This window comes from Sphingomicrobium aestuariivivum (genome assembly GCF_024721585.1).
GTDB classification, from domain to species: domain Bacteria; phylum Pseudomonadota; class Alphaproteobacteria; order Sphingomonadales; family Sphingomonadaceae; genus Sphingomicrobium; species Sphingomicrobium aestuariivivum.
Map to the genome: position 1 here is coordinate 721730 of NZ_CP102629.1, position 53559 is coordinate 775288.

At 66.2% G+C, this 53559-nt stretch carries 64 protein-coding genes and 1 other RNA gene (2 of these 65 only partly in view); 29 read left to right on the forward strand and 36 right to left on the reverse strand.

The features are described from left to right. The 4 genes from NUW81_RS03700 to NUW81_RS03715 all read right to left on the reverse strand — a co-directional run. Positions 1-101, reverse strand: the start of a protein-coding gene (locus NUW81_RS03700) for an SH3 domain-containing protein (RefSeq protein ID WP_245110439.1). The gene continues 388 nt to the left of window position 1, outside the view; the window shows 101 of its 489 coding nt (coding positions 1-101); the start codon lies at positions 99-101; the stop codon falls past the left edge of the window. After that, positions 101-1465 (reverse strand): NAD(P)H-dependent flavin oxidoreductase, encoded by a 1365-nt coding sequence (locus tag NUW81_RS03705; protein WP_245113656.1) that lies wholly within the window; start codon positions 1463-1465, stop codon positions 101-103. Before NUW81_RS03705 ends, NUW81_RS03700 begins: the two co-directional genes overlap by 1 nt. Before the next feature lie 140 nt (positions 1466-1605). Then, positions 1606-2460 carry a carboxylating nicotinate-nucleotide diphosphorylase gene (nadC, locus tag NUW81_RS03710; RefSeq protein ID WP_245110441.1) on the reverse strand — a complete coding sequence of 285 codons (855 nt, stop codon included), beginning with the start codon at positions 2458-2460 and terminating at the stop codon, positions 1606-1608. Positions 2461-2491: 31 nt separating this feature from the next. After that, complete coding sequence (locus NUW81_RS03715; RefSeq protein ID WP_245110443.1) at positions 2492-3376, reverse strand: metallophosphoesterase family protein; 885 nt, start codon at positions 3374-3376, stop codon at positions 2492-2494. 49 nt (positions 3377-3425) lie between these two features. On the opposite strand from NUW81_RS03715, the gene NUW81_RS03720 reads away from it, so the two are divergent. Next, positions 3426-4502 carry a phosphotransferase family protein gene (locus tag NUW81_RS03720; protein WP_245110446.1) on the forward strand — a complete coding sequence of 359 codons (1077 nt, stop codon included), beginning with the start codon at positions 3426-3428 and terminating at the stop codon, positions 4500-4502. Positions 4503-4555: 53 nt separating this feature from the next. On the opposite strand, the gene NUW81_RS03725 is transcribed toward NUW81_RS03720, so the two are convergent. The 5 genes from NUW81_RS03725 to NUW81_RS03745 form a co-directional block, all read right to left on the reverse strand. Continuing rightward, on the reverse strand, positions 4556-6733 hold the full coding sequence (locus tag NUW81_RS03725) for a M3 family metallopeptidase (protein ID WP_245110449.1): 2178 nt from the start codon (positions 6731-6733) through the stop codon (positions 4556-4558). A 68-nt stretch (positions 6734-6801) separates the two neighbouring features. Then, the gene (locus NUW81_RS03730; RefSeq protein WP_245110451.1) at positions 6802-7326 is read right to left on the reverse strand and encodes an NUDIX hydrolase; all 525 of its coding nucleotides are present in this window, start codon (positions 7324-7326) and stop codon (positions 6802-6804) included. Next, a complete protein-coding gene (locus NUW81_RS03735) occupies positions 7323-7994 on the reverse strand; it encodes a TPM domain-containing protein (protein WP_245110453.1) in 672 nt (223 codons plus the stop codon). Before NUW81_RS03735 ends, NUW81_RS03730 begins: the two co-directional genes overlap by 4 nt. Next, positions 7994-8866, reverse strand: a complete 873-nt coding sequence (locus NUW81_RS03740) for a TPM domain-containing protein (RefSeq protein ID WP_245110455.1) — start codon at positions 8864-8866, stop codon at positions 7994-7996. Before NUW81_RS03740 ends, NUW81_RS03735 begins: the two co-directional genes overlap by 1 nt. Before the next feature lie 53 nt (positions 8867-8919). Then, the gene (locus NUW81_RS03745; protein ID WP_245110458.1) at positions 8920-9513 is read right to left on the reverse strand and encodes a LemA family protein; all 594 of its coding nucleotides are present in this window, start codon (positions 9511-9513) and stop codon (positions 8920-8922) included. Positions 9514-9667: 154 nt separating this feature from the next. Between NUW81_RS03745 and mscL the strand changes: the two genes are divergently transcribed. Next, complete coding sequence (gene mscL, locus NUW81_RS03750; protein ID WP_245110460.1) at positions 9668-10111, forward strand: large conductance mechanosensitive channel protein MscL; 444 nt, start codon at positions 9668-9670, stop codon at positions 10109-10111. A gap of 66 nt (positions 10112-10177) precedes the next feature. Here the strand turns inward: mscL and NUW81_RS03755 are convergent, their stop codons facing one another. Next, positions 10178-12223, reverse strand: a complete 2046-nt coding sequence (locus tag NUW81_RS03755; RefSeq protein WP_245110464.1) for an amidohydrolase family protein — start codon at positions 12221-12223, stop codon at positions 10178-10180. A 170-nt stretch (positions 12224-12393) separates the two neighbouring features. Further along, positions 12394-12746, reverse strand: a transfer-messenger RNA (tmRNA) gene (gene ssrA, locus NUW81_RS03760). Between the two features lie 104 nt (positions 12747-12850). Here ssrA and NUW81_RS03765 point away from each other — a divergent pair. The 5 genes from NUW81_RS03765 to NUW81_RS03785 all read left to right on the forward strand — a co-directional run bounded on the left by NUW81_RS03765 (position 12851) and on the right by NUW81_RS03785 (position 15517). Further along, complete coding sequence (locus NUW81_RS03765; protein WP_245110467.1) at positions 12851-13135, forward strand: hypothetical protein; 285 nt, start codon at positions 12851-12853, stop codon at positions 13133-13135. Positions 13136-13386: 251 nt separating this feature from the next. Then, the gene (locus tag NUW81_RS03770; RefSeq protein ID WP_245110469.1) at positions 13387-13638 is read left to right on the forward strand and encodes a hypothetical protein; all 252 of its coding nucleotides are present in this window, start codon (positions 13387-13389) and stop codon (positions 13636-13638) included. Positions 13639-13672: 34 nt separating this feature from the next. After that, positions 13673-13945 (forward strand): hypothetical protein, encoded by a 273-nt coding sequence (locus NUW81_RS03775; protein ID WP_245110472.1) that lies wholly within the window; start codon positions 13673-13675, stop codon positions 13943-13945. Between the two features lie 101 nt (positions 13946-14046). After that, positions 14047-14808, forward strand: coding sequence for an NUDIX hydrolase (locus tag NUW81_RS03780; RefSeq protein ID WP_245110474.1), 762 nt, complete (start codon positions 14047-14049; stop codon positions 14806-14808). Then, positions 14798-15517 carry an extensin-like domain-containing protein gene (locus NUW81_RS03785; RefSeq protein WP_245110476.1) on the forward strand — a complete coding sequence of 240 codons (720 nt, stop codon included), beginning with the start codon at positions 14798-14800 and terminating at the stop codon, positions 15515-15517. The genes NUW81_RS03780 and NUW81_RS03785 overlap by 11 nt, the downstream gene beginning before the upstream one ends. Before the next feature lie 89 nt (positions 15518-15606). Here the strand turns inward: NUW81_RS03785 and NUW81_RS03790 are convergent, their stop codons facing one another. Continuing rightward, positions 15607-15882 (reverse strand): SWIB/MDM2 domain-containing protein, encoded by a 276-nt coding sequence (locus NUW81_RS03790; protein WP_245110478.1) that lies wholly within the window; start codon positions 15880-15882, stop codon positions 15607-15609. Between the two features lie 81 nt (positions 15883-15963). Next, positions 15964-16779 carry an LD-carboxypeptidase gene (locus NUW81_RS03795; protein ID WP_245110482.1) on the reverse strand — a complete coding sequence of 272 codons (816 nt, stop codon included), beginning with the start codon at positions 16777-16779 and terminating at the stop codon, positions 15964-15966. Between the two features lie 46 nt (positions 16780-16825). Here NUW81_RS03795 and NUW81_RS03800 point away from each other — a divergent pair, with 46 nt between their 5' ends. The 3 genes from NUW81_RS03800 to NUW81_RS03810 are packed head-to-tail and all read left to right on the forward strand — an operon-like array spanning position 16826 to position 19058. After that, positions 16826-18214, forward strand: coding sequence for a Mur ligase family protein (locus tag NUW81_RS03800; protein ID WP_245110484.1), 1389 nt, complete (start codon positions 16826-16828; stop codon positions 18212-18214). Beyond that, positions 18214-18585: a hypothetical protein gene (locus NUW81_RS03805; protein ID WP_245110486.1), complete on the forward strand. Its 372-nt coding sequence runs from the start codon at positions 18214-18216 to the stop codon at positions 18583-18585. The genes NUW81_RS03800 and NUW81_RS03805 overlap by 1 nt, the downstream gene beginning before the upstream one ends. After that, entirely contained in the window at positions 18582-19058 is a 477-nt protein-coding gene (locus NUW81_RS03810; protein WP_245110489.1) for a 5' nucleotidase, NT5C type, read from the forward strand. Before NUW81_RS03805 ends, NUW81_RS03810 begins: the two co-directional genes overlap by 4 nt. Before the next feature lie 12 nt (positions 19059-19070). Here the strand turns inward: NUW81_RS03810 and NUW81_RS03815 are convergent, their stop codons facing one another. Together NUW81_RS03815 and NUW81_RS03820 are read right to left on the reverse strand one after the other, a co-directional pair. Further along, positions 19071-19625 carry a hypothetical protein gene (locus tag NUW81_RS03815; protein WP_245110491.1) on the reverse strand — a complete coding sequence of 185 codons (555 nt, stop codon included), beginning with the start codon at positions 19623-19625 and terminating at the stop codon, positions 19071-19073. Between the two features lie 228 nt (positions 19626-19853). After that, the gene (locus NUW81_RS03820) at positions 19854-20036 is read right to left on the reverse strand and encodes a hypothetical protein (protein ID WP_245110493.1); all 183 of its coding nucleotides are present in this window, start codon (positions 20034-20036) and stop codon (positions 19854-19856) included. 143 nt (positions 20037-20179) lie between these two features. On the opposite strand from NUW81_RS03820, the gene NUW81_RS03825 reads away from it, so the two are divergent. From NUW81_RS03825 to NUW81_RS03835, 3 genes are all read left to right on the forward strand, one after another. Continuing rightward, positions 20180-21406 carry a sensor histidine kinase gene (locus NUW81_RS03825; RefSeq protein ID WP_245110495.1) on the forward strand — a complete coding sequence of 409 codons (1227 nt, stop codon included), beginning with the start codon at positions 20180-20182 and terminating at the stop codon, positions 21404-21406. Further along, positions 21393-22130, forward strand: coding sequence for a LytR/AlgR family response regulator transcription factor (locus tag NUW81_RS03830; protein WP_245110498.1), 738 nt, complete (start codon positions 21393-21395; stop codon positions 22128-22130). The genes NUW81_RS03825 and NUW81_RS03830 overlap by 14 nt, the downstream gene beginning before the upstream one ends. 142 nt (positions 22131-22272) lie before the next feature. Further along, the gene (locus tag NUW81_RS03835; protein WP_245110501.1) at positions 22273-22749 is read left to right on the forward strand and encodes a hypothetical protein; all 477 of its coding nucleotides are present in this window, start codon (positions 22273-22275) and stop codon (positions 22747-22749) included. Here the strand turns inward: NUW81_RS03835 and NUW81_RS03840 are convergent. Beyond that, complete coding sequence (locus tag NUW81_RS03840; protein WP_245110503.1) at positions 22746-23561, reverse strand: energy transducer TonB; 816 nt, start codon at positions 23559-23561, stop codon at positions 22746-22748. The two genes, NUW81_RS03835 and NUW81_RS03840, sit on opposite strands and share 4 nt — an antisense overlap. Positions 23562-24552: 991 nt before the next feature. Between NUW81_RS03840 and NUW81_RS03845 the strand changes: the two genes are divergently transcribed. The 4 genes from NUW81_RS03845 (at position 24553) to NUW81_RS03860 (ending at position 28757) form a co-directional block, all read left to right on the forward strand. After that, positions 24553-26886, forward strand: a complete 2334-nt coding sequence (locus NUW81_RS03845) for an ATP-dependent helicase (RefSeq protein ID WP_245113662.1) — start codon at positions 24553-24555, stop codon at positions 26884-26886. Between the two features lie 5 nt (positions 26887-26891). Beyond that, a complete protein-coding gene (locus tag NUW81_RS03850) occupies positions 26892-27935 on the forward strand; it encodes a HEPN domain-containing protein (protein ID WP_245110506.1) in 1044 nt (347 codons plus the stop codon). After that, positions 27932-28435, forward strand: coding sequence for a DUF1697 domain-containing protein (locus NUW81_RS03855; protein WP_245110508.1), 504 nt, complete (start codon positions 27932-27934; stop codon positions 28433-28435). Before NUW81_RS03850 ends, NUW81_RS03855 begins: the two co-directional genes overlap by 4 nt. Before the next feature lie 145 nt (positions 28436-28580). After that, positions 28581-28757 carry a hypothetical protein gene (locus NUW81_RS03860; RefSeq protein WP_245110511.1) on the forward strand — a complete coding sequence of 59 codons (177 nt, stop codon included), beginning with the start codon at positions 28581-28583 and terminating at the stop codon, positions 28755-28757. Here NUW81_RS03860 and NUW81_RS03865 read toward each other — a convergent pair. From NUW81_RS03865 to NUW81_RS03875, 3 genes are all read right to left on the reverse strand, one after another. After that, entirely contained in the window at positions 28754-29014 is a 261-nt protein-coding gene (locus NUW81_RS03865) for a hypothetical protein (RefSeq protein WP_245110513.1), read from the reverse strand. The two genes, NUW81_RS03860 and NUW81_RS03865, sit on opposite strands and share 4 nt — an antisense overlap. A 116-nt stretch (positions 29015-29130) precedes the next feature. After that, positions 29131-29337 carry a cold-shock protein gene (locus NUW81_RS03870; RefSeq protein WP_245110516.1) on the reverse strand — a complete coding sequence of 69 codons (207 nt, stop codon included), beginning with the start codon at positions 29335-29337 and terminating at the stop codon, positions 29131-29133. 208 nt (positions 29338-29545) lie between these two features. Beyond that, the gene (locus tag NUW81_RS03875) at positions 29546-30115 is read right to left on the reverse strand and encodes a hypothetical protein (RefSeq protein WP_245110518.1); all 570 of its coding nucleotides are present in this window, start codon (positions 30113-30115) and stop codon (positions 29546-29548) included. A gap of 143 nt (positions 30116-30258) precedes the next feature. Between NUW81_RS03875 and NUW81_RS03880 the strand changes: the two genes are divergently transcribed. Then, positions 30259-32490, forward strand: a complete 2232-nt coding sequence (locus NUW81_RS03880; RefSeq protein WP_245110521.1) for a CHASE domain-containing protein — start codon at positions 30259-30261, stop codon at positions 32488-32490. 7 nt (positions 32491-32497) lie between these two features. Here NUW81_RS03880 and NUW81_RS03885 read toward each other — a convergent pair whose 3' ends face one another. The 5 genes from NUW81_RS03885 to NUW81_RS03905 form a co-directional block, all read right to left on the reverse strand. Further along, entirely contained in the window at positions 32498-32701 is a 204-nt protein-coding gene (locus NUW81_RS03885) for a hypothetical protein (RefSeq protein ID WP_245110523.1), read from the reverse strand. Between the two features lie 88 nt (positions 32702-32789). Continuing rightward, a complete protein-coding gene (locus tag NUW81_RS03890) occupies positions 32790-33179 on the reverse strand; it encodes a hypothetical protein (protein ID WP_245110525.1) in 390 nt (129 codons plus the stop codon). 179 nt (positions 33180-33358) lie between these two features. Next, positions 33359-33580, reverse strand: a complete 222-nt coding sequence (locus NUW81_RS03895) for a hypothetical protein (RefSeq protein WP_245110526.1) — start codon at positions 33578-33580, stop codon at positions 33359-33361. Between the two features lie 287 nt (positions 33581-33867). Further along, complete coding sequence (locus tag NUW81_RS03900) at positions 33868-34809, reverse strand: L,D-transpeptidase family protein (protein WP_245110528.1); 942 nt, start codon at positions 34807-34809, stop codon at positions 33868-33870. Between the two features lie 31 nt (positions 34810-34840). Continuing rightward, positions 34841-36097, reverse strand: a complete 1257-nt coding sequence (locus NUW81_RS03905; protein ID WP_245110530.1) for a serine hydrolase domain-containing protein — start codon at positions 36095-36097, stop codon at positions 34841-34843. Between the two features lie 124 nt (positions 36098-36221). Here NUW81_RS03905 and NUW81_RS03910 point away from each other — a divergent pair, with 124 nt between their 5' ends. The 4 genes from NUW81_RS03910 (at position 36222) to NUW81_RS03925 (ending at position 39465) form a co-directional block, all read left to right on the forward strand. After that, positions 36222-36542, forward strand: coding sequence for a hypothetical protein (locus NUW81_RS03910; protein ID WP_245110532.1), 321 nt, complete (start codon positions 36222-36224; stop codon positions 36540-36542). 19 nt (positions 36543-36561) lie between these two features. Then, positions 36562-37239 carry an orotidine-5'-phosphate decarboxylase gene (pyrF, locus tag NUW81_RS03915; RefSeq protein WP_245110534.1) on the forward strand — a complete coding sequence of 226 codons (678 nt, stop codon included), beginning with the start codon at positions 36562-36564 and terminating at the stop codon, positions 37237-37239. Between the two features lie 61 nt (positions 37240-37300). Next, positions 37301-38155: an acetyl-CoA carboxylase, carboxyltransferase subunit beta gene (accD, locus tag NUW81_RS03920; protein ID WP_245110538.1), complete on the forward strand. Its 855-nt coding sequence runs from the start codon at positions 37301-37303 to the stop codon at positions 38153-38155. Beyond that, positions 38155-39465, forward strand: coding sequence for a bifunctional folylpolyglutamate synthase/dihydrofolate synthase (locus tag NUW81_RS03925; RefSeq protein WP_245110540.1), 1311 nt, complete (start codon positions 38155-38157; stop codon positions 39463-39465). Before accD ends, NUW81_RS03925 begins: the two co-directional genes overlap by 1 nt. Here NUW81_RS03925 and NUW81_RS03930 read toward each other — a convergent pair. Beyond that, positions 39462-41171: an AmpG family muropeptide MFS transporter gene (locus NUW81_RS03930; RefSeq protein ID WP_245110543.1), complete on the reverse strand. Its 1710-nt coding sequence runs from the start codon at positions 41169-41171 to the stop codon at positions 39462-39464. The genes NUW81_RS03925 and NUW81_RS03930 overlap by 4 nt on opposite strands. 116 nt (positions 41172-41287) lie before the next feature. Between NUW81_RS03930 and NUW81_RS03935 the strand changes: the two genes are divergently transcribed. Further along, on the forward strand, positions 41288-42436 hold the full coding sequence (locus NUW81_RS03935; protein WP_245110545.1) for an aromatic ring-hydroxylating oxygenase subunit alpha: 1149 nt from the start codon (positions 41288-41290) through the stop codon (positions 42434-42436). A gap of 4 nt (positions 42437-42440) precedes the next feature. Here the strand turns inward: NUW81_RS03935 and NUW81_RS03940 are convergent, their stop codons facing one another. Continuing rightward, entirely contained in the window at positions 42441-42890 is a 450-nt protein-coding gene (locus tag NUW81_RS03940) for a response regulator (RefSeq protein WP_245110547.1), read from the reverse strand. Here NUW81_RS03940 and NUW81_RS03945 point away from each other — a divergent pair. Both NUW81_RS03945 and rsmD read left to right on the forward strand, forming a co-directional pair. Further along, positions 42889-43710, forward strand: a complete 822-nt coding sequence (locus NUW81_RS03945; RefSeq protein WP_245110549.1) for a pseudouridine synthase — start codon at positions 42889-42891, stop codon at positions 43708-43710. The two genes, NUW81_RS03940 and NUW81_RS03945, sit on opposite strands and share 2 nt — an antisense overlap. Then, a complete protein-coding gene (rsmD, locus tag NUW81_RS03950; RefSeq protein ID WP_245110551.1) occupies positions 43707-44255 on the forward strand; it encodes a 16S rRNA (guanine(966)-N(2))-methyltransferase RsmD in 549 nt (182 codons plus the stop codon). The genes NUW81_RS03945 and rsmD overlap by 4 nt, the downstream gene beginning before the upstream one ends. On the opposite strand, the gene NUW81_RS03955 is transcribed toward rsmD, so the two are convergent. Both NUW81_RS03955 and NUW81_RS03960 read right to left on the reverse strand, forming a co-directional pair. Then, positions 44235-44675 carry a hypothetical protein gene (locus tag NUW81_RS03955; RefSeq protein ID WP_245110553.1) on the reverse strand — a complete coding sequence of 147 codons (441 nt, stop codon included), beginning with the start codon at positions 44673-44675 and terminating at the stop codon, positions 44235-44237. The genes rsmD and NUW81_RS03955 overlap by 21 nt on opposite strands. Positions 44676-44687: 12 nt before the next feature. After that, on the reverse strand, positions 44688-45296 hold the full coding sequence (locus NUW81_RS03960; RefSeq protein WP_245110555.1) for an SOS response-associated peptidase: 609 nt from the start codon (positions 45294-45296) through the stop codon (positions 44688-44690). Positions 45297-45436: 140 nt separating this feature from the next. Between NUW81_RS03960 and NUW81_RS03965 the strand changes: the two genes are divergently transcribed. Next, positions 45437-45793: a glycine zipper 2TM domain-containing protein gene (locus NUW81_RS03965; protein ID WP_245110557.1), complete on the forward strand. Its 357-nt coding sequence runs from the start codon at positions 45437-45439 to the stop codon at positions 45791-45793. A 143-nt stretch (positions 45794-45936) separates the two neighbouring features. Further along, the gene (locus NUW81_RS03970) at positions 45937-47061 is read left to right on the forward strand and encodes a hypothetical protein (protein WP_245110560.1); all 1125 of its coding nucleotides are present in this window, start codon (positions 45937-45939) and stop codon (positions 47059-47061) included. Here the strand turns inward: NUW81_RS03970 and NUW81_RS03975 are convergent. From NUW81_RS03975 to NUW81_RS03990, 4 genes are all read right to left on the reverse strand, one after another. Then, on the reverse strand, positions 47039-47380 hold the full coding sequence (locus NUW81_RS03975; RefSeq protein ID WP_245110562.1) for a DUF2794 domain-containing protein: 342 nt from the start codon (positions 47378-47380) through the stop codon (positions 47039-47041). The genes NUW81_RS03970 and NUW81_RS03975 overlap by 23 nt on opposite strands. Next, positions 47377-48057: a serine O-acetyltransferase EpsC gene (gene epsC, locus NUW81_RS03980; protein WP_245113664.1), complete on the reverse strand. Its 681-nt coding sequence runs from the start codon at positions 48055-48057 to the stop codon at positions 47377-47379. The genes NUW81_RS03975 and epsC overlap by 4 nt, the downstream gene beginning before the upstream one ends. 107 nt (positions 48058-48164) lie before the next feature. Beyond that, positions 48165-48686: a carboxymuconolactone decarboxylase family protein gene (locus NUW81_RS03985; protein ID WP_245110564.1), complete on the reverse strand. Its 522-nt coding sequence runs from the start codon at positions 48684-48686 to the stop codon at positions 48165-48167. A 125-nt stretch (positions 48687-48811) separates the two neighbouring features. Beyond that, positions 48812-49357 carry a peroxiredoxin gene (locus tag NUW81_RS03990; protein WP_245110566.1) on the reverse strand — a complete coding sequence of 182 codons (546 nt, stop codon included), beginning with the start codon at positions 49355-49357 and terminating at the stop codon, positions 48812-48814. Positions 49358-49501: 144 nt separating this feature from the next. Here NUW81_RS03990 and NUW81_RS03995 point away from each other — a divergent pair, with 144 nt between their 5' ends. Then, a complete protein-coding gene (locus NUW81_RS03995) occupies positions 49502-50419 on the forward strand; it encodes a hydrogen peroxide-inducible genes activator (protein ID WP_245110568.1) in 918 nt (305 codons plus the stop codon). Here the strand turns inward: NUW81_RS03995 and NUW81_RS04000 are convergent. Beyond that, positions 50390-50689 carry a hypothetical protein gene (locus NUW81_RS04000; protein WP_245110571.1) on the reverse strand — a complete coding sequence of 100 codons (300 nt, stop codon included), beginning with the start codon at positions 50687-50689 and terminating at the stop codon, positions 50390-50392. The genes NUW81_RS03995 and NUW81_RS04000 overlap by 30 nt on opposite strands. 90 nt (positions 50690-50779) lie before the next feature. After that, positions 50780-51352, reverse strand: a complete 573-nt coding sequence (gene pgsA / locus NUW81_RS04005; RefSeq protein WP_245110573.1) for a CDP-diacylglycerol--glycerol-3-phosphate 3-phosphatidyltransferase — start codon at positions 51350-51352, stop codon at positions 50780-50782. A 114-nt stretch (positions 51353-51466) separates the two neighbouring features. Between pgsA and NUW81_RS04010 the strand changes: the two genes are divergently transcribed. Next, positions 51467-52780 (forward strand): MFS transporter, encoded by a 1314-nt coding sequence (locus NUW81_RS04010; protein ID WP_245110575.1) that lies wholly within the window; start codon positions 51467-51469, stop codon positions 52778-52780. Here NUW81_RS04010 and NUW81_RS04015 read toward each other — a convergent pair. Beyond that, complete coding sequence (locus tag NUW81_RS04015) at positions 52777-52950, reverse strand: hypothetical protein (protein ID WP_245110577.1); 174 nt, start codon at positions 52948-52950, stop codon at positions 52777-52779. The two genes, NUW81_RS04010 and NUW81_RS04015, sit on opposite strands and share 4 nt — an antisense overlap. Positions 52951-53026: 76 nt before the next feature. Then, positions 53027-53559, reverse strand: the 3' end of a protein-coding gene (locus NUW81_RS04020; RefSeq protein ID WP_245110580.1) for a putative bifunctional diguanylate cyclase/phosphodiesterase. 1078 nt of this gene lie beyond the right edge of the window; only the last 533 of its 1611 coding nucleotides appear in the window; the start codon falls outside the window, past its right edge; it ends in the stop codon at positions 53027-53029.

Genomic DNA, 53559 nt, shown 5'->3' on the forward strand with positions numbered 1-53559 from the left:
GAGGCCCAATATGGCACCTCGCGCTCGTCCTGCGCGCTTGCGACGTTCGCCGCGCCCGCCAGTGCGGCGATGCCGGCAATCGAGAGGACCAGCTTGTTCATCACGCTCCCGTCAGGATCCGGTCGACCAGCTGCTTCACCGTCGGCACGAAGCCGTTCGAGTAGAAGGGGTCGGTCTTGAAACGATAGGCGGCATGGCCCGCGAACATCAGATTCTCCTCGACCGGACCGCCGTGCGCGATGTCCTGCAGCGTCTTCTGGATACAGAAGCTGCGCGGGTCGGCAAGGCGCCCCGTCGTGTTCTTCTCGTTATCCGCCCAGCTCGAGAAGCTGCACTGCGACAGGCAGCCCATGCAGTCGGCCTGGTCCTTGCGGATCTCGGCGAACTCCTCGGGGGTAACGAAGATCAGCGTGTCCGCCGGCGTCTTCATCGCCTCGGTGAAGCCCGCGCCATGCCATTCGCGCGCGCGGTTCAAATCGGCCTTGGTGACCCAATAGCTCTTGCGCCCCTTGATGCCGACGTCGAGTTCGAACTCGTGATCGCCTTCCTTTTCCTTGGTGAAGGCGATCTGGCGCTCCGAGCGCGCCTCGAGATTGCGCAGGAACGGATTGCGCACCGCCGAGCTGTAGAAGCCCGTCGGCGAGAATTTGTGGAGGAGGACATCGCCTTCCTCCAGCGTCATCAGCCGCGCCTTCCACTCCTGCGGAATGGGGCTTTCCTGCGTCAGCAGCGGCCGCGTGCCGAACTGGAAGGCGATCGGTCCCAGCTCGTCATTGTCGATCCAGTTATCCCATTCATCGAGCCGCCAAACGCCGCCCGCCATCACGATCGGCACTTCGGGCGTGCCCGCATCGCGCATCATCTTGCGAAGCTCGGCAACGCGCGGATAGGGATCCTGCGGCTTCTTGGGGTCCTCGGCGTTCGACAGGCCGTTGTGCCCGCCCGCCAGCCACGGATCCTCATAGACCACCGCGCCCAGCCCCTCGGGATGCTTGGCATAGGCCCGCTTCCACAGCGCGCGGAAGGCGCGGCCCGACGACACGATGGGGAGATATTTCACGCCATAATGACGCGCGATCTCGGACAGGCGATAGGGCATGCCCGCACCGCAGGTGACGCCGTCGACCATGTCCGCGCAATTGTCCAAGAGGCCCTCGAGCACGCGCTCGGCGCCGCCCATTTCCCACAGCACGTTGACGTTGATCGCGCCCTTGCCGCCGGCCATCTCGTGCGCTTTGATGACCTGCGCGGTGGCGCCGTCGATCGCGTACTGGATCAGCTCTTCATGGCGTCCGCGGCGGGTCATTTCCTCATAGACCTGCGGGATGATGCGGCCTTCGGGATCATAGCTGTCGGCATTGACCGCGCTCACCGTGCCGATGCCGCCCGCGGCGGCCCAGGCGCCCGAGCTCGCATGGTTGGTGGCCGAAACGCCCTTGCCGCCTTCGATCAGCGGCCAGACCATCTTGCCGTTATACTCGATCTCCTTGAGACCCTTGAAACTCACATCGCTCTCCTGTGGGATTTGGGCGTTGCTATAGGAGCGCGAGGCCCGCGCCACAATCCCGCCTTTTTTCGGTTCGCCGCAGCTTGGCCGTAACGACCTCAGCTGCAAATGGCGTAATCGAGCCCGATATCCACCGCGGGCGCGCCCATGGTGATCTTGCTCGTCGAGATGTAATCGACCCCCGTCTCGGCCACCGCGCGGATCGTCTCGAGGTCGATCCCGCCCGAGGCCTCGAGCGGCACGCGCCCCGCCACCAGCGCGACGGCCTCGCGCAAAACGTCGGGCGGCATGTTGTCGAGCAGCAGGCGGTCGGCCCCTGCCCCCAGCGCGGGTTCGATCTGGTCGATCCGGTCGACCTCGACCTGCACCTCGAGCCCGTGATTGCCCGCCTTGGCCCGCATCACGGTCATCACGATATCGCCGCCGTTCACCGCGATGTGATTGTCCTTGATGAGGAGGCCGTCATCCATCCGCATCCGGTGGTTGGCCGCGCCCCCCATGCGGCTGGCATATTTGCTCAAGGCCCGCAGCCCCGGGATGGTCTTGCGCGTATCGAGCACGGTCGCGCCCGTGCCCTTGACCGCCTTGGCGAAGGCGCGCGCCTGCGTGGCGATCCCGCACAATACCTGCAGCGTGTTGAGCGCCGAGCGCTCTGCGCTCAGCAGCGCCTGCGCCTTGCCGGTGATGCGCATGAGGTCGGTGCCCGCGGCCACGACATCGCCATCCTCCACCAGCCGCTCTATCTTCGCCGTATGGTCGAGCCGGTGGAAGAAGGCTTCAGCCACCTCGATCCCGGCCACGGCGATTTCCTGCCGCGTGTCCATGACCGCGGAAAAACGCGCGCCCTCGGCGATCGTGTTGGCGGAAGTGACGTCCCCGCCCCTGCCGAGATCCTCATGGAGGACGGCGGTGACATAATCGTCGAGATCGAATTCTCTGGGAAGCTGGCTCATGGCCCTGCCCTGCACCTATTCGAAAAAAGCCTCAAGCATTGCCTTCGGCAGCGCGCGCCACCTCGGCCACCAGCCCCATCGCATTGGCATTGGAGGGCTGCCAATGCGCCTCGTCATGCTCGCGCTGGTAATGATGCTGGCGCCGCTCGACATAATTGTCGCCGTCCCAGCCGATCACCTTGATGAGGCAATTGTGCCGGTCCGCCTCGATATAATTGAAGCTGGCGGGCTCGATCTTGATCCGCGTCGAGAAGGCCGTGCCCGCCTGGATCACCAGCGCCGAACCATCGCCTTTGGGCAGGTCGACCGTGCGGTGCACCGAGCTCGTATGGTTATGCCCCGACAGGATGAGGTCGATGCCGACATCGTCGGTCGCGCTGACCGCCGCCACCTGGTTCTGGATGGGGTCGGACAGCTCCTCCCCGCGCGGCAGTTTCCACATCGGGTGGTGCAGCGTGAGGATGCGCAGGTCATCGTCCTGCGCCTCGGCGAACTTGTCGCGCATCAGCTGTATCTGCTCGTCCGAGATCTTGCCGTTCTTCACGACCAGCCCGCGCATCGAATTCAATCCGAGGATCGCGAAGCCATCCTCGTTGAGCCACGGGTTCAATTCCTCGCCCCACTCGCCCATGTGCTTCACATAGGCCGCATTGGGGCTCATGAACCGCTTCACGAGGTTGAAGCTCGGCGTGTCGTGATTGCCGGGCACCACCATGATGCGGTGTCCCCGCTCCTCGATCTTGTCGAGCCAGGCGCGCGCCAGTTCGAATTCCTCTTCCTTGGCCCATTGGGTGAGGTCGCCCGCGATGACGACGAGGTCGCTCTCGTGTCGCTCGAGGAACAGTTCGGTCGCGGCGACCAGATGCTCTTCGTGAATGCCGAAATGGACGTCGGAAAAATGGATGATCTTGTGCATGTCGTCCGAACGCTTGGGGTCGCCGCGAAGTTCAGCTAGCGTCCCGTTTATGGACCGCACCGACGCCAATACGGGCACCCGTCCCGTCTCCGACCACCTCGCCTTCGACGAGAAAGCCCTCACCGACTGGATGCAGGCCCGTGTCGAGGGCTTTGGCGGCCCGCTCACGGTCGAGCAATTCAAGGGCGGCCAGTCCAATCCGACCTACAAGCTGGTGACCCCCGGCGCGGCCTATGTCCTGCGCCGCAAGCCCCCCGGGCGCCTCCTGCCCGGTGCCCATGCGGTCGAGCGCGAATATCGCGTGATGACGGCCTTGGGGCAGGCAGGTTTTCCGGCGCCCAGGACGCACGGCCTCGAGGAAGACGAGAGCGTCATCGGCACGCCCTTCTTCGTCATGGACATGGTGCCGGGCCGCATCGTCTGGGAAGCACATTTCCCCGACACCCCTGCGGCCGACCGCGGCGCGCACTTCGACGCGATGAATGCCACCATCGCCCAGCTCCACGGCTTCGACCCCGCCGCCATCGGCCTTGCCGACTATGGCAAGGGCGAAGCCTTTGTCGCCCGCCAGGTCGCGCGCTGGTCCGACCAGTATCGAAACGACATCGAGGCCGGCCGCGTCGAGGCCATGGACCGCCTCGTCGACTGGCTGCGCGACAACGCCCCCGACCGCTCGGCCGAACCCGTGCGGGTCATCCACGGCGACTTTCGCTGCGACAATATGATCTTCGATGCGGCCCAGCCAAGGGTGCGCGCCGTCCTCGACTGGGAGCTGTCGACGCTCGGCGATCCCGGCGCCGACTTCGCCTATCACCTCCTCATGTACCGCATGCCGTCCGCCGGCAGCTTCACCGGCCTCCTCGGCCGCGACCTCGCCGACCTCGGCATCCCGTCCGAGGAGGATTATGTCGCCGCCTACTGCGAGCGCACGGGTCGCGACGGGGTCGCCGACCTCGACTATCTCATCGTCTACAACATGTTCCGGCTCGCCGCGATCGTCCACGGCATCAAGGGCCGCGTCGCGCGCGGCAATGCCTCCAGCGCCCATGCGGTCGAGACCGCCAAGGCCCTCGAGCCGCTCGCCGAACTTGCCTGGGCCAATGCCAAGGCCGCGCGCCTTCCTTAAGAAAAAGGCCCGGACGTTTCCGCCCGGGCCTCCTTCGTCCAGCGATATCTCGCTTATTCCGCGCCGGTCGGGAAACCGCGGCGACGCAGCAGCGCGTCGACGTCGGGATCGCGGCCGCGGAAGGCGCGGTAGGCTTCGATGCGGTCGGTCGCATTGCCGGTCGCCAGGATGATCTTCTCGAAGCGCTCGGCGACGACCGGATCATAGACATTGCCCGTCTCGGCAAAGGCTTCCCACGTGTCCGCGTCCATCGTCTCCGACCACAGGTAGCTGTAATAGCCCGCCGAATAGGCGTCCGAGGAGAAGAGGTGGTTGAACTGCGGCAGGCGGTGACGCATCACCGTTTCCTCCGGCATGTCCAGCGCGGCCAGCGTTTCCTTCTCGAAGGCATCCACATCGACCACGCCGTCGGGGTCCATGTGCAGCTTCATGTCGACGAGCGCCGAGGAGAGATACTGCACGGTCGCATAGCCTTCGTTGAAGGTCGACGAGGCGGCGATCTTGTCGCGCAGGCTCTGCGGCATGACCTCGTTCGTCTCATAATGGCGCGCAAAGCGCTCGAGCACCGGCTCCGACAGGAGCCAATTCTCGTTCACCTGGCTCGGATATTCCACGAAGTCGCGCTGGTTGCCGGCAAGGCTCGGATAATCGACATCGACCAGCATGTAGTGGATGGCGTGACCGAATTCGTGCCACAGCGTCTGCGCGTCATCGAGGCTGATGAGCACGGGCTCGCCCGGCGCGGGCTTGTTGAAATTGTTGTTGTTGGTGAACAGGCCCAGTTCGTCACCCGTCAGCTTGGTGCCGAGGCGCAGCGTGTTCATCCACGCGCCCGAGCGCTTGCCGTCACGGGCATAGGTGTCGAAATAGAACAGCCCGATGTCCTTTCCGGTGCGCGTGTTGGTCACCTCGAAGGTCCGGATGTCGGGATGATAGACCGGCACCGCGCCGGTGTTCTCGACCATGCTGATGCCGTAGAGCTGTTCGGCCGACCAGATCATGCCGTCGACCATGTTGTTCAGCTCGAAATAGGGCTTCAGCTCCTCTGCGCTGAGGTCGTACTTCGCCTTGCGCACCTTCTCCTGGTAATAGAGATAGTCCCACGGCTCGATCTCGCTCACGCCGTCGGCGGAAGCGAATTCCATCATGTCGGCGACTTCCTCGTCGACACGCGCGATCGCTGCGGGCCACACCTTCATCATCAGGTCCATCGCGCGCTGCGGGGTGCCCGCCATGGTGTCCTGCATGCGCCAATGCGCGTGGCTCTCGTAGCCGAGCAGGTCGGCGCGGTCGGCGCGGGTTTTCACGATTTCGGCAATGATCGCATTGGTGTCATTGTCATCGCCATTGTCGCCACGATTGACGAAGCGGTCCCAGACCTTTTCGCGAAGGTCGCGGTCTTCGGCGAAGCTGAGCACGGGGTCGACCATCGAACGGGTGTTCTTGATGGCATAGCCTTCCATGTCCTGCGCTTCGGCAGCGACCTTGGCGGCGCCCTTGATGTCGGCGGGAACGCCGGCCATCTCGGCCTCGCTCACCTGCGTATAGACATTCTCGTCGGCCAGCACGTTGGCCGAAAACTGGCTGAACAGCTCGGCGAGCTTGCTGTTATAGGCCGACAGCTGCGCCTTGCCCGCTTCGTCGAGCAGCGCGCCGGTGCGCACATAGCCGTCATAGCGACGCTCGAGCACGCGCATCTGCTGGCTCGTCAGGCCCAGATTGTCGCGATTGTCGTAAAGCGCCTTCACGCGTGCGAACATGCGCGGGTCGAGATTGACCTTGTCGAAGGCCTCGGAAATCTTCGGGCTCCACTTGGCCTGGAGATCGCGCACCTCGGGGGTCGAGATGTTCGAGGCATAGACGCCGAAGATCGAATAGACGTCGCCGAAGCGCTGGCCCGCCAGTTCCATCGCGTCGATGGTGTTGGCGAAGGTCGGCGCGGCGGGGTTGGCCGCGATCGCTTCATATTCGGCAAGCGCCTCGTTCAGCGACACTTCGATCGCCTCGTCGAACTGGCCGACTTCATATTCCTGCCACTGCGGCACGCCGTCATAGGGGCCGGTCCACTCCTCGAGGAGCGGATTGTCATAGGCGATGGCTTCGGCCTCGGCCATGTCGGCGGCGGCGGTCGCCATGGCGGCGGCGGTTTCGATGGCTTCGTCCTGGCCAACCGTCCCGCAGGCGGCAAGGCTCAGGCTCGCGGCACCCGCGAGCAGCATTTTCTTGGTCATGGATATTCCTTGGGTGAGATACATCGGCACCTGTGTTGCACGGGTCGCCTGAACCCACAAGGAACCTTCTACGAACGCAACAGGTAGGCCATCACCCGAACGTCCACGGCGCACCCTTCCTGTCGCTTTTGCGCGACAAAGGCCGCCACCTCGGCCAGCGGCACCGCGTGGACGATGATGTCCTCGTCATCGGTGCCCCCGCCTTCGCCGACCTTCACGCAGTCATGCGCGCGCACGGCGGTGAAGCTTTCGGACACCATGCCGGGCGAGGAATAGAATTCGCCCATCACCTCGATGGACCCGGCGCGCCAGCCCGTCTCTTCCTCGAGCTCGCGCACCGCGGCCTTCTCGACCGTATCTTCCTCGCCGCCGTCATCGTCGCCGATCAGTCCCGCGGGCAGTTCGAGGCAATTGCGCCCGAGCGGCACGCGATGCTGCTCGACCATGAGCAGCCGGTCGCCCTCGACTACCGCCTCGATCACCACCGCGCGGATGCCGCGCGCGCGCTTCACATATTCCCAGCGCCCGTCCTTCACCGCGACGATGAAATCGCCCTGAAATTTGATCTCGGGAGCTGAAGAGGCGTCGCTCACAGCTCGATCAACTTGTCGGGGATCTCGTTGGTATCGTCCGACGACTTGGGGAAATGCTCGGCCAGCACCAGCCCGATCTCGTGGATCGCGGCGCAGATGCCGTCGGCCACGCGCCCCTCCTTCACCGGTCCCAGGAGCGCGATCATCGCCTCGGCCCAGGCATCGGGCTCGACGGCCTCGGTGATCGCATCGTCATGGATGATCTCGGCGCGATGCTCGCCCATCGACAAATAGATGAGGATGCCGGTGCGCCCGATGGTGCGCCGCTCGGCGCCCGCCTTGTAGATGTCGATCGCGCGCCGGCGCACCCGCCGCGTCTTGGTCGCGGGCGGCACCAGCTTCAATCGGAGCGGCATGTAGCGAAGCGCCCCCCACACGATGAGGAAGGTCGCGAGCGAGAACATCAGCAGCACGGTGAGGAGCTGCGTCAGCGGCACCTCGCCCCAGCCGCCGAAGAACAGGTGGTAGGCATCCTCCAGCCACTGCGGCTGGAACGCCCAGATTCCCATCTGGAGGAAGGTCGCGAGCGCGGCCCACTGCCACGCCGCGTCATGATATTGGTCCGAAAGCTCCGTCGCCACCGCGACGATCTCGCCGTCGGAAGCCAGTTCCGCCTGCGCGATCGCCTGCGAGACGCGCGCATGATCCTCTGCCGTCAATTGATGCATTACCACCCCCCGGAGGCGCCGCCGCCACCGAAACCGCCGCCGCCGAGACCGCCGCCGAAGCCGCCGCCACCGCCGCCGAAACCACCGCCGCCACCGAAGATGCCGCCGCCGCCGTGGCGTCGGGGCCTGCCGCTGGTCAGCGCGTCGATGCCCCACAGGATCACCGCGGCATCACCGGCATCGAAGCCGCCGCCACGCCGCCGGCGGCGCTTGCTGTCCTTGCCGCGATAGCGCCGCCCCTGCCCGCGCCGTCCGGCCGAGAGGAACAGGAACATCAGGATCATGAAGAAGATCATGCCCCCGAAATTGCCGCCGCCCTCGCGCTCGCGCGACTGCTCGGCGGCCGCCGTCTCGGCGCGCGCCGCCGCTTCCTCGGGGGAAAGTTCGAAGCTGGCGATGATCTCGTCGACACCGGCATCGATGCCGCCCGCGAAATCGCCGGCCTTGAAGGCGGGCGTCATGGTGTTGCGGATGATCCGCCCCGCCAGCACGTCGGGCAGATAGACACGCGCGCCATAGCCCGTCTCGATCCGCATCTCGCGCTCCTCGCGGGCGACGATCAGCAGCGTGCCATCGTCTTCCTCGGCATCGCCCACACCCCATTCACGACCCAGCCGATAGCCGAAATCCTCGATCGGATAGCCCTGAAGGTTCTGGAAGGTGGTGATGTAGAGCGGGCGCCCCGTCTCGTCGAAACGCGCCTGCAGCTTGCGGTTGAGCGCCAGCTCTTCCTCGGGGCTGAGGAACGCGCCCTCGTCGAGGATCCAGCTGTTCTCGGGCGGCGCGGGAAAGTCCTGCGCATTGGCGGGCTCGCTGATGAGCAGCCCGCCGAGCACTGCCAGCAGCGCGAGGAGGCCAAGGAGAAGCCGCACCAGCCGCTTCGCCCTGCCTCCGTCGTCTCGCCTGTATTCGGGTCGCATCCGTCTTACGCGCCGAAGTCCACTTCGACCGCTTCGTCGGCGCCCGCGGCGGCCTCGAAGGGCACCTTGGGTTCGGCACCGTGGATCACCTTCGCGCCGATCGCGTCGGGGAAGGTGCGGATCGTGGTGTTGTAGTTGCGCACAGCGTCATTGTAATCGCGGCGCGCGACGAGGATCGAATTCTCGGTGCCCTCGAGCTGGACCATCAGGTCGGCAAAGCGCTGCTGCGACTGCAGTTCGGGATAGCGTTCCATGATGACCGTGCCCAAGAGGCTGCGCGCGTTCGACAGCTGGCCCTGCGCCTGCGCATAGGCGCGCACCGCTTCGGGGTCGTCGAGCTGGTCGGGCGACAGGTTGGCCGAGGTCGCCGAAGCGCGCGCCTCGGTGATCTGGGTGAGGATTTCCTCTTCCGAGTTGGCCGCGCCCTTCACGCTCTCGACGAGGTTGCCGATGAGGTCGTTGCGCCGCTGGTATTCGGCTTCGACATTGCCCCAGGCGGCGTTCACTTCCTCTTCGGCGGTCGGCACGCTGTTGATGCCACAGCCCGCGAGGCTGCCCGCGATCAGGGCGGTCGAAAGCAGGGTCAGTCGCTTGTTCATCTGGATATATCCCCTCGAAAAACTCGTGTCTTATAAAGGTAGGACGGCAAATCGCCGCTTTCAATGTCCGCGAGATGGCATAAGCTCGCCCCCGTCACAACAGGGGGAAGGCGGGGCCCGCGCGCCCGCCCGACCCGATCATCCGGGGGAACAGATGCTCGACGACTTCAAGAAATTCATCGCCAAGGGCAATGTCATCGACCTTGCCGTGGCGGTCATCATCGGCGGCGCCTTCGCGCTCATCACCAAGGCGCTGACCGACGACATCATCATGCCGCTCGTCGGCTACCTCTTCGGCGGCCTCGACTTCTCCAACTATTTCATCCTGCTGGGCGAAGTGCCCGAGGGCTATGAAGGCAGCCTCACCAACTATGCCGAGCTGAAAGAGGCCGGCGTGGCGATGATCGGCTATGGCGCCTTCCTCACCACCATCGTCAACTTCCTCATCCTCGGCTTCCTCATCTTCCTGATGGTCCGCTGGGTGAAGAAGCTCGTGGAAGCGCAGAAGAAGGCCGAAGAGGAAAAGCCCAAGGGCCCGACCGAGATCGAACTGCTCCAGGAGATCCGCGACGAACTGAAAAAGCGCCCGGTGGCCTGAGCCGCCGGACGCTTTTCCTGCAACTGACAGGAGGGGGCGGCACCGCGAGGCGCCGCCCCTTTTCGCTTACTTCGGGTCGCCGCCGATGCCGACGTCGCGCCGCATCTGGCGCGCATCGATCACGGTGCCGTTCAGCACCACCGTCTCGACGCGGCGCAGCGCGCCCAGTTCGGCCTCGACATCGCCATCGACGAGGATGAGGTCGCCTTCCTTGCCGACCGTGATCGAGCCCGACTTGTCACCGACACCCGCCGTCTCGGCCGGCAGGATCGTCGCGGTCGCCAGCGCATCGGCGCGGCTCAGCCCCGCTTCCTCGTAGATCTCGATCTCGCGGAACAGCTCGTAGCCCTGCCCGTCGGTACCGGCGACCAGCGTCACCCCGCCCGCGTGCAGCTTGCCGATGAGCCCGACCATGACGTCATAGCTCGCCTGGTAATCGTCATAGGTCATGCCATCGAGCAGTTTGTAGCCCCCCGTCTTCATGCCGCGCTCCATCGTGGCGGGCCACAGCCCTTCCCAGGGCGCCGCCGACTTGGGCAGCGAGCCGTCGCGCGGCGGCACGATCATGTCCTCGAAGATGGTAATGGTCGGATCGACCACGGTCCCCCGCTCGGCCAGCTCGGCGACGAAGGCATTCACCTCCTCGCTGTCGAGGTCGACGTCCTTGGCATAGGTAATCGGGCCCTCGAGCCGCTGGTTGGTGTTCGAGGCATCGACCACCTCCTGCGGCAGGAACTGCATCAGCGCGAAATTGAGGTGGGTGATCTCGTCATAGCCCGCGCGCACCGCCTCGATGGGACGCATCGTCGCGGGGATGTGCCCCGACACGTGCAGCCCCAATTCGTGCGCCACCGCCGAGGCGGGCGCGATCCACTCGGGGTTCATCGAGGTGTAGAATTTCACGCCGTAGAGCCCTGCCTCGGCGATCTCGCGCACGGCAGCGATCGCCTCGGCCTCGCTCTCCACCGTCATCGAGCTCTGCGCCGCGAGCGGATGCTTCTGGTCGATGATGGTCGAGGCATAGATGTCGGGGGCAAGGAGCGTCCCCGCCGCGCTGCGCTCGCGCTTGTCGACGACGAATTCGATCGCCGCGCCCGGGCTGCGATAGCTGGTGATGCCACTGGCGATATTCTGGAGGAGCTTCCAGTCGTCCTGCCCGAAATGGGCATGGGCGTCCCACAGGCCCGGCAGCAGCGTCTTGCCGGTGCCGTCGACCACCCGCATGCCGGCCTCGGCCGCGATCGAGCCCGCCGGCGCGATTGCCTTGATGACCCCGTCGGCGACCAGCACCGCCTGCGCCTCGCGGAAGGTCCGCCCCTCGGCATCGAACAGCTTCACATTGTCGAACAGGACGGGCGCGCGCGCTTCATCGGCCATATATTTGGCCGACAGCGCCGCCGTCGCCTCGAGCCCCGCTTCGGCCTGCACTTCCTTCAGCTGTGGGATGATGCCCTCATAGCCCTCGGGCAGGAGACCGAGCGTGGAGAAGAAGCCGAAGAACTCGTCATCGGCATCGAGCCAGATCGGATAGGGCTGCGTGCCCACCCCCGACAGATAGTGGAGCGCGATGATCTGCGTCTCGCCGTCGGAGGAGGTGACATCGAGCGTGCGCCCCGTCGCCTCGAGCCGCGCCACCCCCGAGGGCAGGAGCTTGAGATCGCCATCGGCGGCGCGGATGGCGCGGATGGCGTCGTTGAACGCCAGCGTCAGGCCGTTCGCCGCCCAATAGAAGTCGCCGTCATAGGGCGCCTCGCCCGTTTCGGTCTCGGTCTTCCAGCGCGCCATGCCGTCTTCGACGACATAGCTTTCCTCGGCGACGCCGAAGGGCGACTTGCCGCGGATGGTGATGGTCTGGGGCAGCCCGTCATCGCCATAGCAGACGGTCTCGTCGGTCTCGCCTGTCCAGCCGCGCAAATTGGTGCTGTCGCGATAGGCCATGCAGCCATTGTCCAGTTCCCAGCGATACTGTTCGCCATGCTGGCCGGCTTCCGACAGGAACACCCATTTCTCGGCATCCTCGGGCGGCACCATCAACTCCTCGACCGGGGTCGGCGCGGCGATGGCGGCGGTGGACGCGAACAAGGCGGTGGTTACCAATGCAAAGCGTGTCATGGATCTGTCCCCTGTGATCATCAACGTCGTTTGATGGACGCAACGATGCGCCTGCGCAGGCAAAAGCGCAATCCGTGCAAGGTCGCCCCCCCGACAAGCGGGCATTTCGCTTCGACAAAAAGGAGGGAGAAAAGTGGAGGGTTTCTGTTGCCCGGCACCCTCCGGCCGCTGGAATCCCCTTCTGTTGCCCGGTGGGGTCCAACCGCGCTTATTTCATTGTAACCTTAGCCGTTAGGCGCGGGGTTACGCAGCAATAGCGAGTGCTTCGTTATCGTTAGCACTTGTGTGAACGAGCCTTTGCGGTGGTCTCATACCGATCGGCAACCTGATCTTTATTGCGCTCGTCGATCCTGTTTCGCCCCCGTCAGGACCCCCGGCAATGCTGCCATCTTCGGGGGTCTTGGTGGAGGCGCCGGGGTACTGCCCCCCGGGTCCGAAACGCCTATTCCATCAGATACTCTACCGACATAGCCGGTTGCCCGGCCCGCCCAAGATAAGCGCAGTGGCGCCCCGAAACAAGCGTCCGCTGTCGGAACAATCACCGCTACCGCCCTGTTGGTATGGGCGAAGGATGCGGGGCGCCATTCGCGCTGGCATCCACCTCCCAATCATCGAAGGAAGATACAGATGAAGAAGATCGCTTTTTGCATGACCGGTGCCGCCGCCATTGCCCTGGCTGCCTGCAACCCCTCGGAAGACGCTGCTGGTGACGCCGTCGCCGAATCCGGCGAGGAACGCACCGAAATGCTCGAGGAAGCGGCCGACGACGCCGAGACCGAAGCGATGGAAGAAGAACTCGAGGCCGCGGCTGAAAAGTCGAATATCGCCGCCGAGGCCAATGAGGAAATCGCCGAGGGCGACATGGAAGATGCCGCCGACATCGCCAGCGAACTGGACGACGTCGAGCAATAATTTCTCCTCCGAAATTAACGCGTTAAGGGCCTCCGCCGCCGCGGGGGCCCTTTTTTGACGTTTGCCGAGCCTTCCCCGCAGCACGGGCTCGGCCCGTCGTTACCGCCGCACCACGGTTTAACCCGACGTTGACATTCGTTTCCCGAGGCGGAACCAATGTCGCCGGATCGCCGTTTATGGCTTTCCGTTGTTGCGCTGCCACAAAGGCAGGTGACTGCGAACGGACGAAAAATATTTTGGGGAATTTGACCATGAAGAAACTTGCTTTCGCCCTCACCGGCGCCGTTGCTCTCTCGCTCGCCGCTTGCGGCCAGGACCAGGAAGATGTCGTCGAAGAAGTGAACGACGGCCAGGTCGAACAGCTTGAAGCGCAGGCCGACACCGCCGACGACCTCGGCATGGAAGCCGAATCGGAAGCCCTCGAAGATCAGGCCGACGCGCTTGAAGAGCAGGGCGAAGCCGCCGAAGAAGCTGCCGAAGACGCTGACGGCGACGTCCTCTAAGGACCGCCTTCCGGCATAATCGGAAAGTAATTCGATGAAGAAAATCGCCTTTGCCCTCGTCGGTGCCTCCGCGCTCGCGCTTGCCGCTTGTGCCGGTGAAGCCGATGACGCCGAGATGGTGGAAGACACCACCCTCGTCGACGAGAGCTATGACGAAAGCGCCGAAAGCCTCGAGGAAGTGACCGAAGAACCGGTCGCGGTCGAGGAAGAGGCTGCCGAGGAACCCGCCGCGCCTGCCGTCGATGCAATCGACGAAAGCGACGTGGCCGGCAACGAAGCGGAAACCGAGGACGTCGTCGGCCTCTAGGCCGATCGTTCCCGCCCGATATCGGGAAGGCCGGAGACCCAATCGGGTTTCCGGCCTTTTTTCTTGGCCTGCCCGCGCGCCCGCCCGATAAGAGCCATTGCATGACCGATCCCCGTCCTTCCGACCTGCCTCCCGCCATCCCTGCCGCCACGCTCATACTCCTGCGCGAGGGGCCCGACGGCGGCCCGCCCGAGACGCTGATGGTGCGCCGCACCGCGCACATGGCCTTTGCCGCGGGTGCATGGGTCTGGCCGGGCGGGCGCATCGACCCTGCCGATCACGACCACGCCAGCGCGCCCGCCGACAGCGTCGCCGCCGCGCGCGAGATGCTCGAGGAAGTCGGCATCGCGATCGGCCTCTCCCCCGCCCCCGATGCGGAGACGAGCGCGGCCCTCCAGCAGCGCCTCCTTGCCCACGATCCGCTCCTGCAGCTGCTCGAGCGCCACGGCCTCGATCTCGACCCTGCCGCCTTCACCCGCTTCGCGCGCTGGGCGCCCAACCTGAACCTCAAGCGCCGCTTCGACACCTGGTTCATCATCGCCCGAGCCCCCGAAGGCCTGCCCGAACGGCACCACCAGGAAGCCGAGGTCGCCGCCTCGCGCTGGATCACGCCTGCCGCCATGCTCGAGGAAATCGCCGCGGGGAACGCCCACGCCATCTTCCCGACGCTGCGTAACCTCGAACGGCTCGCCAAGGCGCGCACTGTCGACGACATCTTCGCCGATGCCGCCACCCACCCGGTCGAAAAGATCGTCCCCTGGGTCGAGGGTGAAGGCGAAGCGAAGATGCTCTGCATCCCCGAGGGCGCGGGCTATCCCGTCACCCGCTCGCCGCTCAGCAGCGCCTTTCGCGGTGTCCACTAAGCCGCGCCGCCGCCTCGGCTGTCTTCTCTTCCTCGCGCTCGCCGCCGCCCTCGGCTGGTTCGGCTATCGCTACGCCGCCGCCTATGTCGAGGCGCATCCCGAGCAATTCCCCTTTACAGCGCTCGATCTCGACGATCCCGTCGGCCCCTATACCGATGCCAAGCTCGCCGCATTGGCGGACGATCCGCAGGCCTGCCTCGCGCTCGTCCGCGCCGCCGGTATCGCCGAGGATTTCGCCCCGCCGCGCCGTCCCGACGAACCGCAATGCGGCTATGATGACGGCATCGACCTCGACCTGCCGCCCACCGACATCGCCGCCGCCTGCCCCGTCGCCGCCGCGCTCCATTTGTGGCAGCGCGACGTGCTCGCCCCCGCCGCCGCGACGCACCTCGGCACCACCGTCACACCCGTCCACAACGGCAGCTACAACTGCCGCCGCCTCTATGGCCGCGGCGACGGTCCCTGGTCGCGCCACGCCACCGCCGATGCGATCGACATCGCGGGCTTCCGTACGGGCGAAGGGCGCACCCTCACCCTCCTCCGCGACTGGGACGGCAGCCCGTCGGACGCCACCTTCCTGCGCGCGGCGCGCGACGGTGCCTGCGACCTGTTTTCGTCCGTCCTGTCACCCGATTACAACGCCGCGCATGCCGATCACCTCCACCTCGCGATGCGCGAGGGCAACATGGGCTGGTCCGCCTGCCGCTGATTCGGCACAGAAAAAGGGCCGCGGAAGCAGGTGCTCCCACGACCCCTTGTCTGTCTCGTGACACCCCTGCGGGTGCCCGGCACTCCCTCCTAGGAGAGGTGCTTGGACAGGTGCTTGTTCATTTCGAACATGGTCACCTTGTCCTGGCCGAAGATCGGACGCAGCGTGTCGTCGGCCATGATTTCCCGCTTATTCTGCGGATTCTGAAGGTTGTTGGCCTTGATGTAGGCCCACATCTTCGAGACGACTTCGCTACGCGGAAGCGGGGTCGGACCGGTCACTTTCGCCAGTTCCGCCGACGGGGTCACCGGACGGGCGAGACCGCCCCCTGCCTTACGCCCCGACCCGCTCTTGTTATCTGCCATGATACTTGGCCCTCCTGTTAAGTAAGGGGGCGAGTTGAGCGAACTTCCCCCAGAGGCGCAAGGGGGAGAATCGCGCTTTTTTCACCTCTGATGGTTAAAGGCGCCGAAGGGAACGACCCGATTGGCCGCGTCATGGCCGATGTCGGCGCACCCACGGTAATCGATCCCGGCCTCCTCACACCAGCGCCGGACCATCACCTCGGCCTCCTCGCCGAAGGGCCGGTCATTCTCGGGCACGGCCGAGAAACGCCCCATGCGAAGGCTCGCGGGGCGCACCGGCTGCTGCGTCAGCGCGAACAGCGCGCGGTCGCTTGCATATTGATATTCGGCCACTTCCTCGACCAGCAACTCGGCACCGTTGAGGTCCGGCATCAACGGCGTGCCGAGCATCGACACCAGCACTTCGAGATTGAAGGCATAGCTCGGCCGGTTGGTCGCAAGGTCGGGTTCGAGCGCCGCTTCATCGCCGCGCACCATCCACGCCAGCGCGCGGTCGAGCGCCGCCTCCCCGCCCTCGCGCCCCGCGTCGGCGGGCATCGGGCCGTGCGCCACCTCGAGCCCTGCCTTGTGCAGCGCCGACAGGAGGAAGCCCGCGTCCGAATAGCCCATGACCTTCTTGCCGAGCGCGCGCGCCGGCACCTTGGTCGCGACATCCACCGCGATGCGGTTGGAGCCGTAGCCCCCGCGCGCGCACCAGATCCAGTCAATGCTCTCGTCGGCCAGCATCTCGAGGAGCGCGCCTGCGCGCACCGCATCGGAGCCCGCGAAATGCCCCTCGCTGGCGAACACCTGCGGATGCACGACCAACTCCGCGCCCGCCGCCGCCGCACGGGCGCGCGCCTTTTCGGCAGTCGCCTCGTCAATCCTGCAACTCGGCGCAACAACCCCGATCCGCATGGGTCCTCCATTGCTCACCCCTCCGGCATCGCATAGGGGTGGCGCCATGGACAATGGCTATTTCTTCTGCGGCATCGGCGGCTCGGGCATGCTGCCGCTCGCCGCGATCATCAAGGCGCGCGGCGCCAATGTTTCGGGTTCGGACCGCAGCCTCGATGCCGGCCGCATGGCCGCCAAGTTCGATTACCTCCGCAGCCTCGGGATCGACCTGCACGACCAGGACGGCACCGGCCTCCAGCCGGGCCAGACGCTGGTCGCCTCCGCCGCCGTCGAGGACAGCGTGCCCGACGTGGTGCGCGCGCGCGAACTCGGCTTAGCCCGCAAGGCCCGCCCCGAACTGCTCGCCGAACTCCTCAATGCCGCCGCGACCTCGATCGCCATCGGCGGCACCTCGGGCAAGTCGACCGTCACCGGCATGACCGGCTGGATCCTCCACGAGGCGGCGCGCAAGCCGACCGTGATGAACGGCGCGGTGATGAAGAATTTCGCGGGCCCCCACGCCCCCTTCGCTTCCGCGCTGGTGGGCGATCCCGACCTGTTCGTCGCCGAGGTGGATGAAAGCGACGGCTCGATCGCCCTCTATCGCCCGACAGTCGCGCTGGTGAACAACATCAGCCTCGATCACAAGTCGATGGACGAACTACGCAGCCTGTTTGCGAACTTCATGAAGGCCGGCACCCACGCCATCTTCAACGCCGATGACGAGGAAGCGCGCGCCATCGCCCCCGAGGGCGCGAAGGGCTTCGGTTTCGACCCCGCAAACGACCCCGCCTATCGCGGCCACGACCTCGAGCTCCATGACGAGGAAGTGCGTTTTACCTTGAGCCATGACGGCGAGGTCTATCCCGTCCACCTCCCCATGCCCGGCCGCCACAATGCGATGAATGCGCTCGCCGCACTCGCCGCCACCCATGCGGTCGGGGTCGAGCTTGCCGACGGCGCCGCCGCGCTGGCCCGCTTCGCCGGATTGAAGCGCCGCCTCGAGCGCGTGGGCGAGCATCACGGCATCACCGTCTATGACGATTTCGGGCACAATCCCGACAAGATCGCCGCCACGCTCGAGACGATGCGCGCGCGCGGTCGCCGCCTGCTCTCCATCTTCCAGCCGCACGGTTACGGCCCGCTCGCCAAGATGGGCGAGGAGCTTGCCGCTACCTTTGCCGACCATATGGGCGAAGACGACCGCCTGTTCCTGCCCGACCCCGTCTACCAGGGCGGCACGGTCGACAAGGCGCGCGGCTCCGACTGGCTCGCCCATGCGGTGCGCGAGGCCGGCGCCCATGCCATCCACATCGCCGAACGCGACGACATCGCGAAGGAAATCGCCGCCGATGCCCGTCCCGGCGACATCGTCCTCGTCATGGGCGCGCGCGACGACAGCCTGATCGCCTACGCCCGCGACCTCCTCGAGGCGATCGGCGGGCAGCAGCACTGATGGCGCGTCCCGTCGGCTGGATCCTCGATGCGGCCGACCGCGAGGCGCTGCTCGCCCATTTCCCGCCGCGCTATGCAGGCGTGGTCGCGCATCACGTCACCCTGTGGGGCCACCAGGCCAAGGCACCGGTTCCCCCGCATGCCAGCTTCGCCGTCATCGGCCACAGCGATGCGGGCGAGGGCGTGGAGGCGCTGGTGGTCCTTGTAAGCGGACAGCTCCACCGTCCCGACGGCAACCACTTCCATGTGACGTGGAGCATCGACCCCGATAGCGGCAAGGTGCCCAGGGACTCCAACGCGCTCATCGCCGACCATGGCTGGACCGAGGTCGATCCCGTGCCCTTCCACGCCGAACCAGGCTACGTCCGTTGACCGCCCCCGCCCTCTTCCTCGATTGCGACGGCGTGCTCGCCGATTTCGACGGCGGGGTGCGCGCCTTGACCGGCCTCGACCCGCAGTCCTTCCAGAAGAAGGTCGGCGTCGGCGGCTTCTGGAAGACGCTCGCGCGCGCCGACGGCTTCTACGCCAATCTCGAGCCGCTCCCCGGCGCGCTCGAGATGGTCGAGCGCCTCGCCCACCTCTCGCCCACCATCCTCACCGGCCTGCCGCTCGGCAAATGGGCCGAGCCCCAGAAACGCGCCTGGGCGGAACGCTGGCTGCCCGGCATTCCCGTCATCACCTGCATGGCGCGCGACAAGCATCGCTATGCCGCGCCGGGCGACGTCCTCGTCGATGACCGCGAAAAGCAGCGGGCGCCCTGGGAGGAGGAAGCGAAAGGCCGCTTCATCCTCCACAGGACGCCCGCAATGTCGCTCGGCGAACTGGCCGAAATCTACAAGCTCTAGGGCCTATCCGGCTCAGGCGGCGGCTTCGGCATCCACCTTCTCGACCCATTCGGGCCAGAATACCGGCTCGCGGCTCGACCAGCCGGCCGCGGTCGCCGCGCCCTCGCTGATCGACTGCAAGAGGATGCGGCGGCGATCGGGGTGGAGGTGCGGCAGCGCGGCGGCGGCACAGAAGGCCGCGGGCAGCCACGGGCGCACCTGCGCGCCGAGCAGGCGTTCGTAGAGGAAGCGATAGGCCGAGAAGCTGTCGATCCGCCCCTGCGCGAGATCGAAGGCCGACAGCGTGGTCAGCAGCCCGAGGAACGGCTCGAGCATGTCGAGCCCGCTGTCATCGGGAATATCGGCGCGAAGATGGGGAAGCTGGGCATAGAAACGCTTCTGGGCATTGATCGCGGCCGCCTCTCCCTCGTCGCGTGCCCAGGTGGCGATGGGATCCTTGCGACTGAAAGCGGTGTCGAGCGAGCGGCGGATATAACGCTGCGTCGATTTGTCGAAGGAGGCGAACTCCTTCATCTCGCTGATCAGCTTTTCCCCCGTCACCGGGCCCACGCCCTTCTTCGCAACCATCGTACAGCTCCTTTTGCCTCTAGCTGCGATAGTAGAAAGGCTAGCCTTAAAAGTGACTTAACCACATCTACGCAGCAGCTTCCCCGAGAGGAAAAGAGGCAAAAAACTAGGCTTCCGGCAAGGGCTGGGCGCCACTTTTCCGGCTTTTCACGATGATGCGACAAAATGGCAACGCAGGCGTGATCTGGTTGCGGCAGCGTCCCGACGCTGCGGAAAGCGCGGTTGGCGCTATTTCTTGGGGGCGTCCGAGCTCGGATGCGGTTCGGTGTCGTCGCTGCGGGTCACCGAGATGGGGTCGGAGGCATCCATCGATTCGTCCGAGCCGACATCGACCTTGGCATCCTCGTCATGCGGATGCTTGCGCAGCTTTTCCTCGAGCTCCTTGCTCGGTTCGTCCTTATACTCGCCCATGGCCTGAAACTCCGTGTTGATGGCTTTTCCGGTCAACGAGCCGCCCCCTCGGCCCGTTCCTTCTGCCAGCGCCCCTGCCCCTTCGACCAAGGGCGGGCACGGGGCTTGGCGGGCGTGCCATCGCGGCGCTAGAAGCGGGGACGATGCGTCACGTCTCTTTTCCTCCCAAACAGCGCTCGCTTTTCGCCGACTGGCGGGTGGCGCTCCTCTCGATCATCCTCTTCTGGACGACCTATCTGGCGACCGTCGTCGGCCGCGCGCTGCTCGTCGATGACCTCATGTCGGTGCTTGCCCTGCGCATGCCCGCCATCGCCATCGGCATCGTCCTCACCTTGTGCATCTATGTCTCGCTGCGGGCGATGAAGCCCGGCGCCTCGCTGCGTTGGCGCGCCGCCGTCGCGCTCGGTGCCTCCAGCCTTGCCGCCATCGCGCAGGCGATGTTCATCATCTCGACCGCCCCCGACCGCGGCGAGGCGGGCGAGGAATATCGCATCGAGGCGCGCGAGGGCGCGGTCATCATCCAGAAGGGCAACGAGATCCGCATCCAGCGCCATTCGGGCGAAGCGCCGATGATCTTCACCCTGCCCAAGCTCGACGAGCTCGACCGGCTCGGCAAGGTCCGCATCGCCGCCGACGCTGCCGTCGTCTGGCTCTTCTTCTTCCTCGCCTGGTCGGGCGTCTATCTCGCGCTCGACAGCGCCAAGCGGGCCGAACGCGCCCAGCGCCGCCTCGCCGAGGCCGAGGCTGCCACGCAGGCCGCCCATGTCCGCGCGCTGCGCTACCAGATCAACCCGCACTTCCTCTTCAACACGCTCAACAGCCTGTCCTCGCTGGTCATGACCGAGCGCAACGAACAGGCCGAGGAAATGCTGATCGCGCTGTCGACCTTCTTCCGCACCTCGCTCTCGCTCGACCCGTCCGAGACCATCGCGCTCGAGAACGAGATCGACCTCCAGCGCCTCTATCTCGAGATCGAGCAGCGCCGCTTCCCCAAGCGGCTCGACGTCTCGATCGACGTGCCCGAGGCGCTGGCCGACATGCGCGTGCCTGCGCTCATCCTCCAGCCGCTGGTCGAGAATGCCATCAAATATGGCGTCAGCCGCACCCGCGAGCCCGTCCATATCGAAATCGCCGCCACCCCGCTCGAGGATGGCCGCGCGCGTCTTTGCGTGTTCAACACCACCCCCGTCGGCCCGCGCGCCGACGGCGAACTGCCGAGCGGCACCGGGACCGGCCTCGTCAACGTGCGCGAGCGGCTGCTCGCCCATTTCGGCCCGACCGCCACCTGCCATGCCGGCCCGACCGACGACGGTTTCCGCGTCGTCCTCGACATCCCCGTGACCAAGGAGCCTTCCGATGACCGCGCTTAAGGTCCTCATTGCCGACGACGAACCGCTCGCCGCCGAACGCCTCACCGCGCTCATGAAGCCCCTCGAGGGCCTCGACCTCGTCGGCGTGGCCGAGGATGGCGTCGAGGCGCTGGAGCGCGCCAGGACGCACCAGCCCGACCTCATCCTCCTCGACATCTCCATGCCCGGCATGAACGGCATCGAGGTGGCCCGCGAACTGGCGAGCCAGCCCTCGCGCCCCGCCATCATCTTCGTCACCGCCTACGACCAGTTCGCGGTCGAAGCGTTCGAGGTCGCCGCGGTCGACTATCTGATGAAGCCCGTCGAGCGCGCGCGCTTTGCCGACGCCATCGCCCGCGTGCGCGAGGCGCTCGAGCATCGCGACCCCGCGGGCGAACCCCGCGAAGAGTCCGACTATCTGACCGAATTCTGGGCCTCCGACCTGTCGGGCCTCGTGCGCATCGCCGCCGCCGACATCGACCGCGTGTCGGCCGAGCGCGACTATATGCGCCTCCATGTCGGCACCCGCAGCTGGCTCATCCACCATTCGATGACCGCGCTCGAAAAGGGCCTCGACCCGTCGATCTTCGTCCGCCTCCACCGCTCGGCCATCGTGCGGCGCGATTTCATCACCGGTTTCGCCCGCAACGCCTCGGGTCGCTGGATCGCCCAGCTCGCCGACGGTAGCGAACAGGCGGTCGGCCGCCTCTATGCCGAGCGCGTGCGCGAAATGACCGGACGCTAGGGAAAGCTGGCTTCCTGCGGGAACGCTCCCATTATCGTCACATTTGTTGCAACCATCGGTTAACCGGCTCGTTGGAACCGACTAACGGGGGCGCAGCATCTCTTGCGCTCCTTCCCGCGACCCCCAGCCGGAGGGACGGTCGATGCTCGGACGACCAGATGATGCCAAGTTGCTGAGGATGCTGCACGGTGCCGCCGAGGACACCGGCGATCGCATCCGCATGGTCTGTGACCGCATCACCAACCAGCAGATCGTCAAGATCCTCCAGGACTGCTGTTCCAACCGTGACGAGATGATCCCGCTGGTCAAGGCGGCGCTCGACGAGCTCCACGCCCCGCTCGAGGACAGCGAGCGCCGCATCTGCTGCCCCGCCAGCTGGTTCGACCTGTCGGACAGCGCGACCGAGACGGGCAATTACGGCCCCCTCCTCCTCAAGCTCGCCGACTGCGACGAGATCGTGAAGGGGCGCCTCGAGGAGGCCAGCGAGACCGCCGACCTGTCGGCCAGCACCCGCCTCGCCATCGACGAGGCCATCATCCTGCTCGACGAGACGGTCAAGAAATTCCGCCGCATCGTCGAACAGTCCGACGGCAAGGCCAAGGACGAGGCCGCGGCCTAGTCGATCAGGCCTGCCGCCCGACCGACGGGCACGACCGCGAACAGCTCCAGCGCATTGTCGCCCGCGGCCCCGTCGGGAACGCGAAGCCGCCTGCCGGTCACGCAGACCTGCTCGCCCTCCGGCGTCTCGAAGCACTCGTGCATCTCTGTCAGGACCTTCGACAGATGGAGCACATCGCTCGCCGCCCTGCCGACGCGGTCGTGCCAGCGCAGGACCTGTTCGCGGTCGCCCCATAGCGAGCCGACGAGCCAGTCACCCTGCGAATAAAGCGGATGGTCGACGATCTGCATGCCGATCATCAGCGCATGCTGCTCCTGTTCGCGGTCACATGGCTGCGGTGCTGCGTCACCGGGTGCCAGTTGTCCGCACCGGCGCAACGCCCCCTTGGCGGTAAAGCCGAACAGTAGCGGCGTCGGGATCGTCCGCGCCGCTTCGACTGGAAAGGCGTCCACGGGAGGCCGGCTGATCCGCCACTCCACCGTCGGCGTCACATAGATGCCCGAGGTCGGCTGCCCCGCCTCGTCGAGCGCCGGCTCGAAGCGGGCCCGCGCGCGCAACACGGTGCAGGTCGCCCGGTCGAGATGCTCCGAGCCCGAACTCTCGGCGATCTTGCACTGGGTCACCCGGCCGTCGGGACCGACGTGCAGCCGCGCGCGCACCCCGCCCTGTTCCTGGTGCCGGAGCGCCATGCTCGGATAGTCTTCGGACGTGAACAGCCCGCGGATATCGCCCCGCGGTGCGACCTCGACCGGCTGGCCCGCGGTGGCGGACGCATAGAGGAGGCCGCCCAGCAGCCCCGATGCGATCATCATGAAATCCCCCTTCCCCCGAGCAGGGCGGAGACAAGCAAATGGAGGAAGAGACGGCAAGCCCCGGCCTGGCCCGAACCCGCCTCATCGTCGCGTTAGCGGACAGCGCATCGATCATCGACGGCGGCGCCCCCGACCCGCCCGACACCCGCGCAAAGAAAAAGGGACCAGCGCCGAAACGCTGGTCCCCTTCTTGGCTCCGGGTCGGTTTGCCGGTCTTGGCCCGGGTTCGCTTCACGTCCGCCCGAAGGCTTCTGTTCGGCGCCCATCGCCATCCTTGCGCACCCACTCAGGCGTCGCTCGTTTCCACCCGGCCTGCTCCCATGAGGAGCTTCGCCTCGGGTCCGGCGCCTTGCCTGTTGAGAGCTCTCACTCACGACAGGCTCCGTGCCTTTCCCTCACCGACCGACCCGTCAAGCGGATCGCGTCCCGGTGGTTCGTCGCGGCCCTTCCTGGACCGGGACCTTCGCGCCCTTCGCTCCCCCGATCCGAAGATCGGTGCAGCGCGGCTGCGTTAGGCACCCCGGTGCTTCCGGTGCCGTCCGACCGGCTGGTCTGGTCCCCAAGGGTCCGGATCTCGACACGCTGTCCGGATCCGAAGATCCTTTGGCGCTCCTTCCGGTCTTGCGACCCTCGCCTGCCGGCGGAGATCGGAACTTCCGTTTCCTTGCCCCGAAGGGCCCGGGCGGTTCGTCCCGATCACAATTTCAATATGTCGCGAATCGGCTTGGTTTCCAAGCGCTTAAAAGATGTTTTCGCCTGTGGATAACGGGGATATCGCGCATAACTCGCGAATTTCGCGGGCACGACCCCAGTCCAGCCGCGCCTCTAGCCAGCACAAAGCCGATTCGCAAGCCCGATTCCGCCCGCCCGACTCGAAAACGACTCACCAACTGCATCTTCGAGTCGCCTCCCCGACTCCCCGACCACCGACCGGGTTGCCCAAATGTTCTCCCCGCCCTACCTGTCAGGCGTGACCGAATCTTCGCCCCCCATGCCCGCCGACACGCCAGCCTATCTCGCGCACCTCAACCCCGCGCAGTACGAGGCCGCGACCACCCTCGACGGCCCCGTCCTCATCCTCGCGGGCGCGGGCACGGGCAAGACCGCCACGCTGACCGCGCGCCTCGCCCACCTCATCGCCACCCGCCGCGCCTGGCCGAGCCAGATCCTCGCCGTCACCTTCACCAACAAGGCCGCGCGCGAGATGAAGGAGCGCGTGGCCAAGATCACCGGCGGCGCGGTCGACAACATGCCCTGGCTCGGCACTTTTCACTCGGTCTGCGCGCGCATGCTCCGCCGCCACGCCGAGCTCGTCGGCCTCCAGCCCAACTTCACCATCATCGACACCGACGACCAGCTCCGCCTGTTGAAGCAACTCGTCGAGGCCGCGCAGATCGACCCCAAGCGCTGGCCGCCCCGCGCCCTCGCCGGCCTCATCGACCAATGGAAGAACAAGGGCCTCACCCCCGCCCACATCGACGCCGCCGATGCGCAAGCCTATGCCGACGGCAAGGGCGCCGACCTCTACGCGCAATATCAGGAGCGGCTCAAAGCGGTGAACGCCTGCGACTTCGGCGACCTCCTCCTTCACATGCTCACCATCTTCAAGGCGCACCCCGACGTCCTCGACCAGTGGCGCGAGCGCTTCCGCTACCTGATGGTCGACGAATATCAGGACACCAACGCCAGCCAGTATGAATGGCTGAAGATGCTCGCCTCCCCCGACAACAACATCGCCTGCGTCGGCGACGACGACCAGAGCATCTACAGCTGGCGCGGCGCCGATGTGTCCAACATCCTCCGCTTCGAGCGCGATTTCCCCGGCGCCAAGATCGTCCGCCTCGAACAGAATTACCGCTCCACCGGCCACATCCTCGCCGCCGCCAGCGGAGTGATCGCCCACAACAGCGGCCGCCTCGGCAAGGAGCTGTGGACCGACGCCGGCATGGGCCAGAAAGTGAAAGTGCTCGGCGTCTGGGACGGCCCCGAGGAAGCCCGCCGCATCGCCGAAGAGATTGAAAACCACGTCTCCAAGGGCGGCAGCCTCGATGATTGCGCCATCCTCGTGCGTGCCTCGCACCAGACCCGCGAGTTCGAAGAGCGTTTCATCGCCATCGGCATGGATTACCAGATCATCGGCGGCTTCCGCTTCTACGAGCGCGCCGAGATCCGCGACGCCATCGCCTACCTCCGCCTCTTGGCCTCCCCGCAGGACGACCTCGCCTTCGACCGCATCATCAACACCCCCAAGCGCGGCCTCGGCGACAAGGCGGTCGCCACCATCCACCAATATGCGAGATCGCAGGGCCTCCCGCTCCTTATGGCCGCCGCGCAGATCCTCGACACCGACGAACTCACCCCCCGCGCCCGCAATTCGCTCGGCCGCTTCGTCGGCGACTTCGCCCGCTGGCGGACACTGATGTCCGGATCGATCGCCACCCCCGTCATCGGCGACGACAACCGCCAGCTCATGGAAAGCGGCACCAAAGCCCTCACTCCGTCCGAGCTGATGCAGCAGGTGATCGAGGAGTCAGGCTATGTCGCCATGCTCCAGGCCGACAAGTCCGCCGAGGCCCAGGGCCGCCTCGACAACCTCGCCGAACTCGCCCGCGCGATGGAGGAATATGAGACCCTCTCGGACTTCCTCGAACATGTCAGCCTCGTCATGGACAATGACGCCAACAAGGCGGGAGAGCGCGTCACCCTCATGACCATCCACGCCGCCAAGGGCTTGGAATTCCCCTTGGTCTTCCTCGCCGGCTGGGAAGAAGGCCTCTTCCCTTCACAGCGCGCGCTGGACGAAGGCGGCAATGCCAGCCTCGAGGAAGAGCGCCGCCTCGCCTATGTCGCCATCACCCGCGCGCGCCGACAGGCGATGATCGTCCACGCCGCCAACCGCCGCATCTACGGCCAGTGGACGAGCAGCATCCCCAGCCGCTTCGTCGACGAACTCCCCGCCGAACATGTGGAAAGCGACCAGACCATGTCGGGCGGCGCCTCGCTCTGGCAGGCCCAGTTCCAGCCCCACGAAGACCCCTTCGCCCACCTCGCCGCCGCGGGCTCCAACCGCGCCAGCACCCGAGGCCCCGGCTGGAAACGCGCCAGCTCCCGCTTCGAAAAAGGCGAACAACGCATCATCGAAAGCCGCGGCAGCGCGGTGAGCCTAGGCAACAAGGGCCGCGACGACCTGACCGTCGGCATGCGCGTCTTTCACGGCAAGTTCGGCTACGGAAAGATCGAAGCGATCGAAGGCAACAAGCTCGAGATCGAGTTCGAGAAAGCAGGACGGAAACGGGTATTGGATAGCTTTGTGAGTTTGGACTGAAATATATGAGTGACAATGAACTAAGGTCATGCACCTGTAAGAGCTACATTCTCCCCAGATATCATATCGACAGCGAAGAATTCTTAGCGCTTCGCGAATGGGCTTTATCCCGAATTGATGGAATGGTTCTGTCGTGCTGGAATTTCGACCCCGAATTTCTCTGCGAAACTATCACATTGAACGTGAAAGACATTGACCCTGAAGAATTAGACTTTCTCAAGATTAGAACGTTTGCCGCAGGCTTAGACAATTGTATTGTCATAGAAGCCACCGCTAGCGAACCTACGTTTTCCGCGAGCGACCTTCCTAAAATCCAATATCCTGATGGAAGCGAGATAGAAGATGAAAAACTGCTCTCAATGCTTGAGGATTCCTTGTGCGATCAAGTCACGAAATTGATCGATGGCTGTTTCGGCATTTGGAACATTGCCTTTGGCGGTGCTCTAAATACCATCAAAACCTTTGCTGAGTGTGGAGAACAGCATTCAGAGTCAAATGGATGTGACTCATGCATACCGTGGGCTGTGAACGATGACAATCTTATCGACATCAGTAGGATACCTAAAACGCATCCAGAAAAGGTTTTGGAGTGGTCATTAAAATGTAAGGGCTATTGGTACGGAAAGGGAGAGACGAACGTCGAGAAGTCGGTTTGCCTTCTTTCGAGAATCTTTAAGGTATCAAACAAACACGACTCTTACCCAACGCTTCTGTGGACGATAGCGTCCTTGGAGGCTTTATATTGTGACAGTTCTAGTGCCATTGCTTATCAAATACGTCGCCGGGCACCTCTTTTATCAGCGGAGATAAGGGGGCATGATATGAATAAACTAATCAATAAAGGGTACGGATTTCGGTCACGTATTTTCCATGGGGATATACGAATGGAGAGCATTTTCGCCGAAAGAGACGATTGCCCTGATGACCACCACACCCTCAAATCGTCAGATCATACCGACGCATTTTTAGCCGTGGCAGTTTCATCAATCGCATGCTGCATTTCTAATGATTGGCACGAGGTAACCTTCGAGGAACGATTGGTAATTTGATCTCGAAAACAACCCTCCTCCGCGCCATCAACGCCGGCACGCCGCTCAAGATGCACACCCTGCGCGCGCTCGCGGCGGCGGCGGGCTATGCGGACCCGCGCACCTATATCGCCAGCGGCAACCTCCTCCTCGACACCGACGACAGCGAGGGAGAGATCCGCGCCCGCCTCGGCCCCGCGCTTAAGGCCCATGTCGGCGCCCCCGTCCCGCTCTTCGTCCGCACCGCCGACGAACTCGACGCCCTCCTCGCCGCCAACCCGTTTCCGCAAGCCCCCGGCAACAAGGTCATAGCGCTCTTTCTCGACGACGCACCGACACAGGCCGACATCACCGCCGCCACCAACATTACCGACGAGCAGGTCGCGCTCGGCACCCGCCACCTCTACCTCCACTATCCCTCGGGCCAGGGCCGCAGTCGCATGAAGCTCCCCGCCATGGACCGCGGCACCGCGCGCAACATGAATACGGTGAAGAAACTCAGCCAGCTCGCCCGCGCCTGACCGGGCACACCAGACACCGCGCGCCAGACGCCGCGCGACATGCGGCGCGATCCGTGCTATACCACTGGCATCACAAGAATTTTCTCGAAGCATCCTGTGACTGTCGGAACGAGTAACTCGCCGACGCTTGTCGCAGGAACGCCTTATGCCCATCACCGATCTTAACGAATTGCTCCACCGCGAACAGGTGGCGCACGACCGCGCCCACCGTGCCGCGACCGAGGAAATGCGCCGTGTCTACACGCGCATGGCCGAGGATTATCGCGCCCGCATCAACGCCCGCCCCTTCGAGGGCAGCGACCGCGTCGGCGCCATCCGCTAGGACCGGGGCGGGCGTCCGCCGCGCGGCGGACGCTCGATGCCGGCCGCTTCGTCGGCGGCCGCCTGCGCCTCGCGCTCGGCCTTTCGGGCGGCCTCCTCGCTCTTCAGGATATCGGTACGCAGCGACCGCTGCGCCAGCGCTTCCCACGCCGCCGCCGATCGCAGATGGTTGGCGCGCACATTGTCGAGCGTGGCCTCGCGGGCCAGCGCCCGCGCTTCACGCACGCGCTCTACGAGATAATCGCTCTGGTCGGACATGCTGCTTCCTTCCTCCCCCCGGGGTGAAAGAGAAAAAAGGGCCCGCCGCATTGCGACGAGCCCCTTCCCCCCCTGCCCGCGGCCCCCGCGGCGGGCAAAACGATAGCGGCCTTTCGCTAGAGCAGCGTGATCTTGCACGCGGCCATCTTGCCGCGCCGATCCTGTTCGAGCTCGTAGCCGACCCGCTGTTCCTTCTCGAGGGTCTGCAGCCCGGCCGCTTCCAATGCGCTGACATGCACGAAGGCATCATCGCCCTCGCCGTCGGGCGCGATGAAGCCGAAGCCCTTGTCGCTATTGAAGAATTTTACGGTGCCTTCGATCATGGGAATAGTCCTTCGGTGCCGCTGCGAAGGGCGCAGCAGCTTCATGCTAGAAATCGGCGATGACGAAAGACTCGGGCGCGTTGTCCGCCCGGATGTTCCAGAAGTCGGCAACTGGTAGCCCGTCCGGCTCTACGCCCTTTGTTTCGAGAAGGCAATGACACCGCTGTCCTCGCGGCCCCGCCACTGTCGCGCGACGCGAATGCTCGCCTTAGCCCAAACTGCGCCCCAGCCAGTTGATCGGCCCGACATAGAGCACCACCAGCGCCACCCAGTGCCACCAGCGCCGCCGCACGAAAATGAGCGAGCCCATCAGGAAGGTCACGATCACGAGGTCGGGGCCATATTGCAGCAGGATCCGGTCGCGCCCCACCCCCGCCATCGCCGACTGCACCACCCCCGTCAGGCTCGAGAAAAGCGAGGCCACCGTATAGAGCAGCCAGATCATCCGGCTGTTGGCGTCATAATAAGCGAACATGTCGTAGCGCCCGGTCGCCTGCACCTCCTCGCGGTCGGGCAGGCTGTGCGCGGCCAGCAGGAAGAGGAGCACGAGCAGGAGGAAACTCGGCAGGAAGCCGCCGATCGTCATGGTCTCGGCCTCATCCCCCGCAATGCCCCACCACACCATGATGATGGTCAGCGTCACCAGGAGCGCGGTGGCGAGGCACAGGGGATCCCACCGCACCGCCCGTCCCTTGCGCAGCAAGTGGTGCAGGCTGGTCAGCTGGTCGGTCACGGCTACGCCGACGACCAGCGATGCAAAGATGATCGCCCCCTCCATGCCGCCGATAATGAGCAGCAACCGCCCGGCCCCGCAAGCCCCGCGCCCGTCCCAGAAGCTCCCCGCGCGCGATCGTTTCGGAACCCGAACCGCCCGCGCTTGTTGGATTATTCATCCACGTCCGCTCGGGGGCCAACACCGCTTTGACCGATTTTTTGTCACGCTACCGATTACCGCTGTTCCTGCTGCTCGCGGGACTGGTGCTGAGCGTGCTGGCGGCCTTCGAATCGCTCGAGAATTCGCAGCGCCGCTACGACCAGCAATTGTCGCGCCTCGCCGACCGCGCTGCCCTGTCGGTCGAGAACAAGTTCGCGCTGCAATCGGCGGTGCTGCGCGGCGGCGCGGCGCTGTTCCGCGCCTCCGACCGCGTCACCGCGACCGACTTTCGCCGCTATGTCGAGCGCCAGAACCTCGCCCGCTTCAACCCCGGCATCCTCGGGGTTGGCTTCTCCGTCTATGCCCAGTCGCCGGGGGAGGCCAATCGCCTGGCCTCCGCCTACCGGCAGGGCGAAACCTTCCGCGCCCTCTGGCCCGAAGGGGAGCGCGAAGGCTATTCGATCATCACCTTCCTCGAGCCCGGCAACGAGCGCAACGAAGCCGCGCTCGCCTTCGACATGATGAGCGAGGACAACCGCCGCGCCGCGATGGAACGGGCGCGCAAGTCCGGCGAGGTGGCGCTCAGCCACAAGATCGAGCTCGTCCAGGAAATCGACGAGGACAAGCAGGCGGGCTTCCTCCTCTACATGCCGGTGACCCAGCCGCTGCAGGGGCGCGAGCGTTTCATCGGCTGGGTCTACAGCCCGTTGCGGGCCGGCGACCTGTTCAGCACCATCACCGACGAACCGCTCTACGAGGATGTCGAGATCGGGGTCTATGACGGCCCCGTCTCCGCCGAGACCCTCCTGTATGGCGAGCGCGATGCCGCGGAGCGCGCCTTCGCCGAGACGCGCGAGCTCTCCATCGGCGGCCAGACCCTCACCATCCGCGTCGCCGCGACCCGCGCCTTCCACACGCCCGATCCCAAGATCGGCGCACTGGTCGTCTTCTGCATCGGCCTTGCGCTTACCCTGCTCGTCGTTCTCCTCACCTTCCAGCAGCAGCTCGCCCGCCTGCGCATCGAGCGCGAGGTCGAGGCGCGCACCCACGACCTGCAGGAAGCCAATGACCAGCTCATCGCCGAGGCCGCCGCCCGCGCGGAGGCCGAGGACCAGATCCGCCAGCTCCAGAAGATGGAAGCGATCGGCCAGCTGTCGGGCGGTATCGCGCATGACTTCAACAACATGCTCGCCATCATCACCGGCAATCTCGACATGGCGCGGCAAATCGATGATCCCGACAAGCAGCGCAAGGCGCTGTCACGTGCCATGATGGGCGCCGAGAAGGCCGCCGAGCTGACCCAGCGCCTTCTTGCCTTCTCGCGGCGCCAGACGCTCATGCCCGAGACTGTCGACTGCAACCGTCTCGTCGGCGAGATGTCGGAACTCCTGCGCCGCACGCTGGGCGAGCAGATCGAATTGAAGACCGTCATGGCGGGCGACCTGTGGCCCGTGGTCGCCGATCCCAGCCAGCTCGAAAACGCCATCGTCAATCTCGCGGTCAACGCCCGCGACGCCATGCCCGAGGGCGGACGGCTGACCATCGAGACCGGGAACGCCCGCCTCGATGGCAGCCATGCCGCCGCCGAGGACATTCCCGCGGGCGACTTCGTCCTCATCGCCATCAGCGACACCGGCACCGGCATGTCGCCCGAGGTGCAGGCCAAGGCGGTCGATCCTTTCTTCACCACCAAGGAGGTCGGCAAGGGCACGGGCCTCGGGCTGAGCCAGGTGTTCGGCTTCCTCAAGCAGTCCGACGGCCATTTCGCCATTTATTCGGAGGAGGGCGAGGGAACGACCATCAAGCTCTACCTCCCGCGCGCCATCGGCGAGGGGCTGGAGGACCGCCGCGTGAGCGCCGGGGAAAGCGACCATTTGCCGATGGCGCAGCCCGGCGAGACGGTGCTGGTGGTCGAGGACGAGGCGGCGGTGCGCGAGACGAGTGTCAATGCGCTCGAAGCGCTCGGCTATGCCGTGATCGAGGCGAAGAATGGCGAGGAAGCGCTGGAGCGGCTGGGGTCGGATTGCGGGGTCGATCTCGTCTTCACCGACGTCGTCATGCCGCAGATGGACGGGCGGCGGCTTGCCGATGCGGTCGCCGAGCGCTGCCCCGGCATGCCGGTCCTCTTCACCACCGGCTTCACCCGCGATGCCATCGTCCACAACGAACGGCTGGACGAGGGCGTGGCGCTCTTGGCAAAACCCTTCAGCCTGTCGCGGCTCGCCCAGGCGGTCCGCGAGCGGCTCGACGGGGCCACTGACCAGGACCGAGCGCCGTAAGGCGTACCTAGTCGCGGACCGCTTCGCCGCCGCCGAGGCGGCACGAATAATCGTCGGCCGCGATCTGGTCGAAGGTCAGCTGGCAGAAGCCGGCCGCCGTGCTGGCGGGCATGTGGGTCGAACCGCTGTCCGGATCGGCCATGCCGGAGAGGAGCCACGGCAGCGACATGGCGGCGGCTCCAAGGGCGAGGATGTTGACCAGAAGTTTCATGTGCGCGTCTCCCTCTTTGCGGGGTCCGTTCTAACGCCACACGGAAAAGCGATCCTGACGCGCTACTGGAAAGATGCTGAGGAAATTGTCAGCCGGCCTGAAGCTGCCCGCGCGCACCGGTCTCGACCTCGGCCTCGCCGAGCCTGACCGAATGTTTTCCCCAGAACAGCCCTTCGCGGTGCCGCCCGTAGGGCACCCGCACCTGCATCGCCCGGTCACCCCACGCGACCGAAATGATGATGGTGCCGCGATCGCGGTCCCTCGGGAGGCACTCGGTCAGCGCGGTGGCCCGCACCACGCCATTGGCCATGAGCTGGTCCATCTCCTGCTCGAGCTCGCGGCGCGAGGCGCCGGCGATACCGTGCGGGCTGCCGCCGGCATCGAGCATCGCCCCGAAAGGCGCCGGCGATGCATCATCGACCAGCCGCCGCGCGGCCTCTTCGGTGCAATAATCGACGAGCCGTGACGAACCGTTCATACGTGTCTCCCGGTCCATCGACTTAACATAGATCAAGCGAGATGTCAGCCGGTCAGGGCGTGGTAAAAGCCCCTAGCCAATAGGCCCGACGGGGCCGGCGAGGCAGCTGCGGCAACGGGCAACAAAAAAGGCGCAGGGACAACCCCCGCGCCTCTTTGTGTTCCCTGAGGGATGAAGGGTCAGGCCGGCATCGGCATCTGCGCCTGTTCGGCGCGCATCTCGGCCTTGCGGGCCTCTTCGGCGACGCGCAGCTTGTCGGCAGCGATCGCGCGATTGGCGAGCTTTTCCCAGCTCCTCGCGGCGCGCTCATGGCGTTCCTTGACCTTGGCCAGCGTGGCCGCGTCGGCTTTGGCGCGTTCTTCTTCCATCCGCTCGATCAGAAATTCGGTCTGGTGGGCCAATGCAATGTCTCCTTGGACTGGGCGGGCCGCCGCGGGAACGGAGGCCCCGGGGGTTGGCGTCAGTCGCGCCCGCCGGGCCGGACGGCCGACAGGTGATGGGGGCGGGGCGAGGTGCGGAAGCTCGGAATCGTCTCCATGCCGCTGCGCGGCTGGATGGCGTAGGGCCGATCGGAAGGAGACGGTCGAACGATAGTGGAACAGGTTGTAGGATATTGTGAAGAAAAACGCAAAATTCCGCCATTTCCGCGATTCATTTGACGCTAATGCTCGTTGCGCCCGCGAATCGGTCAGACAAAGTCGACCTCGGTGCCCGGCGAAACCGCCTCGAGAAGCCTGCGCGCATCCCAATTGGTCAGCCGCACGCAGCCGTGGCTCGAGGTCTTGCCGATGAGCGCGGGGTCGGGGCTGCCATGGATGCCGTAGCCGTCCTTCGACAGGTCGATCCAGATGCCGCCGACCGGATTGTTGGGGCCCGCGGGAATGCTCAGCGGCTTGTCCCCGCCCCAGTCCTGGTCCGACGGATCGAAGGTGTAGCTCGCCTCGGGCGCGATGGCGTTGACCTCCATCGACCCCGACGGGCTCGGGAAGTCGCTCGATCCCACCGTCGCGGGGAAGGTCGCGACGAGATCGCCGCTCTCGCCATAGGCGCGCAGTTCGTTGGCGCCGCCATCGACCTCGATGCGCGCCACCGCGGGCAGGTCGCGCATCGTGGCATTGGCAATGATGATCTCCTGCCCTTGCCCAAAACCGCCGGGATTGAGCGCGCGCAGGAAGCCCTCGCCCATGCCGAACTTCTCGGCCAGCATCTCGGCCGCCGAGCCATAGCCGACATTGCCGGTCTCGGCCTGCGCCTCCATGCCGCTGGCGGGCGCGGTGAAGCCCCCTGCAACATCATCGGCGCTGATCACATAGGTTCCGAGCACGGGCGCATCGCCCGCCTGCGCGCGCAGCCTGTCGAGCGTGGCGCCATCGGCCCTGCCCGTCACCTCGAGCCCCTCGGCCTCCTGGAACGCTTCGAGCGCGCGCGCGGTATTGCCGCCCGGATAGCCGTCGATCACGCCCGGCGAATGGCCGACGCGCGCCAGCAGCACCTGCGCCTCGAGTGTCGCCTCCTGCCGCTTGTCGTCGAACAGCCCCGAGGGTGTGCCCTCGGGAAAAGCCTGCGCGGCGAGCGGGGTGGGGGACAGGAGGACGGCGAGCCCGGCAAGGGCGGTACGGGAAAAGCTCATGCGCCAAAGAACGGGCGGCGCGCCACTTGGTTCAGCTGTCGAGTTCGAGCCAGTCGCGCGCCTCGAGCCCGTAGACCATGTCGAGCAGCTCGAACTGCACGCCATTGGGCTGCGAGCTGTTCGAATTCCACAAGGCGACGATGCCGGTCGCCAGCTCGGGGTCGAACAGGATCAGGCTGCGATAGCCGTTCACCCCGCCGCGATGGCCGATGATCTCGTGCCCGGCATAATCATAGGTGCGCCAGCCGAGCCCGTAGCGCGCGTCCGAAAGCCGTTCGCGGAAATCGCGCATCCGGCGCATCTCGACCGGCGTCCCGATCAGCGGGCGGTGCGCCTCGTTCAATACCTCGGGGGCGAGGATGTCGGGAAACTCGCCGGTCTGCGCCTGCAGCCAGATGGCAAGGTCGAGAATGTCCGAATTGACCCCGCCCGCCGCGGGGACCTTGTAATAGGCGTCGGTCACGGGGACCTCGCGGCGGCCGCGGCTGTGCGGATGCGCCCAGCTTGCTGCCCCCTCGAGCCCCTCGCGATTGACGTTGGTATCGCGCATGCCGAGCGGGCCGAACAATTCGCTGATGAGCGCCTCTTCGTAGGTCTTGCCGGTACCGCGCTCGACCGCCTCCGAACTGCTGTCGAAGGCGACATTCTGGTAGCTCCAGCAAGCGCCCACGGGGCAGACCTGCGTCAGCCCGCCGAGCTGGCCGCGGATGATGTCGGGGTCGATCCCGCCCTCGAGGCGGTCGTCATAGGCGTTGCGCCAGATGCCGAGCCGGTGGCTGAGCACGTCGCGAAGGCTGGCCGAGAAATGGTTGTTCTCGGGCAGCTGGAGCGTGTTGCTGTAATTGGAAATGGGCAGGTCGAGGCTGAGGCGCTTCTCGGCATCGAGCTTGGCCGCCATCACACCTGCCACGCCCTTCGACACCGAGGCCCAGCGGAACTGCGTGTCGATGCCGACCATCTCGCCCGAGCCCTCGAGCGTCTCGCCATAGCCCTTGATGAAGCTGATCTCGCCATTCTCGACCACGCCGACCGCGAGGCCGACCATGCCGGGCTCCTCCACCAATCGCTCGAGGCGAGCATCGAGCCGGTCGTAGTCCACCGCGCTTTCGGCTACGTCGCCCGAGGCCTCGTCGGGCGTCACCGAGGAGGGCGCGGGCAGCGCGACATGGATGCGGTCGCGCGGCGGCTCGGGCACGACATTGACCGTGCCCGTCGCCATCCCCGCCGCGAGAACGGTGGCGAAAAGCAGCGCGGAGGCCGCGATATGCATGAGGCTATGGCGATTCATCTGTGTCGGCTGTGTTGACTGTCGCACCAACGAAGGCAAGAGGAATGCATGTCCGCTCGTGCCGCATGTGCAACGGGCGACCGATATCGGTCCGCGACGAGCGGGCGAGCGAGGGAGACAAGACTTGCAGTTCCTGCGCACGATTTTCTGGGTGCTCCTCGCCGTCGGCATCGCGATCTTCGCGACCGCCAACTGGCACGACGTGATGATCGACATCGGGGGCGAGATGCGCATGGCGATCAAGCTGCCGCTGCTCCTCGCCCTCACCTTCCTCCTCGGTGCGGTGCCGACGATGCTCTGGTATCGCGGCCGCCTGTGGAAGATGAAGCGCCGCATCGACCAGGCCCAGCGCGCGCTCGATGCGCATCCGCATACGCCCGCACCGCCCGTCGCCCCGCCGCAGCGCACCAGCCCGCCGCCGCCCGAACCCGACAGCCCCTTCTAGACCCTCAAGGATCCCGCCCATGCCCGGCCCCATCTTCGTCGCCATCGACACCCCCAAGCTCGACACCGCGCAGAACCTCGCGGTGGCCGTGCGCGCCCATGCGGGCGGCCTCAAGCTCGGGCTCGAATTCTTCAACGCGCAAGGGTCCGACGGGGTGATGCGCCTCAAGGAGCGCGGGCTACCGATCTTCCTCGACCTGAAGCTGCACGACATCCCCAACACTGTCGGCAAGGCGGTCGAGGCGATCGCGCCGCTTCGCCCCCGCATCCTCACCGTCCATGCCGCAGGCGGGCTCGACATGCTGCGCGCTGCCAAGGCCGCCGCCCCCGACATCACCAAGGTCGTCGCGGTCACCATGCTGACCAGCCTCGACCAGCCCGACCTCGACCGCGCCGGCATCAAGGGCACCCCCGCCGATTTCGTCGACCGCATGGCCGACCTGTCGCGCGAGGCCGGCCTCGACGGCATCGTCTGCTCGGGCCTCGAGGTGAAGGCGATGCGCGAGAAGTGGCCCGACGGTCATCTCGTTGTCCCGGGCGTGCGCCCCGCGGGCGGCGGCGAACTGGCCGACCAGAAGCGCGTCGTCACCCCGCACGAGGCGATGGAAAACGGCGCCTCGGTGCTGGTCATCGGTCGCCCCATCACCGGCGCCGAGGACCCCAAGGCCGCGATCGCCGCGATCGACGCCTCGATCTAGCGAACTGGACAGCAGGCACGCGGAAGGCTAGCTCCGGCGTCGATATTCACGAGGAGCTTTCATGAGCTGGATCGACCGCGTCCGTAACGGCATCCCCTTCCTTCCCAAGCGCCAGAGCGAGGACCAGCTCTGGCACAAGTGCAAGTCGTGCGAGAGCATGATCTTCACCAAGGAATGGGCCGACAATCTCTACGTGTGCCCGCGCTGCGAGCATCACGACCGGATCGGCGTCAACGAGCGCTTCGACCAGCTGTTCGACGCGCCGCCCGAGCGGCTGCCCGCTCCCGAGGTGCGCGAGGATCCGCTGAAGTTCCGCGACAGCAAGAAATACACCGACCGCATGAAGCAGGCGCGCGCCAAGACCGGCGAGCGCGATGCGCTGCTCACCGGCTATGGCCGCATCAATGGCATGCCCGCCGTCGTCGGCGTCCAGGATTTCGCCTTCATGGGCGGCTCGATGGGCATCGCGGTGGGCGCCGCGATCGTCGCGGGCATCCGCGCCGCGATCGAGCGCAAGGCCCCTTACATCCTCTTTACCGCAGCGGGCGGCGCGCGCATGCAGGAAGGCATCCTCAGCCTCATGCAGATGCCCAAGACCACCGTCGCGCTGGCCGAGCTGCGCGAGGCGGGCCTGCCCTATATCGTCGTCCTCACCGACCCGACCACGGGCGGGGTGACCGCGAGCTACGCCATGCTCGGCGACGTCCAGATCGCCGAACCGGGCGCGCTCATCGGCTTTGCCGGCCAGCGCGTCATCGAACAGACCATCCGCGAGAAGCTCCCCGAGGGCTTCCAGCGTGCCGAATATCTGCTCGAGCATGGCATGCTCGACATGGTCGTGCATCGCCACGAGCTGAAGGAACGGCTCGCCGCGCTGATCGGCTATCTCGCGCCGCAGACCGAAGACGCGGCCTGATGAAGGACGGAGCACGGTCGGATGATCCGGCCGTGCAAGCCCAGCTCGACCGGTTGGAAGCGCTCGGCCATGGCGGCGAGCGCGAGGGGCAATATCTCGAACCCGTCAAGGCGCTGCTCGCCGCGCTCGGCCACCCCGAGCGCGCGCTGCCCCCCGTCCTCCATGTCGCGGGGACCAACGGCAAGGGCTCGACCATCGCCTTCGCCCGCGCCGGCCTCGAGGCGGCGGGCTGCCAGGTCCATGTCTTCACCTCGCCCCATCTCGTCCGCTTCAACGAGCGTATCCGGCTAGGCGGCACGCTGATCGGGGACGAGGCGCTCGCCCCGCTCCTCAGCGAAGTGCTCGACACGGTCGAAGCCAAGGGCCTCTCGCCCAGCTTCTTCGAGGCGACCACTGCCGCCGCGCTCCTCGCCTTTTCGCGCGCCCCCGCCGACGCGCTCCTGCTCGAGGTCGGCATGGGCGGGCGGCTCGATGCGACCAACGTGGTCGCAACGCCCGCCGCCTGCGGCATCGCCGCGCTCGGCCTCGACCACCAGCGCTGGCTGGGCACCACCCTGCCCGAGATCGCTGGCGAAAAGGCGGGGATCGCCAAGCCGGGCGTCCCGCTCGTCGTCCAGCGCCAGTCGCCCGAGGCCACCCAGCGCATCGCCGATGTCGCCGCCGCGACCGGCGCCCCCCTCAAGCTGCAGGACCGCGACTGGACGATCCGCCGCGAGGGCGATGAACTCCTCTACGAGGGCCAGCGCGCGCTCCGCCTGCCGCTGCCCGCGCTGCCCGGCGCGCACCAGCATGAAAATGCGGGCCTCGCGCTCGCGATGCTCGACTACCAGTCCGCCATCGACCTCGACTGGCCGGCGCTCGCGCCGATGACGCGCTGGGCGCAGTGGCCCGCGCGGCTCCAGCGGATCGAGGAAGGCGAACTCCGCGCCCGCCTCCCCGGCGACATCAGCCTGATGCTCGACGGCGCGCACAATGGCGAGGCCGCGCGCGCCGTCGCGCAGGCGCTACAAGGACGACGCGTGCACATTGTCGCAGGCATCCTCGCCAATCGCGACCCGCTGGCGCTCCTCACCCCCTTCATCCGGCAGATGGCAAGCTTCACCGCACTGCCTGTGCCGCACCACGACCATCACCAGCCGCAGGCGCTCGCCGCGATGATCGACGGCACGGACAGCGCCCCCGCCAGCGACTTGCGCGCCGCCTTCGAACGCGTCGCGCAGCGCGTGCAGCCCGGCGACACCGTGCTGGTGATGGGATCGCTCTATCTCGCGGGTGCCTTCCTCGCCGAGAACGGCACCCTGCCGGCCTAGGCGAATTCGACCTCGGGCGGCGGAGCGTTCTGGTCGGCGGTGCCGAGCCTTTTCTGCCGCGCCCATTCGAGCAGGCACAGCACGACCGCCACCCCGCCGATCGCGGTGGTGATGAGGAAGACGGTGTAATAGCCCAGTTCCTCGATCAGCTGCCCCAGCGGCGCGCGCCCGAGCGTGCCGACCAGCAGCGCGAGGCTCGAGAGCAGCGCATATTGCACCGCGCTATAGCCCTTGGCGACGATGCTCGAGAGATAGGCGACGAAGGCCGCCCCCGCGATGCCGACGGCAAGATTCTCGCCCGCGATGGTGATCATCAGCTTGGACAGTCGCTCGTCGCCGCCCAATTGCGTGACGAGCCAGGTGAAGCCGGTCGCATCGGCCACCGCCTGCATCCGCGCGCCGCCCACCGCGAGGTCGGCGTAGAGGAGGTTGGTGAGCGCCGCGATCACCGCGCCGAAGGTCAGCGCCGCCATCCGCCCGATCAGCGTCAGCAGCGCGCCGCCCACTGCCAGCCCGACGAGCAGCGCGCCCACGCCGAAGAACTTGGACGCGATCGCCACCTCGTCATTGGTGTACTGCAGCTCGCCGAGATAGAAGGGGTAGGCGAAGCTGCCCCAGATGGCGTCGCAGATGCGATAGGTGAGGATGAGCGCGATGACGAGGATCGCCGCCGAGCCCAGCCGCCCGATGATCTCGGTCAGCGGCAACACCAGCGCGCGATAGCCGAAGTCGATCGCCCGCTCGCCGCTCGTAGTGGCAGGGGCGGGCTCGGTCAGCACGTGGCGTCCGTGCTTCTGCTGGTGCACCAGCCATGCCGCGATGATCCCCGGCACGACGATGGTGGCGAGGATGATGAGCGGACCCTGCTGGGTGATCCATTCGACCGACTGGTTACGCGATTCCGCATCGGCATTGAGGCTGCGCACCATGAAGACGAGTACCATGCCGAGTGCGATCGCCCACAGCCCGCCGATTGCGGCAAAGGCGGTCTTGCGCACGCGGGGCTTGAGCTGGCCGGGCTGGCGCAGCGCATCGAGTTCGGCGCCCGCCGCCTCGATCATGTCGGTGGTGCGCTTGGCATCGGGGGCACGGATGCCGGCGATGCCGATGACGAAGATCATGCCGCCGAACAGCGCATAGGTCTGCGGCCAGCCGATGCGCGCGGCGATGATCAGCGCGAGCGCGCCGCCCGCCAGCGCGGCGAGGCGGTAACCCATCTGGTAGATGGTCGAGAGGATGTCGATGGTGGCGACCTCGTCGGCGACATCGACGCGCCAGGCGTCGATCACCACGTCCTGCGTCGCCGAGGAAAAGGCGACGATCCCCGCGAGCAGGCTGAACAGCCCGAGCTGCGACTTGGGATCGAGCAGCGACAGGGTGATGAGGCTGACCCCGATGAGGATCTGCGCGGTGACGATCCATTGCTTGCGATGCCCGAGCCGTTTCAGCCCCGGCAAATCGACGCGGTCGAGCGCGGGCGACCACAGGAACTTGAAGGCATATGCGAGCCCGATGAGCGAGAAGACCCCCATCGTCTCGAGGTCGACCTTGGCTTCGGACAGCCAGGCATAGAGCGTGCCGAGGACGAGCGAATAGGGCAGCCCCGCCGCGAAGCCGAAGAGCAGCATGTAGAGCGTCTTCTTCTGCCTGAGCGAGCGCAGGAGCACGCCCCAGCCGGGCTTCGTGGTCTTCGAGTCGTCGGCCATGCTTACTCCCTTGTCCAAACAGTCGGCGCTCACGCTAGAGGGGCGCGACGCTGCGGAAAAGGGGGTGAACATCGGCTGACTTGCAAGGCCGGCGCGGCAGGCGCACCATCCGCCTCATGGACGTGGCCCGACGCAGCTCTCCCATGACCCCCGGCCAGCGAAGGCTCGCCGAGGCGATGCAGCGCGGCGACCATTTCATCGGCGAGCACGCCGAGCGGATCGAGACCTCGCGCTATGTCGATCCCCAACGGCACGAACGCGAGCTTTCCACCTTCTTCCGCGCCATGCCGACCGCGCTTTGTCCGTCGGCGCTGGTGGGCAAGAACGAGATGGTGCGCCACGACCTCACCGGCCTCGACCTCATCGTCACGCGTGATGGCGAGGGACAGGTGCATGTGCTGGCCAACAGCTGCCTCCACCGCGCCACCCGCCTCGTCGAAACCGACGCGGTGCAGCCCGCGAAGAAGATCATCTGCCCCTATCACGCCTGGACCTACACGCCCGACGGCAGCCTTCGAGCCCTGCCCCGACCCGACAGCTTCCCGGGCTTCTGCAAGGAAGGAAAGGCGCTCACCCGATACCCCGTCGCCGAGCATGGCGGGCTCATCTGGTTCATCGGCGATCCGCAGGCGCAGGCCGACTTCTCGCTGCTCGAGGAACTGGGCGCCGACCTCGATGCGATCGGGATCGGCGACATGGCCTTCTTCGAGCGCGCCACCCATGAGGTCGCCGCCGACTGGAAGATGGTCGTCGACGCCTTTTGCGAGGGCTATCACGTCAAGCGGCTCCACGCCCGCTCGATCGGCGACTTCTTCGCCGACGGGGTCAATGTCGCCGACCGCATCGGCCCCCACCAGCGCTTCATCGTCGGTCGCACCGATCATGCGATGGAAGTCGATCTCGACGACTGGGACGCGGTGCGCGAGGTGATGACCTTCACCTACCAGCTCTTCCCCAACAGCATCGTCATCGTCAGCCCCGACTATGTGAACCTGCTGGTCGTCCACCCCGACGGCGTAGGGCGCTGCAGGGTCGAGAATTTCATGCTCGTGCCGCCCGATGCCGATGCCGCGGTGATGGAGCCACGCTGGCGCAAGAGCTGGGAGCTGCTCGACGGCCACACCTTCGGGGGCGAGGACTTCCGCGCCGCCGCGCTTTGCCAGCGCGGGGTGGAATCGGGCCACCGCGACGATATGCTGATCGGCACGCTGGAAACCGGCGTCGCGGTTTTCCACGCCGAATGCGACGCGCGCCTGGAAATCTGAGGCCTCAGGGTGTCACGTAGAGCTGGAGCCCCTTCACCGCCTTGAAATTCTTGCCCGCCACGAGGCTGTCGATCGCCGCGATCGCATCCTTCAGCTGGCGGTCGCTATAGGGTTTGACGAGGCTGCCCAGCGCATAGACCGCGCATTGCCCCGGCGGATTGCCGGTGGCGAAGAGGACGGGGATGCCCTTCTCGCTGGCGATCTTCGCGACGTCGATGCCGCTCTTGTCGCCCGCCAGCTGGATATCGCACAGGACGAGGTCGATGTCCTCGAACTCGATATCGCGCCGCGCATCCTCGTAATTGTCGCGCGTTCCGACCACGACATAGCCCAGCCGCTCGAGCCGCTGTTCATTGTCGAATGCGGTCAAGGGCTCGTCCTCGACGACGAGGATGCGGGAAATCGCGCGCTTTGTCTTTCCGAACAGTGTGTTGATCCCTAGAGAGAGCGGCATGAAGCCTTCAGACAACAAGCGCCGCACCCCCCGTTCCGGTTCCGTAAAGTCGTCGCCGAACCGCACGAAACCCAAGGGTGGTGCCGCCCAGCCACAGCGCGAGGAACAGCGCATCGCCAAGCTGCTCGCCCGCGCCGGCGTCGCCTCGCGCCGCGAAGTCGAGCGCATGATCGGCGACGGGCGCATCGCCATCGACGGCAAGACGCTCGACACGCCCGCCACGCTGGTGAAGAACCTCAAGGGCGTCACGGTCGACGGCAATCCCGTCGCCAAGGCCGAACAGACCCGCCTCTTCGCTTTCTACAAGCCGCGCGGCTGCCTCACCGCCGAGCGTGATCCGGCGGGCCGCCGCACCATCTACGACACGCTGCCCAAGGGCCCCAAGATCCCGCGCCTCATGCCCGTCGGTCGCCTCGACTATAATACCGAGGGCCTCCTCCTCATGACCAATGACGGCGAATTCAAGCGCGAGCTCGAACTGCCCGCCACCGGCGTGCCGCGCACCTATCGCGCCCGCGCCTTCGGCCATGTCCACCAGGAGCAGCTCGAGGCGCTTGCCGAGGGCGTCGAGATCGAGGGCATCCGATACGGCTCGATCGACGCAAATCTCGAACGCTCGAAGGGCGACAACCAGTGGATCGAGATGACGCTGACCGAGGGCAAGAACCGCGAGGTGCGCCGCGTCCTCGAATGGCTCGGCATGGAAGTCTCGCGCCTCATCCGCGTGGCCTACGGCCCGTTCACCGTCGAAGGACTCGACAAGGGCCAGCTCTACGAGATCGACCGCGACACCATCCGCGACTTCCGGAAGTCGATGTGAGGATCATCGCCGGCCAGCATCGCGGGCGCCCGCTCGTCGCGCCCGCCGGCCAGGCCACGCGCCCCACCAGCGACCGCGCCCGCGAAACGCTCTTCTCGATGCTGACCAGCCGCATCGGCGGCTTTGGCGAACTCCATGTCGCCGACCTGTTCGCGGGCTCGGGCGCGCTCGGCCTCGAAGCGCTCTCGCGCGGTGCCCATCGCGCAACCTTCGTCGACAGCGATCATGCCGCCCGCCGCGCCATCGAGACCAACATCGACTCGCTGGGCTATGGCGAGCGCGCCACCGTCCTGTCGGGCTCGGCGCTCGCCCTGCCCGCGCCGGCGCGTCCTTTCGACGTCATCTTCGCCGACCCGCCCTATGCGCCGGGCAGCGGCAATGCGGTGGTCGAGGCGGTGGCGAAAGCCGGCTGGCTCGTCCCCGGCGGATGGCTCGCCATCGAAAGTGACGCCAAGGACAAGATCGACGCGCCCGGCCCCTTCACGCTGGCCAAGGACCGCAAGGTCGGCCGCGCGCGGCTGTCGCTACTCTTCTTCGCTCCCTGAGCCTTTCTTCGCCGCCGCCTTGGCGCGCGCCGCTTCCATCTCGGCCATGAAGCGCTTGCCCATCGCGGCGGCCGCCGCCTTGCCCGCGAATTTCAGCGTTTCCTTCGAGCCCGAGGAGGAGCCCTTGGCCTTGGTGACCTGCCGTTCGGCAAGGCTCGCCACCGCCGCCACCGCGCCCGCGGCAACCACGTCGGCGACCAGCGGATGGTCGATCAGCTTGCCGATCGCCTCCATGCTCTCGTCGACCTTGCCCTTCTTCGCGCCGTCATCCTCGTGCTCGACGCGCTCCGCCACGCGCACCTTGGTGGCCTTCTTCTCCTTCTTTTCCTTCTTTTCCTTCTTTTTCGACTTCTTGGCGGCGCGTTTCTGCGCCTCCGCCTCGTCGAGGATCTCGTTCTTCTTCTTGTCCTTCTTGGCCATGCTGGTCCTTTCTCAGGCGAATTGGGTCATCTTGTCGTCGGGATAGGCCTTGGCAAGCGCGCAGGCCTCCTCGGTGCTGCCACCGAGCCATTGGTCGTAATCATCGGGATCGAGCATCACCGGCATCGCCTTGGGATGCACCGCCCCCACCATCGCGTTGGGCGCGCAGGTGAGGAAGGAGAAATAGGGCCGCTCCTCCCCCGGGCGCCAGATGCCGGCAAAGGCGAACAGCGCGTCGCGCTCGCCCTCTCCCCGCTCCTTCAGGCCGAACCAGTGCTTCACCTTGCGCCCCGTCGCGGGGTCGGGCTTCGCGCTCCATTCGGAAAAACGGGTGACCGGCACGAGGCAGCGTCGCTCCGGATTGGCCAGCGCCGAGCGCCAGAAGGGAGATGACAGGTTGCGCACGTTGGTCACGGGGCGCCCGCCCGCCGCCTTGGGCCCGGGAAATCCCCACTCCATCTCCCTGAGCGCCAGCGCGCCTTCCTCGCGGGTCATGACGGGCGCTGCATATTTGGGATAGATCTCGTCCTGCGCCGCCACGTTCGACCGCTCGCCCTCGAAGCTGCCGAACAGCTTCTTCATCTCGTCGACGCTCGCGGTCATCCGGTAAAGATTGCACATAGGCCCTCCCTCACCTCGAGCCTGCCCCGCACTCGGCTCGTCGTAAAGCGTGCAGAGTAACCGTTAACCCCGCTTGCCGGTTGTCTTCCGTTAAGTTTCATCGACGCAACATCCTCTCCGGAACAATCATGGAGATTATCATGTCGCGTCTCACGATCAGCCTCGTCGCGGCCAGCCTGCTGGTCCCGACCCTCACCGCGCCCGCGATGGCGCATCACAAGAAATGGCACCGCGGCGGCCCGCCCCACGGCTACCATCGCATCTCGGGCTATGACGGCGACGTCTGGCTCGACGAGCGCAACCGGTACCGCTGCAAGAAGTCGGACGGCACCACCGGCCTGATCGTCGGCGCCGCGGGCGGTGTCCTCCTCGGCCGCGCCATCGACACCGAGGGCGACCGCACCACCGGCACCGTGGTCGGCGCTGCCGCCGGCGCGCTGCTCGGCAAGGCGATCGACCAGAAAGTCGTCAACCGCGATACCTATCGCTGCCGCTGATCCCCCAGTCGGCGACGGCGCGCGCGCGCCCGGGCTTTCCCCCCACTGCCCGGGCGCGCCTTTCGCGAAACTGTGCCGCTGTATTGACATTCTAATACAGTAGGGGCAGCCTGCTCCCACTTCAACAGTGGGGGTATGTTTTCATGTACAGCCAACAGGAACTGGACGACGCCGTCGCTGCCGGCGCCATCCCGGCCGAAAGCGCCAATGCGCTGCGCGCCTTCGTCTCGCAGCAGCGCTCCTCGACCATCGTCGATGAGGAGCATTTCCGCCTCATCACCGGCTTCAACGACATCTTCGTCGCGGTCGCGGGCGGCATCCTCTTCTTCGCGGTCGGCTGGATCGGCCAGTGGCTCGGCGAGCAGACCGGCTTCATCCTCGACGGCGAGATGACCCCCATCGCGGGCGCCTTCATCGCCGCCACCGCCTGGGGCCTTGCCAGCTACTTCACCGCCAAGCGCCGCATGGCGCTCCCCTCGATCCTCTTCATGCTGGCCTTCCTCGTCGGCATCGGCTGGACCGTCTTCGGTGGTCTTGCCATGGGCGTCGAGGCGATGATGGCCGAGCCGGGCGAACGCGAGCTCGCGATCGTCGCCGCCATTGCCGCGGCCTGCACCGCTTTTGCGGCAAAGCTGCACTGGAACAGCTATCGCGTCCCGATCACGGTCGCGGCCGGTGCCGTCGCCGTTGCCGCCATCGTCATCGCGCTGGTCGCCGCCGTGCTGGCCGACACCATCGCTGCCGCCGCGCTGATGGACATCATCCTCGCGATGGTGCTCGTCCTCGGCATCGCCATCTTCGCCTATGCGATGAAGTGGGACGCCTCCGACCCCGCGCGCGTCACCCGCCGCTCGGACGTCGCCTTCTGGCTCCACCTCGCCGCCGCGCCGATGATCGTCCATGCGACCTTCAGCCTCCTCGGCCTCAACGATGGCAACGCCACCATCGCCGAGGGCTTCATCGTCATCGGCCTCTACATCGCCATGGGCCTGACCGCGCTGGCGGTCGACCGCCGCGCGATGCTCGTCTCGGCGCTCGCCTATGTCCTCATCGCCTTGTCGGAGATGTTCCGCCAGTTCGGCGCGGTCGAGCTCAACATCGCGCTCACCGCGCTGGTGATCGGCTCGGCACTGCTGCTGCTGTCGGCCTTCTGGCACCAGGCGCGGGGCAAGGTCGTGTCGGCGCTGCCCGCCGGCCTCCAGTCGCGCCTGCCCAACCTGCACGGCGTGGCCGCCGCGCCGCAGGTCAGTCGCGAACCAGCCGCATAAGCCGGCGCTCGATCGGGGCCAGGACGTTCTTCAACTCCTGGCCCCGCTTGAGGACCTGGCCCTGCTCGCCGAAGAGCGCATAGACGCCCTGCCGCTGCCGAAGCGCGGGGCGTTTTTCTATCCTTATCTCGGGCCGCTCGGCGGCGCGGCGAAAGGCCGCGAAGACGGCGACGTCCCTGTCCATGCGAATGGCATAGTCACGCCAGTGCCCCGCCGCGACCATGCGGCCGTAAAGATCGATGATGGTGAGGAACTCGAGCCGTTCCCAGCCGACCTGCGCGGGCCCCCGCCCGCTAGGGAAGGGCGTCACCACACTCATGCGCGGCGGCTGTCCTTGTCGTCGTCGGCGGCCTTGGCGGAGGCCAGTTCGGCGCGCAGCTTCTTGATCTCGCGCTCCATCTGGCAGAGCCGCTGCTGCATCGGGTCGGTCAGCTCCTCGCACGGTGTGCCATAGGGCATGAAGCCGCCCGCCGTCTCGGCCTTGACGGGGATGGGCCGTGCCACGGGGCCGACCATCGTCGCGCCCACCGGCACGTCCTTCGTCACCACCGCATTGGCGCCGATCCGCGCCGCCTTGCCGACCGTGATCGGCCCCAGCACCTGCGCGCCCGAGCCGATCACCACCCCGTCCTCCAGCGTCGGGTGCCGCTTGCCCGCCACCCCGTCGAAGGGGTTGGTGCCCCCCAGCGTCACGCACTGGTAGATGGTCACGCCATCACCGATCTCGGCGGTCTCGCCGATCACGGTGAAGCCATGGTCGATGAAGAGATGCCTGCCCACCTTCGCGCCCGGGTGGATGTCGATGCCCGTCGCGAAGCGCGCGAAATGATTGATCATCCGCCCGAGGAAATAGAGCTTGCCGCCCCACAACCAGTGCGCGAGCCGATGCAGCCCGAGCGCCATCACGCCGGGGTAGAACAGCACTTCCCAGCGGCTGCGCGCTGCGGGATCGCGTTTCTTGATGCTGTCGAGATAGTCGATGAGCGAGCTGAACAGTGCGGGTCTCCCGGGGCCTCGTTCGCCCCAATGTAGGGCTGGCTGTGCCAATAGAAAAGCCGGAGGCCCCCGAAAGGGGCCCCCGGCCTCCCCGATCCATGCGCGAACTAGAGGGTGCCGTGCACCGTCGCGAGCGCGTTCATCACCGCCGCGATGCGCACCGCCGACTGGATGTCGACTTCCTTGACCTCATGCTTGGCGAGCACCTTCTCGTGGCTGTCGATGCACAGCCCGCAGCCGTTGATCGCGCTGACCGCGAGGCTGAACAGCTCGAACTCTTCCTTGGCCACCCCGTGCGTGCCGATCATGTTCATCCTGAGCTTGGCGGGCATGGCGGCGTAATTCTCGTTCCCCGCGAGGTGGGTGAAACGATAATAGACATTGTTCATCGCCATCACGGCGGCAGCGCCGCGCGCGGCCTCGGCCATCTTGTCGTCGAGCCTGGGCGCGCAATCGGCTTCGGCGGCCTCGATCAGCGGTTTGTAGCCGGTGCCATGCGCGCAGGCGAGGAACAGGCCGTATTTGCGCGCATCGCTCATCCCCTGCTCGGTGAGCAGCGTCGACAGGTTGAGCTTCAGGTCCTTGGCATAGGCCGGCATCGCGGCCGAAAATTCCTTGAGAGCGGACATGGGGGTCTCCGGCTAAGGGGCAAAAAAGGGCGGGAGCGCGATGTTTCAGGGGGAAACGCGCTCCCGCCCCGGGGGCTGACGGCTATCGGGGGGCGGACAGCCGCCAAACCTTCATGGCAGGCGCGTTAGGCGGCCTGCGGCTTGAGGACCTCGTCGCCCTCGGTCCAGTTGCACGGGCACAGCTCGTCGGTCTGCAGCGCGTCGAGGACACGCAGCGCCTCGGCGGGGTTGCGGCCGACATTGAGGCCGTTGATCGTCACGTGCTGGATGATGTTGTCGGGGTCGACGATGAAAGTGGCGCGATAGGCAACGCCTTCTTCCTCGTTGAGGATGCCGAGCTCGCGGGCGAGCTTCTGGTTGGCATCGGCGATCCACGGGAAGTCGGCAGCGGCCAGCTGCTCGTCCGAACGGCGCCACGCGAAGTGGACGTGGGTGGTGTCGGTCGAGGCACCGATCAGCACCGCGTCACGGTCGGCGAAGTCTTCGGCGAGCTCGCCATAGCCGACGATCTCGGTCGGGCAGACGAAGGTGAAGTCCTTCGGCCAGAAGAACAGGACCTTCCACTTGCCATTGGTTTCGCCGAGATCGAGCGTCTCGTCGGCGGGAAGCTGGTCGGTGCCCTGCTGGACGGGAACGGTGAGCGAGGGAAACTTGTCGCCAATGGTAAGCATGAGCGGAAAACTCCGGTTTTATGGGTTTTGAAGAAGGACGGTGCAGTGCAGCACCGCTGGGTTCGCGGCCCGATATAGGGGGGATTGAACGCGCTTCAATCGCTTAATATCAATGAGCGTGATCGAATCAGTCGATGAGGAAAAATGGCCGTCCACCTGCCCACCATCAAGCAGCTCCAATATCTGATCGCGCTCCACGAGCATGGCCATTTCGGGCGCGCCGCCGAACATTGCTATGTCACCCAGTCGACCCTGTCGGCGGGCATTCGCGAACTCGAGACCCTGCTTGGCACGGTGCTGGTCGAGCGCACCCGCCGCGTCGTCCGCTTCACCCCGCTGGGCGAGAAGATCGCGGCGCAGGCGCGCGACGTGCTGCGCGAGACGCAGGCGCTGGCGGGCCTCGCCGCGGCCGAGGGCAAACCGCTGTCTGGCGACCTCCGGCTCGGTGTCATCCCGACCATCGCCCCCTTCCTCCTGCCGCGCGTGCTCCCGCACCTGCGCCAGCGCTATCCCGACCTTCGCCTCTTCCTGCGCGAGGAAACCAGCCAGGCGAGCTGCGAGGCGCTGCACCGCGGCCAGCTCGACTGCGTGCTCCTCGCCCTCCCCTTCCCGTGCGGAGACGTCGACCATGTCGATCTCATCCGCGACCGCCTCTTCATCGCCTATCCCAAGGGCGAGGCGCCCGACCTCGCCTCGATTCCCCCGCGCCTGATCGAGGAAGGCCGCCTCCTCATGCTCGAGGACGGCCACTGCCTGAAGGACCATGCGCTGGCGGCCTGCAACCGGCCCGAGATCCGCGCCTCGGCGGCGATGATGGCGACCAGCCTGCACACGCTCGTGGAACTGGTCGACAATGGCCTCGGCCTCACCTTCATCCCCGAAATGGCGCTGTCGGCGGGCATCATCGAACATACCGGCATCGAGGCGCGCCCGCTGGAGAGCGAGAATGGCACCCGCACCATCGCGCTTGCCTGGCGCCGCAACAGCCCGCGCGAGGAGGAATTCCGCCTCCTTGGCGAGGCTTTGAGCGAGCTAGCCGGGGAGCTGGTCCAGCCCCAATAGCCACATGTCGAGCCGCACCGCGCGGATGGGCGCATCGGGCATCGCCTCGGCCAGCTCGCTGCGGTGGCGCATGATCCATTGCAGGCAGTCGCCGCGGCTGTCGAAGGTGGGAAAGCGCTCCCGGCTCGGGCGCATCGTGCGGCGGTCGACGAGGTAGCGCGCCTCCTTGCGGCAACCCGGCACCGCGCTCCAGTCGCGGCACGGCGCGCGCACGCAGGGCACCCAGTGCAGGTGCGCGCTATCGAGCCCTTCGATCTCGCTCCTGTGCATCCCCTCTCCTCTCCCGATCAGGCGATGATCGGGTCAGGAAGGCGGATTTTTCGGCAAAAGTCAAAAGCGCCTGTGAAACGAGCCCCGGGCTCAGTCCATGTGGCGAAGGCCGACGCGCAGATAATCATAGCCGGTGATCATGGTCAGCACGGCCGCGCCCCACAGGCTGGCGATGCCGACCTGGTGGATCCACAGCTCGCCCGGGATCGCCCCGCCGAGGATGAGCGCGCCGAGCGCCATCATCTGCAAGGTGGTCTTCCACTTGGCGAGTCGGCTCACCGGCACCGAGACATTGAGCGGCCCGAGGAATTCGCGCAGCCCCGAGACGATGATCTCGCGCAGCAGGATGACCAGCGCGGGAATGATGGTGAGCCCCGCGATGACCGGCTCGGGCTCGCCTGCGACGCGGCGCGTGGCGACCAGCATGATGATGACCGCCGCCACCATGATCTTGTCGGCGATGGGATCGAGGAACTGCCCCAGCCGGCTGATCTGCCCCTGCGCCCGCGCGAGATAGCCGTCGATATAATCGGTCACCCCCACCACGCAGTAGAGGACGAAGGTGATCGCATAGTCGAGCGGGCTCGGCGACCAGAGGAGCCACACGAGGATCGGCACCGCGAAGATGCGCGACAGGGTGAGAAGGTTCGGAAGGGTCAGCATCGTTTCGGGGCCGACCTTAGGCACAAGCGCCACCCTGCGGCAATTTCTTTTTGTTTGCGCTTATTCGTGGCTATGCATGGGAACAGTCGCGGATCAGGGGGAAAGCGTCACGTCATGAAAACCAGCCTCGCCCTGCTCGGGCGCCGCCGCTTCGCGCCGCTCTTCGCGGTCCAGTTCCTTGGCGCCCTCAACGACAACCTGTTCCGCACCGCGATGGTGCTCCTCGTCATCTTCGGCATCTATGACGACCCCGATACCGAGGCGAGCCTGTCAGCGCTGGCGGGCGGCCTGTTCATCCTGCCCTTCATGCTCTTCTCGGCGGTCGCGGGCAGCCTTGCCGATGCGCATGACAAGGCCAAGGTCATCCGCCACATCAAGAGCGCCGAGCTCGTCATCATGTTGTGCGGCGCCGCCGGGCTCCTCCTCCAGAACGTGCCGCTCCTCCTCGGCACGCTGGCGGCGACGGGGCTCCAGTCGGCCTTCTTCGGCCCGATCAAATATGCGCTGCTGCCCCAGCATCTGGCGAAGGACGAGGTGCTCGGCGGCACCGCGCTCGTGCAGGCCGGCACCTATGTCGCCATCCTCGGCGGCACGCTGCTCGGCGGCGCGCTCCTGTTCCGCGACCTCGTCGGCGGGGTCGATGCGAGCTGGGCCGCGCTCGGCGTCTTCATCGTCGCGCTGCTCGGCCGCTATGCCGCCTCCTTCGTGCCCCCCGCCCCGCCCGCCAAGGGCGCGCGCGGGTCGCATGTCGACTGGAACCTGTGGCGCTCGGCGCGCTCCATCGTGCGCGCGGTGATGGGCCGCCGCGAGGCCCGCCGCGCCATCTGGGCGATCAGCCTGTTCTGGGCGCTGGGCGCGGTGCTGCTCGCGCAATTCCCGCCGCTGGTGAAGAATGCGCTGGGCGGCAACGAGACCGTGGCCACCGCCTTTCTCGCCATCTTCTCGATCGGGGTGGCGCTCGGCAGCGTGGCGGCCAACCGCCTCCTCAAGGGAAAAGTCTCGGCGCGGCTCGCCCCGTGGGCGGGGCTGGGCATGGCGCTATTCGTGCTCGATCTCTTTCGCCGCCTCCAGGGCTGGGACGCGGGCGATGGCCTCATCGGCATCATCCCCTTCCTCGAACGGCCCGGCGGACAGGGCATCGCGCTCGATCTGTTCGGTACCGCGCTGATGGGCGGCGCCTATGTCGTGCCGCTCTACGCCTGCCTCACCACCCGCATCGATCCCGCCCTCACCGCCCGCGCGGTGGCGGTCAACAATATCGTCAACGCGGGGCTGATGGTGGTCGGCTCGCTGATGCTGACAGGCGCGATCCAGGCCGGCATCTCGATCACCGACAGCCTGCTCGGCGTCGTCGCGGTGGCGCTGCTCGCAGGCCTCCTCGGCGCGCGGGTCGAGCGCGGCAGCGACAGCAAGGAACTCGTCGCCTAGGCGATGAAGAGGGTGGTGAAGAGAAAGCCCGCCGCGAAGGTCGTGCCGAACAGGCGGATATCCTCGGCGCGGGCCAATTCCTGCTCGAGCAGCTTCTCGAAGGTCACGCGATAAGCCATCCGCAGGCTGCGGAGAAAATCATCGAAGGCAAGGCGCGTTGTCGACTCCATATCGAGAGTCCTAACGCGCGATTTACCTTTTGGGCAAACTGTCCGCTAACTTTTGTCCCAAGGCAGGACGGTTCCCTCAGGAAGCGCGCTGTTCGCCCGGCACCTCGTCCACCCCGTCATCGCCGTGACGCAAGAGCTGCTCGGCCTGGTCGGCGGTCATCGGCTTGCCGAAATACCAGCCCTGCCCCTTCTGGCAGCCGATCTGCATGACCAGCGCATGGGTGCGGGCGGTCTCGACCCCCTCCACCGTGACGGGAATGTCGAGCGCCTGCGCCAGCGTCGTCACCGCGCGCACGATCGCGCGGCTTTCTCGATCCTCGGCGAGGCTCGAGACGAAGCTGCGGTCGATCTTGATCATGTCGAAGGGCAGCGCGCGCAGGTGCGACAGGCTCGAAAAACCCGTGCCGAAATCGTCCAATGCGATGCGGATGCCCTGGTTCTTGAGGCTGGCGATGACCGTGCGCGCCACCTCGAGATCGGAGAAGAGCGAGCTTTCGGTGATCTCGACCACCAGCCGCTCGGGCGGGAAGCCGGTCTCGGTAAGCAGCTTCACGAGCTTCTGTGCAAGCCAGCTGTCGCTAAGCTGCGAGGGTGCGATGTTGATCGACA

Bases quoted from the DNA above. Each gene is read 5' to 3' on its own strand.
- NUW81_RS03705 (WP_245113656.1), bottom strand. From the start codon at position 1,465: ATGGTCTGGCCGCTGATCGAAGGCGGCAAGGGCGTTTCGGCCACCAAC.
- nadC (WP_245110441.1), bottom strand. From the start codon at position 2,460: ATGAGCCAGCTTCCCAGAGAATTCGATCTCGACGATTATGTCACCGCC.
- NUW81_RS03715 (WP_245110443.1), bottom strand. From the start codon at position 3,376: ATGCACAAGATCATCCATTTTTCCGACGTCCATTTCGGCATTCACGAA.
- NUW81_RS03720 (WP_245110446.1), top strand. From the start codon at position 3,426: ATGGACCGCACCGACGCCAATACGGGCACCCGTCCCGTCTCCGACCAC.
- NUW81_RS03725 (WP_245110449.1), bottom strand. From the start codon at position 6,733: ATGACCAAGAAAATGCTGCTCGCGGGTGCCGCGAGCCTGAGCCTTGCC.
- NUW81_RS03735 (WP_245110453.1), bottom strand. From the start codon at position 7,994: ATGCATCAATTGACGGCAGAGGATCATGCGCGCGTCTCGCAGGCGATC.
- NUW81_RS03745 (WP_245110458.1), bottom strand. From the start codon at position 9,513: ATGAACAAGCGACTGACCCTGCTTTCGACCGCCCTGATCGCGGGCAGC.
- mscL (WP_245110460.1), top strand. From the start codon at position 9,668: ATGCTCGACGACTTCAAGAAATTCATCGCCAAGGGCAATGTCATCGAC.
- NUW81_RS03755 (WP_245110464.1), bottom strand. From the start codon at position 12,223: ATGACACGCTTTGCATTGGTAACCACCGCCTTGTTCGCGTCCACCGCC.
- NUW81_RS03765 (WP_245110467.1), top strand. From the start codon at position 12,851: ATGAAGAAGATCGCTTTTTGCATGACCGGTGCCGCCGCCATTGCCCTG.
- NUW81_RS03770 (WP_245110469.1), top strand. From the start codon at position 13,387: ATGAAGAAACTTGCTTTCGCCCTCACCGGCGCCGTTGCTCTCTCGCTC.
- NUW81_RS03775 (WP_245110472.1), top strand. From the start codon at position 13,673: ATGAAGAAAATCGCCTTTGCCCTCGTCGGTGCCTCCGCGCTCGCGCTT.
- NUW81_RS03780 (WP_245110474.1), top strand. From the start codon at position 14,047: ATGACCGATCCCCGTCCTTCCGACCTGCCTCCCGCCATCCCTGCCGCC.
- NUW81_RS03790 (WP_245110478.1), bottom strand. From the start codon at position 15,882: ATGGCAGATAACAAGAGCGGGTCGGGGCGTAAGGCAGGGGGCGGTCTC.
- NUW81_RS03795 (WP_245110482.1), bottom strand. From the start codon at position 16,779: ATGCGGATCGGGGTTGTTGCGCCGAGTTGCAGGATTGACGAGGCGACT.
- NUW81_RS03800 (WP_245110484.1), top strand. From the start codon at position 16,826: ATGGACAATGGCTATTTCTTCTGCGGCATCGGCGGCTCGGGCATGCTG.
- NUW81_RS03805 (WP_245110486.1), top strand. From the start codon at position 18,214: ATGGCGCGTCCCGTCGGCTGGATCCTCGATGCGGCCGACCGCGAGGCG.
- NUW81_RS03815 (WP_245110491.1), bottom strand. From the start codon at position 19,625: ATGGTTGCGAAGAAGGGCGTGGGCCCGGTGACGGGGGAAAAGCTGATC.
- NUW81_RS03820 (WP_245110493.1), bottom strand. From the start codon at position 20,036: ATGGGCGAGTATAAGGACGAACCGAGCAAGGAGCTCGAGGAAAAGCTG.
- NUW81_RS03825 (WP_245110495.1), top strand. From the start codon at position 20,180: ATGCGTCACGTCTCTTTTCCTCCCAAACAGCGCTCGCTTTTCGCCGAC.
- NUW81_RS03830 (WP_245110498.1), top strand. From the start codon at position 21,393: ATGACCGCGCTTAAGGTCCTCATTGCCGACGACGAACCGCTCGCCGCC.
- NUW81_RS03835 (WP_245110501.1), top strand. From the start codon at position 22,273: ATGCTCGGACGACCAGATGATGCCAAGTTGCTGAGGATGCTGCACGGT.
- NUW81_RS03840 (WP_245110503.1), bottom strand. From the start codon at position 23,561: ATGATGATCGCATCGGGGCTGCTGGGCGGCCTCCTCTATGCGTCCGCC.
- NUW81_RS03845 (WP_245113662.1), top strand. From the start codon at position 24,553: ATGCCCGCCGACACGCCAGCCTATCTCGCGCACCTCAACCCCGCGCAG.
- NUW81_RS03850 (WP_245110506.1), top strand. From the start codon at position 26,892: ATGAGTGACAATGAACTAAGGTCATGCACCTGTAAGAGCTACATTCTC.
- NUW81_RS03860 (WP_245110511.1), top strand. From the start codon at position 28,581: ATGCCCATCACCGATCTTAACGAATTGCTCCACCGCGAACAGGTGGCG.
- NUW81_RS03865 (WP_245110513.1), bottom strand. From the start codon at position 29,014: ATGTCCGACCAGAGCGATTATCTCGTAGAGCGCGTGCGTGAAGCGCGG.
- NUW81_RS03870 (WP_245110516.1), bottom strand. From the start codon at position 29,337: ATGATCGAAGGCACCGTAAAATTCTTCAATAGCGACAAGGGCTTCGGC.
- NUW81_RS03875 (WP_245110518.1), bottom strand. From the start codon at position 30,115: ATGGAGGGGGCGATCATCTTTGCATCGCTGGTCGTCGGCGTAGCCGTG.
- NUW81_RS03885 (WP_245110523.1), bottom strand. From the start codon at position 32,701: ATGAAACTTCTGGTCAACATCCTCGCCCTTGGAGCCGCCGCCATGTCG.
- NUW81_RS03890 (WP_245110525.1), bottom strand. From the start codon at position 33,179: ATGAACGGTTCGTCACGGCTCGTCGATTATTGCACCGAAGAGGCCGCG.
- NUW81_RS03900 (WP_245110528.1), bottom strand. From the start codon at position 34,809: ATGAGCTTTTCCCGTACCGCCCTTGCCGGGCTCGCCGTCCTCCTGTCC.
- NUW81_RS03905 (WP_245110530.1), bottom strand. From the start codon at position 36,097: ATGAATCGCCATAGCCTCATGCATATCGCGGCCTCCGCGCTGCTTTTC.
- pyrF (WP_245110534.1), top strand. From the start codon at position 36,562: ATGCCCGGCCCCATCTTCGTCGCCATCGACACCCCCAAGCTCGACACC.
- accD (WP_245110538.1), top strand. From the start codon at position 37,301: ATGAGCTGGATCGACCGCGTCCGTAACGGCATCCCCTTCCTTCCCAAG.
- NUW81_RS03925 (WP_245110540.1), top strand. From the start codon at position 38,155: ATGAAGGACGGAGCACGGTCGGATGATCCGGCCGTGCAAGCCCAGCTC.
- NUW81_RS03930 (WP_245110543.1), bottom strand. From the start codon at position 41,171: ATGGCCGACGACTCGAAGACCACGAAGCCCGGCTGGGGCGTGCTCCTG.
- NUW81_RS03935 (WP_245110545.1), top strand. From the start codon at position 41,288: ATGGACGTGGCCCGACGCAGCTCTCCCATGACCCCCGGCCAGCGAAGG.
- NUW81_RS03945 (WP_245110549.1), top strand. From the start codon at position 42,889: ATGAAGCCTTCAGACAACAAGCGCCGCACCCCCCGTTCCGGTTCCGTA.
- NUW81_RS03940 (WP_245110547.1), bottom strand. From the start codon at position 42,890: ATGCCGCTCTCTCTAGGGATCAACACACTGTTCGGAAAGACAAAGCGC.
- NUW81_RS03955 (WP_245110553.1), bottom strand. From the start codon at position 44,675: ATGGCCAAGAAGGACAAGAAGAAGAACGAGATCCTCGACGAGGCGGAG.
- NUW81_RS03960 (WP_245110555.1), bottom strand. From the start codon at position 45,296: ATGTGCAATCTTTACCGGATGACCGCGAGCGTCGACGAGATGAAGAAG.
- NUW81_RS03965 (WP_245110557.1), top strand. From the start codon at position 45,437: ATGTCGCGTCTCACGATCAGCCTCGTCGCGGCCAGCCTGCTGGTCCCG.
- NUW81_RS03970 (WP_245110560.1), top strand. From the start codon at position 45,937: ATGTACAGCCAACAGGAACTGGACGACGCCGTCGCTGCCGGCGCCATC.
- NUW81_RS03975 (WP_245110562.1), bottom strand. From the start codon at position 47,380: ATGAGTGTGGTGACGCCCTTCCCTAGCGGGCGGGGGCCCGCGCAGGTC.
- NUW81_RS03985 (WP_245110564.1), bottom strand. From the start codon at position 48,686: ATGTCCGCTCTCAAGGAATTTTCGGCCGCGATGCCGGCCTATGCCAAG.
- NUW81_RS03990 (WP_245110566.1), bottom strand. From the start codon at position 49,357: ATGCTTACCATTGGCGACAAGTTTCCCTCGCTCACCGTTCCCGTCCAG.
- NUW81_RS03995 (WP_245110568.1), top strand. From the start codon at position 49,502: ATGGCCGTCCACCTGCCCACCATCAAGCAGCTCCAATATCTGATCGCG.
- NUW81_RS04000 (WP_245110571.1), bottom strand. From the start codon at position 50,689: ATGCACAGGAGCGAGATCGAAGGGCTCGATAGCGCGCACCTGCACTGG.
- pgsA (WP_245110573.1), bottom strand. From the start codon at position 51,352: ATGCTGACCCTTCCGAACCTTCTCACCCTGTCGCGCATCTTCGCGGTG.
- NUW81_RS04010 (WP_245110575.1), top strand. From the start codon at position 51,467: ATGAAAACCAGCCTCGCCCTGCTCGGGCGCCGCCGCTTCGCGCCGCTC.
- NUW81_RS04015 (WP_245110577.1), bottom strand. From the start codon at position 52,950: ATGGAGTCGACAACGCGCCTTGCCTTCGATGATTTTCTCCGCAGCCTG.